This window comes from Colwellia echini, from assembly GCF_002843355.2.
GTDB classification, from domain to species: domain Bacteria; phylum Pseudomonadota; class Gammaproteobacteria; order Enterobacterales; family Alteromonadaceae; genus Colwellia; species Colwellia echini.
Genome location: NZ_PJAI02000022.1, coordinates 1 through 57,671, shown reverse-complemented (window position 1 = coordinate 57,671; position 57,671 = coordinate 1). Strand labels below are relative to the sequence as shown.

General features: G+C 36.1%; 42 protein-coding genes (1 of these 42 running past the window's edge). 25 read left to right on the top strand and 17 right to left on the bottom strand.

The genetic code is table 11. From position 1 onward, the window contains the following. Nucleotides 1-1,304: the 3' portion of an acyl-CoA dehydrogenase C-terminal domain-containing protein gene (locus tag CWS31_RS15115; RefSeq protein ID WP_101345749.1), read on the top strand. 517 nt of this gene lie to the left of the window's left edge; the window shows 1,304 of its 1,821 coding nt (coding positions 518-1,821); its start codon lies off the left edge, out of view; the stop codon is at nt 1,302-1,304. Nucleotides 1,305-1,408: 104 nt separating this feature from the next. Here CWS31_RS15115 and CWS31_RS15110 read toward each other — a convergent pair whose 3' ends face one another. Both CWS31_RS15110 and fadE read right to left on the bottom strand, forming a co-directional pair. Then, the gene (locus tag CWS31_RS15110) at nt 1,409-2,149 is read right to left on the bottom strand and encodes a TetR/AcrR family transcriptional regulator (protein ID WP_101345748.1); all 741 of its coding nucleotides are present in this window, start codon (nt 2,147-2,149) and stop codon (nt 1,409-1,411) included. Nucleotides 2,150-2,334: 185 nt separating this feature from the next. Further along, the gene (gene fadE, locus CWS31_RS15105) at nt 2,335-4,755 is read right to left on the bottom strand and encodes an acyl-CoA dehydrogenase FadE (protein WP_101345747.1); all 2,421 of its coding nucleotides are present in this window, start codon (nt 4,753-4,755) and stop codon (nt 2,335-2,337) included. 173 nt (nt 4,756-4,928) lie between these two features. On the opposite strand from fadE, the gene CWS31_RS15100 reads away from it, so the two are divergent. Further along, the gene (locus CWS31_RS15100; protein WP_101345746.1) at nt 4,929-5,723 is read left to right on the top strand and encodes a class II glutamine amidotransferase; all 795 of its coding nucleotides are present in this window, start codon (nt 4,929-4,931) and stop codon (nt 5,721-5,723) included. 33 nt (nt 5,724-5,756) lie between these two features. Here CWS31_RS15100 and rlmF read toward each other — a convergent pair whose 3' ends face one another. The 3 genes from rlmF to CWS31_RS15085 form a co-directional block, all read right to left on the bottom strand. Further along, nucleotides 5,757-6,692: a 23S rRNA (adenine(1618)-N(6))-methyltransferase RlmF gene (gene rlmF / locus CWS31_RS15095; RefSeq protein WP_101345745.1), complete on the bottom strand. Its 936-nt coding sequence runs from the start codon at nt 6,690-6,692 to the stop codon at nt 5,757-5,759. Nucleotides 6,693-6,743: 51 nt separating this feature from the next. Next, nucleotides 6,744-7,226 (bottom strand): DUF2947 domain-containing protein, encoded by a 483-nt coding sequence (locus CWS31_RS15090; protein ID WP_101345744.1) that lies wholly within the window; start codon nt 7,224-7,226, stop codon nt 6,744-6,746. Nucleotides 7,227-7,423: 197 nt separating this feature from the next. Further along, a complete protein-coding gene (locus CWS31_RS15085; RefSeq protein WP_101345743.1) occupies nt 7,424-7,759 on the bottom strand; it encodes a hypothetical protein in 336 nt (111 codons plus the stop codon). A gap of 445 nt (nt 7,760-8,204) precedes the next feature. Between CWS31_RS15085 and CWS31_RS15080 the strand changes: the two genes are divergently transcribed. Beyond that, a complete protein-coding gene (locus CWS31_RS15080) occupies nt 8,205-9,284 on the top strand; it encodes an SEL1-like repeat protein (RefSeq protein ID WP_101345742.1) in 1,080 nt (359 codons plus the stop codon). 217 nt (nt 9,285-9,501) lie between these two features. Here the strand turns inward: CWS31_RS15080 and dinG are convergent, their stop codons facing one another. Next, the gene (gene dinG, locus CWS31_RS15075) at nt 9,502-11,631 is read right to left on the bottom strand and encodes an ATP-dependent DNA helicase DinG (protein WP_101345741.1); all 2,130 of its coding nucleotides are present in this window, start codon (nt 11,629-11,631) and stop codon (nt 9,502-9,504) included. Nucleotides 11,632-11,873: 242 nt separating this feature from the next. Between dinG and CWS31_RS15070 the strand changes: the two genes are divergently transcribed. Then, nucleotides 11,874-14,396, top strand: a complete 2,523-nt coding sequence (locus CWS31_RS15070) for a DNA polymerase II (RefSeq protein ID WP_101345740.1) — start codon at nt 11,874-11,876, stop codon at nt 14,394-14,396. 453 nt (nt 14,397-14,849) lie between these two features. Further along, nucleotides 14,850-16,067: a cystathionine beta-lyase gene (locus tag CWS31_RS15065; RefSeq protein ID WP_101345739.1), complete on the top strand. Its 1,218-nt coding sequence runs from the start codon at nt 14,850-14,852 to the stop codon at nt 16,065-16,067. 72 nt (nt 16,068-16,139) lie between these two features. On the opposite strand, the gene CWS31_RS15060 is transcribed toward CWS31_RS15065, so the two are convergent. Then, nucleotides 16,140-17,618: an alkaline phosphatase gene (locus tag CWS31_RS15060; protein WP_101345738.1), complete on the bottom strand. Its 1,479-nt coding sequence runs from the start codon at nt 17,616-17,618 to the stop codon at nt 16,140-16,142. 185 nt (nt 17,619-17,803) lie between these two features. Here CWS31_RS15060 and CWS31_RS15055 point away from each other — a divergent pair, with 185 nt between their 5' ends. Together CWS31_RS15055 and CWS31_RS15050 are read left to right on the top strand one after the other, a co-directional pair. Next, on the top strand, nt 17,804-18,154 hold the full coding sequence (locus tag CWS31_RS15055) for an HIT domain-containing protein (protein WP_101345737.1): 351 nt from the start codon (nt 17,804-17,806) through the stop codon (nt 18,152-18,154). Between the two features lie 364 nt (nt 18,155-18,518). Beyond that, nucleotides 18,519-19,388 (top strand): DMT family transporter, encoded by an 870-nt coding sequence (locus CWS31_RS15050; RefSeq protein ID WP_101345736.1) that lies wholly within the window; start codon nt 18,519-18,521, stop codon nt 19,386-19,388. Nucleotides 19,389-19,503: 115 nt separating this feature from the next. On the opposite strand, the gene CWS31_RS15045 is transcribed toward CWS31_RS15050, so the two are convergent. From CWS31_RS15045 to nhaD, 4 genes are all read right to left on the bottom strand, one after another. Beyond that, the gene (locus CWS31_RS15045) at nt 19,504-20,391 is read right to left on the bottom strand and encodes a LysR family transcriptional regulator (RefSeq protein WP_101345735.1); all 888 of its coding nucleotides are present in this window, start codon (nt 20,389-20,391) and stop codon (nt 19,504-19,506) included. 167 nt (nt 20,392-20,558) lie between these two features. Continuing rightward, a complete protein-coding gene (gene asnB / locus CWS31_RS15040; protein ID WP_101345734.1) occupies nt 20,559-22,223 on the bottom strand; it encodes an asparagine synthase B in 1,665 nt (554 codons plus the stop codon). Nucleotides 22,224-22,445: 222 nt separating this feature from the next. Further along, on the bottom strand, nt 22,446-23,336 hold the full coding sequence (locus tag CWS31_RS15035; protein ID WP_101345733.1) for a dienelactone hydrolase family protein: 891 nt from the start codon (nt 23,334-23,336) through the stop codon (nt 22,446-22,448). A gap of 581 nt (nt 23,337-23,917) precedes the next feature. Then, nucleotides 23,918-25,165: a sodium:proton antiporter NhaD gene (nhaD, locus tag CWS31_RS15030; protein WP_101345732.1), complete on the bottom strand. Its 1,248-nt coding sequence runs from the start codon at nt 25,163-25,165 to the stop codon at nt 23,918-23,920. Nucleotides 25,166-25,909: 744 nt separating this feature from the next. Here nhaD and CWS31_RS15025 point away from each other — a divergent pair. The 5 genes from CWS31_RS15025 to CWS31_RS15005 all read left to right on the top strand — a co-directional run bounded on the left by CWS31_RS15025 (nt 25,910) and on the right by CWS31_RS15005 (nt 32,233). Continuing rightward, the gene (locus tag CWS31_RS15025; protein ID WP_101345731.1) at nt 25,910-26,170 is read left to right on the top strand and encodes a DUF5062 family protein; all 261 of its coding nucleotides are present in this window, start codon (nt 25,910-25,912) and stop codon (nt 26,168-26,170) included. Between the two features lie 413 nt (nt 26,171-26,583). Further along, nucleotides 26,584-27,642, top strand: a complete 1,059-nt coding sequence (gene aroG / locus CWS31_RS15020; protein ID WP_101345730.1) for a 3-deoxy-7-phosphoheptulonate synthase AroG — start codon at nt 26,584-26,586, stop codon at nt 27,640-27,642. 132 nt (nt 27,643-27,774) lie between these two features. Then, on the top strand, nt 27,775-28,869 hold the full coding sequence (locus tag CWS31_RS15015; protein ID WP_101345729.1) for an AAA family ATPase: 1,095 nt from the start codon (nt 27,775-27,777) through the stop codon (nt 28,867-28,869). Nucleotides 28,870-28,877: 8 nt separating this feature from the next. Then, complete coding sequence (locus CWS31_RS15010; protein ID WP_101345728.1) at nt 28,878-29,921, top strand: DUF58 domain-containing protein; 1,044 nt, start codon at nt 28,878-28,880, stop codon at nt 29,919-29,921. Beyond that, nucleotides 29,918-32,233 carry a transglutaminase TgpA family protein gene (locus CWS31_RS15005; protein WP_101345727.1) on the top strand — a complete coding sequence of 772 codons (2,316 nt, stop codon included), beginning with the start codon at nt 29,918-29,920 and terminating at the stop codon, nt 32,231-32,233. Before CWS31_RS15010 ends, CWS31_RS15005 begins: the two co-directional genes overlap by 4 nt. Before the next feature lie 67 nt (nt 32,234-32,300). Here the strand turns inward: CWS31_RS15005 and CWS31_RS15000 are convergent, their stop codons facing one another. Further along, on the bottom strand, nt 32,301-33,188 hold the full coding sequence (locus CWS31_RS15000) for a LysR family transcriptional regulator (protein ID WP_101345726.1): 888 nt from the start codon (nt 33,186-33,188) through the stop codon (nt 32,301-32,303). A 209-nt stretch (nt 33,189-33,397) separates the two neighbouring features. On the opposite strand from CWS31_RS15000, the gene CWS31_RS14995 reads away from it, so the two are divergent. From CWS31_RS14995 to CWS31_RS14980, 4 genes are all read left to right on the top strand, one after another. Next, nucleotides 33,398-34,393, top strand: coding sequence for a nucleoside hydrolase (locus CWS31_RS14995; protein ID WP_170252897.1), 996 nt, complete (start codon nt 33,398-33,400; stop codon nt 34,391-34,393). Between the two features lie 127 nt (nt 34,394-34,520). Next, nucleotides 34,521-35,882 carry a nucleobase:cation symporter-2 family protein gene (locus tag CWS31_RS14990; RefSeq protein WP_101345724.1) on the top strand — a complete coding sequence of 454 codons (1,362 nt, stop codon included), beginning with the start codon at nt 34,521-34,523 and terminating at the stop codon, nt 35,880-35,882. 2 nt (nt 35,883-35,884) lie between these two features. Beyond that, the gene (locus tag CWS31_RS14985; protein WP_101345723.1) at nt 35,885-37,252 is read left to right on the top strand and encodes an amidohydrolase family protein; all 1,368 of its coding nucleotides are present in this window, start codon (nt 35,885-35,887) and stop codon (nt 37,250-37,252) included. A 212-nt stretch (nt 37,253-37,464) separates the two neighbouring features. Beyond that, nucleotides 37,465-37,824 carry a DUF4870 domain-containing protein gene (locus CWS31_RS14980; RefSeq protein WP_101345722.1) on the top strand — a complete coding sequence of 120 codons (360 nt, stop codon included), beginning with the start codon at nt 37,465-37,467 and terminating at the stop codon, nt 37,822-37,824. Between the two features lie 135 nt (nt 37,825-37,959). Here the strand turns inward: CWS31_RS14980 and CWS31_RS14975 are convergent, their stop codons facing one another. After that, nucleotides 37,960-38,865 (bottom strand): LysR family transcriptional regulator, encoded by a 906-nt coding sequence (locus CWS31_RS14975; RefSeq protein ID WP_101345721.1) that lies wholly within the window; start codon nt 38,863-38,865, stop codon nt 37,960-37,962. A 504-nt stretch (nt 38,866-39,369) separates the two neighbouring features. Here CWS31_RS14975 and CWS31_RS14970 point away from each other — a divergent pair. From CWS31_RS14970 to CWS31_RS14930, 9 genes are all read left to right on the top strand, one after another. Beyond that, on the top strand, nt 39,370-40,059 hold the full coding sequence (locus CWS31_RS14970; RefSeq protein WP_101345720.1) for a glutathione S-transferase family protein: 690 nt from the start codon (nt 39,370-39,372) through the stop codon (nt 40,057-40,059). A gap of 138 nt (nt 40,060-40,197) precedes the next feature. Beyond that, nucleotides 40,198-41,337: a zinc-binding dehydrogenase gene (locus tag CWS31_RS14965; protein WP_101345719.1), complete on the top strand. Its 1,140-nt coding sequence runs from the start codon at nt 40,198-40,200 to the stop codon at nt 41,335-41,337. A gap of 328 nt (nt 41,338-41,665) precedes the next feature. Then, nucleotides 41,666-42,079, top strand: coding sequence for a group II truncated hemoglobin (locus CWS31_RS14960; RefSeq protein ID WP_101345718.1), 414 nt, complete (start codon nt 41,666-41,668; stop codon nt 42,077-42,079). A 147-nt stretch (nt 42,080-42,226) separates the two neighbouring features. Next, nucleotides 42,227-42,784 (top strand): GNAT family acetyltransferase, encoded by a 558-nt coding sequence (locus tag CWS31_RS14955; protein ID WP_211355844.1) that lies wholly within the window; start codon nt 42,227-42,229, stop codon nt 42,782-42,784. Between the two features lie 94 nt (nt 42,785-42,878). Beyond that, complete coding sequence (locus CWS31_RS14950; RefSeq protein WP_101345717.1) at nt 42,879-43,454, top strand: YdeI/OmpD-associated family protein; 576 nt, start codon at nt 42,879-42,881, stop codon at nt 43,452-43,454. A gap of 474 nt (nt 43,455-43,928) precedes the next feature. Further along, nucleotides 43,929-47,573 carry an exodeoxyribonuclease V subunit gamma gene (recC, locus tag CWS31_RS14945; RefSeq protein WP_425457531.1) on the top strand — a complete coding sequence of 1,215 codons (3,645 nt, stop codon included), beginning with the start codon at nt 43,929-43,931 and terminating at the stop codon, nt 47,571-47,573. Continuing rightward, nucleotides 47,573-51,601 (top strand): exodeoxyribonuclease V subunit beta, encoded by a 4,029-nt coding sequence (gene recB, locus CWS31_RS14940; RefSeq protein ID WP_101345715.1) that lies wholly within the window; start codon nt 47,573-47,575, stop codon nt 51,599-51,601. The genes recC and recB overlap by 1 nt, the downstream gene beginning before the upstream one ends. Nucleotide 51,602: 1 nt before the next feature. Then, nucleotides 51,603-53,822 (top strand): exodeoxyribonuclease V subunit alpha, encoded by a 2,220-nt coding sequence (recD, locus tag CWS31_RS14935; protein WP_246143551.1) that lies wholly within the window; start codon nt 51,603-51,605, stop codon nt 53,820-53,822. 64 nt (nt 53,823-53,886) lie between these two features. Further along, the gene (locus CWS31_RS14930) at nt 53,887-54,444 is read left to right on the top strand and encodes a DUF3087 family protein (RefSeq protein ID WP_101345714.1); all 558 of its coding nucleotides are present in this window, start codon (nt 53,887-53,889) and stop codon (nt 54,442-54,444) included. A gap of 190 nt (nt 54,445-54,634) precedes the next feature. Here the strand turns inward: CWS31_RS14930 and infA are convergent, their stop codons facing one another. From infA to trxB, 4 genes are all read right to left on the bottom strand, one after another. Next, nucleotides 54,635-54,853: a translation initiation factor IF-1 gene (gene infA / locus CWS31_RS14925; protein ID WP_011043571.1), complete on the bottom strand. Its 219-nt coding sequence runs from the start codon at nt 54,851-54,853 to the stop codon at nt 54,635-54,637. A gap of 130 nt (nt 54,854-54,983) precedes the next feature. Next, complete coding sequence (locus tag CWS31_RS14920; RefSeq protein WP_101345713.1) at nt 54,984-55,736, bottom strand: arginyltransferase; 753 nt, start codon at nt 55,734-55,736, stop codon at nt 54,984-54,986. A 57-nt stretch (nt 55,737-55,793) separates the two neighbouring features. Beyond that, nucleotides 55,794-56,537, bottom strand: coding sequence for a leucyl/phenylalanyl-tRNA--protein transferase (gene aat, locus CWS31_RS14915; protein ID WP_101345712.1), 744 nt, complete (start codon nt 56,535-56,537; stop codon nt 55,794-55,796). 70 nt (nt 56,538-56,607) lie between these two features. After that, nucleotides 56,608-57,555 carry a thioredoxin-disulfide reductase gene (gene trxB / locus CWS31_RS14910; RefSeq protein ID WP_101345711.1) on the bottom strand — a complete coding sequence of 316 codons (948 nt, stop codon included), beginning with the start codon at nt 57,553-57,555 and terminating at the stop codon, nt 56,608-56,610. Between the last annotated feature and the right edge of the window lie 116 nt (nt 57,556-57,671).

The window sequence follows — 57,671 nt, the reverse complement described above, 5'->3', positions numbered from 1 at the left end:
ATTTGGGTCAAGTAAAAACTAAAGCTGAGCCAAATGGGGACGGCACATACAATATTACCGGTACTAAAATATTTATCTCAGCGGGTGAACATGACTTAACAGAAAACATTATTCATATAGTGCTAGCAAGATTGCCTGATGCACCACAAGGTACTCGAGGGATTTCATTATTTATCGTCCCAAAAATTAAAGCAGAGCAAGATGGTACGTTAGGTGAGTCTAACCATGTTACCTGTGGCTCTATCGAAGAAAAAATGGGGATTAAAGCTTCTGCTACAGCAGTACTTAATTTTGATAATGCTGTGGGAGAGTTGATCGGGCCTGAGAATAAAGGTTTAGAGTGTATGTTTACCTTTATGAATACCGCAAGAATAGGAACAGCTTTACAAGGGGTTTGTTCATCTGAGCTCGCTTTCCAAAATTCATTAATTTATGCCAAAGAACGATTATCAATGCGCTCTTTAACCGGTAAAAAATATCCTGAACAAGTGGCTGATCCTATTATCGTACACCCTGACGTACGTAAAATGTTAATGACGCAAAAAGTTATTTCAGAAGGTGGCCGAGCGATGATTTATTATACCGCAAAGATTGTGGATGATATTTCGATGGCTAAATCAGAGCAAGAACGTAAAACTGCAGACGATCGCTTAGGGTTTATCACACCAATCCTAAAAGCATTTTTAACAGAGCTAGGTAGTGAAAGTGCTAACCATGGTTTACAAATATTTGGTGGCCATGGTTACATTAAAGAGTGGGGAATGGAGCAAATTGTAAGAGATGCAAGAATATCAACATTGTATGAAGGAACCACAGGTATTCAAGCACTCGATTTATTAGGTCGAAAAATTCTACTAACTCGCGGCAAGTCGTTAAATGATTTTTCGAAAGAAGTTCTAAGTTTTTGTAAAAATAAAAGTTTACTTTCTAATAATCTACATAAAAGAAAAATGAATCGATTTATTTGGCCGTTAAGTAAAGCTATTGCTAATTGGCAGCAATACTCGATGCGTTTAGGTTTTAAAGCACAATCAAATAGGGATGTGGTTGGCTCTGCCTCAGTCGATTTTCTAATGTACTCTGGTTATGTGGTAATGGCTTATTTTTGGGCTCAAATGGCACAATCCGCTTATGAAAAACTTGAAGGTGAGGTTGATAACCGTGATTTTTATCGAGCTAAGATAAAAAGTGCGGAGTTTTATTTTGAACGTATGCTACCTAGAACTAAATCGCTAGCAGCGACTATGATGGCAGATCCGAAAACACTCATGCAGTTAGATCAAGATCTCATGTCATTTCTTTAAAACTAACTTTATTGGCAAGCAACTATAAAAAGTAAAAGTACAGAAAAAGCACGTTATTAATTAATAATAACGTGCTTTATTATTTTTAATTGACAGGTTTTCAGCTACTTTACTGACATGATCCAAGCAATAATTTTGCGAGTAGTCTGCTCAATTAAAGAAATATCTATATTCACCTGTTCAGCCAAATGACTATATTGAAGCTGTGAAAAAACCGTATGCATAATTTTTGCATCAAGCTCAGGGTTTATTTTATTGAAAAAACCACACAGTTGCTCAAAAGGTACCAATTGCGCTAATTCATGTTCCTTTACAAGAAAACGTAACTCAGGAGTAACCTGTACTTCCGTTAACATTAATTGCTCAACAGCTAATGAAATAGCATGATGTTTAATATTTTCAATTATGTGCGCTGAAGCCATGCTGCTTAATTGTTGGCATAGCTTTTCTTTTACTATAGTTTTCTTTCGTTCAGCCTTTGGCACTTGAGTGATAGTGGTGAAAATTTCTTCAAGGATAGTGTCAGTACGCATTAATATACGCTCTGAATTTAATTTAAAAGCTTGATGAATCAACTCTTGAATATCTTTGAAATAATAAGTCGTTAAAGAAAGTTGTAACTCTGCATGATTAGCAATAGCTCGGTGAGTTGTTCCTTTTATTCCACTAAGTGCTAATATTTCAATTGCAGAAATTAAGATTTTTTCTCGTGTTTTTTCTCCTTTAGAACGACGTTTGATAGGGAGGTTTTTTGTTTCTGTTGTCAGCACTTCTGACATTGTATCATTTGCAATCATAGTGATATCCATTAGTCCATTAGCATCAAATTTACTTAATGTTAACATATCTTTTGATTACTTATAATAATAAAAAGAAGTTTATCCCCTTATTAACAGAAATATTATATCGTTTAGTCTAACTACTTAGTTAACTATTTGAATAATGTTAATAAGGGGAATTAAGTAAATAATTAATCCATGTTGTAGTTTATTTAAAACATTTTATTCTAAAAAGCATATTCAAGTAGAAATTAGTTTGTAGCTGCTAGTTGTTTATTATCAAAGTCATCAACTGTAATTACCCATTTACGTCCTTTTTCAGCTTTTATTAATAATTCCGCTTCTGCAGGAGTGATGATATTTGCAACTAATGCTTTTTCAGCTAAAACATCTAACTGGTAAAAAGGATACTTCTTATTGAGCAACTTGCAAATTTTTTCATAAATTGGTTCGCAATTAACAATATCCTCAAGGGTTTGCTCAAGTCGACCAAATATGTTTTTACCATCACGTGTTAGGTATTGTCCATGACCTAATCTTGTTCGAGACGGTGAAGGGTGTTGTAATAGCCTTGCTACTTTATGCGCTAATTCATCACTTGGTTTACTTAACCAAGTGCCTAGCGGGAAAATAATTGCTCTTAAAGTATTCGCAATAGCTTTGTTTGGAAAATTCACTATTAATTCGTCAATTGCATGTTGAATATTATAGAGACAATCGTCAATAGCAAACTGTAACAAAGGTAAGTCTTCTACTTTTCTACCTTCATCATCATAACGTTTAAGGGTTGCACTCGCTAAATAAAGGTTACTTAACACATCACCTAATCGTGCTGAGATACGTTCTTTTCTTTTTAAATCTGCACCTAGTGTCACCATAGCTATATCAGATAACATAGCTAAGTTTGCACTAAAACGACTGAGTAATTGATAATATCGGCGAGTTTGGTCATTAAATGGGCTGCTAACAAATCGAGATCCCGTGATAGAGCACCATAAACTACGACTAATATTACTTATACTAAAACCAATATGACCAAATAGCGCATGATCAAAGTCATCTAATGCTTGTTCGTTATCAGGATTATTCGCGGCGGCTAATTCAGCTAAAACGTAAGGGTGGCAACGTATAGCTCCTTGCCCATAAATTATCATACTTCGGGTTAAAATATTAGCACCTTCAACCGTTATAGCAATAGGAGCACCTTGATAACCTCTGGCAAGGTAGTTATTAGGGCCCATACAAATGCCTTTACCACCATGAATATCCATGGCATCTATCATAGATGAGCGCATTTTTTCAGTAAGATGGTATTTAGAGATAGCCGAGATCACTGATGGTTTCTCGCCCAGATCAATTGCCCCCGTTGACATTGTTGTTACTGCATCCATTAAATAAGCATTTGCACCGATACGCGCTAATGGCTCTTCAATACCTTCCATTTTGCCAATAGGCATTTTAAATTGACGTCTAATTCGGCTATATGCGCCGGTCGCTAACGCCGTAGTTTTAATACCACCCGCACTGTTTGATGGTAGGGTAATGGCTCTACCAACAGATAGACACTCAACTAACATCCTCCAGCCTTGACCAGCCATTTCAGCGCCGCCAATGATAAAGTCAAGCGGTACAAATACTTCATTACCTTGCGTAGGACCATTTTGAAAAGGGACATTTAAAGGGAAGTGTCTTCGTCCGATGATGATATTTGGTAAGTTAGTAGGGATTAGGGCACAAGTAATACCTAAATCCACTTTTTCTGAAAGTAATTGATCAGGGTCTTTTAATTTAAAAGCTAAGCCTAGTACAGTAGCAATGGGGGCTAGGGTAATATAGCGTTTATCCCAAGTGAGTTTCATGCCGAGTACATCTTGACCTTCAAACTCACCACGGCAGATGATACCATAATCGGGTATTGAACCGGCATCTGAACCAGCTTCTGGGCTAGTTAGGGCAAAACAGGGGATTTCTTCGCCTGTGGCTAAGCGAGGTAAATAATGATCTTGTTGTTCTTTTGTGCCGTACTCTTGCAATAACTCACCTGGGCCTAAAGAATTGGGAACACCAACGGTACTAGCTAGCACTGAACTAACGCCAGTCAGTTTTTGTAATACTCGAGATTGAGCGTAAGCTGAAAACTCTAAACCACCGTATTGTTTTTTGATGATCATGGCAAAAAACTTCTTCTCTTTAAGAAACTGCCAAATTTGTGGTGGTAGATCTGCTATTTCATGGGTAATATGCCAGTCATCAGCCATGGCACAAACTTCTTCAACTGGTCCATCGAGAAAAGCTTGCTCTTCAACACTCAATCTTGGGCGAGGAAAGTTATGTAATTTTTCCCAGTCTGGATCGCCACGAAATAAATCCGCATCGAACCATGTTGTACCCGCATCGATAGCTTCTTGTTCAGTGATCGACATCTTAGGCATTATTTTTTTGAAAATAGCTAATAAAGGCATACTAATAAATTGCTGACGCACATTATCTATATTCAAGGGTAATGCGATGACGGCAAATAGTAGCCAAGAAACAAAGCCTATGATGTTAAAAAACGTACCTATTATCATTAATACGGCAAAGCTAAGGGTATAACTTGCTAAAGAAGCTCTTTTATAACTCATAAACCAAGTCAATGAAATTGCGATTAATAACCAAATAATTATATCCACAAGTGGTCCTTTTAGTTTTTGTTTTATAAATTGTTTTGATAAAAAAGTAATTGAATTTAAATTAATTTTTACCGAATGTTATACTCTATTTATAGAGTATATTATTAATTTAGCCAAGCACATTTTATTTTTAACTGTTTGGTTATTTTTTGAGGTTAAATTGAGGTTAGTAAATGTGTGAATTGTTAGCGATGAGTGCCAACGTGCCAACAGATATCTGTTTCAGTTTCAGTGGATTGATGCAACGCGGGGGGAATACCGGCCCTCATAGCGATGGTTGGGGAATTACATTTTATGAAGGAAAAGGCTGCCGAAGTTTTAAAGATCCAATGCCGAGTGCACATTCCCCAATAGCTGAGTTAGTTACCAAATATCCTATTAAAAGCGAAGCGGTTGTTTGTCATATAAGGCAAGCTAATTCAGGTGAAGTGTGTTTAGAAAACACTCACCCTTTTATAAGACAAATGTGGGGGAAGAATTGGACTTACGCGCATAACGGACAGTTAAAAGGTTTTGCTACCGAGTTACCGGTTGAGTACCATTTACCTATTGGTACAACTGATAGCGAGCATGCTTTTTGTTGGATACTTGATCAATTACATCTTAAATTTGGAACAAAACAGGTAGCCGCAAATATTCTCTATTCATTTATCGCCTCACTGGTAAAGAAAATAGACTCACTTGGTGTAGCAAATATCATACTTACGGATGGTGAATATCTATTTGCTTACTGCTCTAATAATCTCCACTGGCTTACTCGAAAAGCACCATTTGGACAGGCAAGTCTCATTGATGCAGAAATGGCAGTGGACTTTCAAAAAGAAACAACAAGTGCCGATGTCGTTACCGTTATTGCTACTAAACCCTTAACAGGGGATGAAACTTGGCACAAAATGCAAGCAGGGCAATGGCAGTTATTCTGCTTAGGTCAATTAATAGCTGAGGAAATTTGCCAAGCACCTGATTAATTGTACATAGGGAGATATTTAGTTTTTAGGTGGTTATAGATTAGAATTAACCGAGGAGTTATCATAAAAACTCCAAGCAACGAAACGACTAACTTTTTGCCCTTGAGCCATATTAACCACTTTAAACTGGTTAACCTTGGCTTTTTTCAAAAAGAGTTTTATTTTAGACAAGTTATCTTTTTTAGAAACTAAACAGGTAAACCAGAGAACTTGCTCACGATACTGTTTACTTTCCTGAATCATTTTCTCTATAAAAGCAATTTCGCCTCCAGGACACCACAATTCGGCTTTTTGCCCGCCAAAGTTTAATGTTTTATTTTGCGGTGTTGATTGCGACGATTCAAATTTTTTAGCTTTACTTAAATTTTTCCATTTCCGTGATGTACCTTGGCTTGCTTCAGCTAAGGAGCGATGAAACGGGGGATTACATAAAGTTAAATGGAAGAACTCATTCTCACCGATAATTCCTTGAAAGATATTTTTACTATTGGATTGTAATCGACATTTTATTGACTGAGCTAAGGTTTTATCACTGGCTATTATATGTTTAGCAACGTTAATGGAAACAGGATCAATATCTGAGGCTATAAAATGCCAACCATAAACTCTTTGACCTAAAATGGGATAAATACAACTTGCACCTGTGCCTATATCCAACACATTAATGGCAGGTTTATTGTTAGGTATTATTTCTGCGGTTGCCGATAATAAGTCATTAAGATAATGTATATAATCGACTCTACCAGGGATCGCTGGGCATAAATAGCCCTCAGGAATATCCCAAAGGTTAACTTTGTAATCACTTTTCAATAAGGCAGCATTAAGTGCTTTTACCGCTAAAGGGTTAGTAAAATCTATTGTTTCTTGATTACTATATTTGTTATTAATTATGAATGCAGATAACTCGGGAGCTACTTTAATTAGCGCTGAAAAATTATAGCCTTGTTTATGACGGTTTTTTGTATGCAAAATTAGCTCAGAGTTAAAAAGAGGTGGTTTTCTTATTTATCAGTTATTTTATTAGTTATTACTTGGTTTGTTACCTATTTTAAAATAACCGTTACTAGTAAATTGAACGGTTTGCGCGCGTTTTTTACCTAAAAGAATGGGACCATCGTCCATAAATAAAAAGTTTTTCCAACAGCGCTTAAATATCAACCAATTTGTTTCTATTACATTATCCCTAGAACTACAGTAATAAACGACGGTATTTTGATCCCAGGCTAAGTGTTTTTCAATTAATTCGGGTAAGGCTTGTTCATTACTGTCCCAAAGACCTTCCCATTTACCTTGTTCAAGCCAATTGTTTTTATCAAATGGCCAATCACCTTTTTTGAAAAAATCAGGGTGATCAACTTGGCGAGAAATAAAGGTATCCCATAAAATATTAGCCCGTTCAATATTCATCGGTTTAATTTTTGCTAAATCCCCCTCTATTATAGGTAAACTTTTATGCTTAAATATCCAAGCATTTTTCAGACTTTCTAACGGAAGGTAATTCATTAATATTACTCGATAAAGGAAACGTGCTAATTATACCCATCAAAACTAAATTAAAAAAGACCAACAATACAAGTAAGCGGTTAGCTATTTTTAAATAACACAAATAAATAAGGCTTTTATAGTATTTTTCATACCACATATATCAGGTCAAATATCCAATCAAGTAACTCCTTCAATAGTAGATTTACTTTAATTCATTATTGTTTCTTTTGCGCAATCCTATAAGCATCAAAAGCAGAAATAAGCCAAAGTATTAACATTAAATAACTCATTATTGTTAAGTTAGGATTATCGATAGCACCTTGTTCAACTAATGCTTGTTGGATGGCCGCAACCTCCAGGGGAATTTTACCTTGAAGGACACTATCAACAACTTTTTGAGTTATATCACGAATGTTAATAATGAAAGTAATGACTAGATAGCTAAAGCTAATAATAAAAGCGGTTGCAGATACATATTTTTTTAAAATTATATGCCCTGAGCCGGGGAATACTAATAATGAAAAAAGGGTGACTTTGGTTGTTAATTTCATGTTTATTCCAAAATTAAATAGTTCAATTATAGTTATATATTTTAACTTGATAATAGACGTTATGTTAATACAATAAAGTGTTAAGGGCTTGTCAAATGGCGTGTTAACGTTTATTAACTTTATATTACGAGTAATAATTAAACAATTGTTTTTATTGTTATAATTATGTATACTCGCGTTAATGGAAAAAGGATCAAATTAGAATGTTTACTCAGATTTACACTCGGTTTTCTATTCTATTTTTGTACGGTTGTATATAAATATTATGGTTTTTCATGATATTTGGGGAAAATGAAACTCTTGTTATTATGGGCTTTATAGCGAGTATTCTTCAGGATCATCTTCACCAAAAGATATGATAAATCAAAGTAACATTAAATTAGCTCTTGTGTAATTTATGTTCAAATGATATTTTTTAATGAAATAATAAAAAGAAGGTGTAATTATGCCACAAGCAGCAATTCGCAAATATGAGGATGAACAGATGCCAATAGCGGACGTTGATCAGCAGCACGTATCAGATGCGGAATCTGAAGAAGCGGTATTGGCAAGTGCAGATTCTGAAAAATCAGAAACTGCTTCTCAAGAAACTTATTATCATTATACCATCGATACAAAAGATCCAGATCCGTTTTTAGTGAAACATAAAACTAAACTTATCTCTGCCTTATTGTTTGCAGGCAGTTTAGTGGCAGGTTTTGTTTTTTACAAACAATTTGAATTGAACGAGCTAACAAAAAACTTTGTTGCAGAACCCGAAGTTAATGATCTTTATTATGTTGATTTCCGTTTGATTAAAGATAACCTTCGTCCGGCTGAAAAATATCGAATGGCAAAAGTTAATGACATCACCGGTGATGTAGTTACCATTAATTTTAGTAGTTATTTCTATATGCAAGAGCATGAATTAAATGAAGCAATTCGTTATGCACAGTTGCGATATGAAAAGTTTTTCCAAGAAAAAAGACATAATTATACGATACTTGAATTACAGTCTATGGTTGAATCTGGAGCTATTACTCTAGCACGTAGACCTATTAGCAATATGCTTGATGGTAATGTTGTTGTACCTGATTCGCACTTTCAAAGTAGCTCGGTGTTTATTCCTGGTAAAAAAGAGAACTTTGCAGGGTTAGAGCATTTAAAATATGCTAAAAACGATCCGGTGAGAGCAGAAGAAGCTTTAGAGAAGTTTGAAGAGTCAGCAGATGCAAACTATGCACCTGGACAAGTTAATCTTGCACAAATGTATCTTAATGGAATGGCAGTAGAAAAAGATTTATATGAGTCATTAGCATTACTTAAAGATGCTTCATTACAGGCTTATGAACCTGCGATATTAAAATATGCGATAGTTTGTCAGCAAATAGAAAGTTGTACAGTAGCTGACTTTTATCAAGAGCTTGTGGAAGCAGGTGTAAATATTGAATTTACTAAGCAAGTTGATGTAAGAGCCACTACAGAACAGTTTGAAAGAGACTTGAAAACAGCTGAAGAGAAAAAGCTGAAAGCCGCTAGATTATAGAAATTAGCGTCAAGAAACATTAAAAAAGGCTTAAAATTTATTTTAAGCCTTTTTAATGTCTGTGAATTATGCTCCAACTAGCGGTTAACTTATTTCAATAACCTGAGGTAGTGATAAACAAAGTGCTACAAAAGTCTTGCTTATCTGTATTTATCCGTTAAGAAAACTCCCAATAACTAAAACTATTTATTATCCTGAGATCAGGTTAAATACTTACTTAACTCTCATATACACGATGAAAAGGGGGTAATGAATCAAGTAGCTGTTTTCCGTAACGTTTTGTTACTACTCGCTTATCAAGCAATGTTATCACACCTTCATCCATTTCATTACGTAATAAACGTCCACAGGCTTGCACAAGCTTTTTAGAGGTATCGGGTACTGATAATGTCATAAATGGATTGCCGCCTCTAGCTGTAACATATTCTGCTTGGGCTTGCTCTACAGGAGATGTTGGTACTGAGAATGGTAATTTGGTTATGATTAAATTATTAAGATACTTTCCTGGTAAATCTAACCCCTCAGAAAAACTCTGAGTACCAAAAATGATACTTTCTTTATCATCATCACAGCGCTTTTTATGTTGTTCGATAATTTGCTGACGAGATAACTCACCTTGCACCATGATCTCTAACTTGTGTTTATCTCTTAACGTTTGTGCTACTTTATTCATTTGCCAGTAGGAAGAAAATAAAACTAAGCTAGCACTACCTTGTTTCAAGTACTTTGGAAGTTTAGTAATGATCTCATCAGTAAAGGCAGGGGCACTAGCTTCATTCTCCATATTAGCCATTATTAGTTGGGCGTTATTATAATAGTCAAATGGAGACTCAACTTGTTGATATTGTGTACCATCATCGTTCTTTAAACCGGCTTGAAAACGAAAATGATCAAACGAATTTAAAGCGCGTAGCGTTGCCGAACAAAGTACAGCACCTTCACATTGACTCCACAACATATTTTCTAAAGTGAAGCCAACTTCAATAGGCGAAGCACTTAATAAGTAATCCTGACGTTTAATGGCTAATTTCTCTAACCAACGAGCCATTGGCGCGCCTTTTTCACTATCCGTTTTAGCATACATGCTCCAAAGCGCTTGTAAGTTCTCTAAACGTTGTAACATAAAACCGGCTTCAGCAAGTAATGGCTCAGCGACAAACATTTTGGTGTCGCCATCTTTAACGGATTCAATAAGAGAGTTGTATAATTTGTTTAAATGACCTATAGATTTTTTACTCAAGTTTTGCAAATCTTCAGCCCAATTTTTTAATGTTTGCGGAATAATACCATTTTCAAATCGATAAACTTGTTCATCATTTGTAGATTTTTGAGATAAATTATTTTGCGAAGAGCTGTTATTCTGAAGAAAATACACTTCTGAATTTGCCTCAACAAAGTTTAAGACTTTTTGCATTTCCATTAGTAGATCTTGGCAATCATCACCGAGTTTTAGGGCAGGAGAAATAGCACTTTGTGACTTAATTAGATTAGACATTTTATCGCCAGTCTCTTTCAGTTTAGTTAGCCATTCTATAGAGCCTTTTAGGGTGATACTGGCGCTTGAAAAGTCACGCGTTACCTTTGGGAGATGATGCGCTTCATCTATTATATAAAAGGTGTCCTCCGGGCTAGATAGTATCCTGCCTCCACCTAACTCTAAATCAGCTAATAATAAACTATGATTTACCACCAGCACGTGTGCTTTGTCCATAGTTTCACGTGCTTTATGAAATGGGCAGTGAGTATGCTCAGATAAATGCTTTAAACAGCTGTGTTTATCGGTTTGAACTTGTTGCCAAATATGATTTGGAAGGTGGGTTTCCCAAGAATCTATATCACCTAACCAACTGCCATCAAGTAATGCTTTATGCATTTTATTTAAAGTACGAATATCTTTAGCATCTGGCTTTTCAGCAAAGGTAAATCCGACTTGCTCAGGTTCATTATCGCTGGTTACCGCTTGCGTTAATTTTTGTCGACAAACATAACGTTGTCTACCTTTTACTAAAGTGAACTCAAAATCTAAGCCCGCATACTTTTTAAGAAAAGGTAAATCTTTATCAACTAATTGCTCTTGTAAAGCGACAGTTGCTGTTGAGATACACACTTTTTTATCACGAGACAGCGCGAGTGGAATTGCGCCAAGACAATAGGCGAGAGATTTACCCGTACCTGTGCCGGCTTCAATAGTTATTATTTTTCGGTCTTTACTATATTCACCCGCTAAGGTTTTAGCAATTTCGGCAATTAATAGCGTTTGTTGTTTACGCGGATTAAAATGCGTTAAATTTTCGCCTATGGCTTTATACGACTGACGTATTGTTTGCTTTAACTTATCAGATAACATGGTTGTTAGTTTCCAAAAAACAGGAGATCGGTTACACTGCTGTATATATTAACAGGTTTAATCAGATAGCACGAAAAATTTAATGCATTTAACCGACTAATTACAAATTAACAGTGTATTAAGAATGTCTTAGCTATGTATTCTTTGTGTATTAGGTACACATTAGATATGTTTACGCGCAAATAACAAAGCTATTAGTAACTCACCAGCTGAATATAACTTCATGATAAAAATAAGATTGTATGACAACAGATATTAAAAATAACATTAATAGTGGTTTTCTCCTGACCCGACAGGTGCAAGATAAGCACGATGCTATATTAATAACCTTGTGGCTGAAAAGTGAAGTTGGGCCCGTCAAATTAGAAATACACAATGAATTGGCAATTTTCTTTATTGAATTAACACATCGAGAAAAAGCTAAACAGCTATTAATAGATCAGAAAACCTCCCTCGCAAAAGAGCAAATAGTTTCGTTAAAGACATTTAAGCAAAATCCTGTAGCAGCATTTTATTTTAGTAACCTACGTAGTTTTTATAGGGCTCGTGAAATATTAAAACTTAATAATATAAAGTGTTATGAAGATGATATTCGCCCAGATGATAGATTTTTGATGGAGCGCCACATCACCGCTAATATTGATTATATTAGTCAACAGCACAAAATTAAGGTGTTGGTCGATAATCAATATCAATTAGCACAACAGGTCAAATGTAAACGCGCTGCACAAGGCGCTGTTAATCAACACTTATCAATGCTGTCTATTGATATAGAATGTTCGATGCAAGGCGAGTTATATTCTATTGGCTTATACGCCGCTAATTCAGTAAATAATAACAGTGAAGTTACTAATGAAAAATTAGGTAGCGAGGAGCAAAACGCTTTTAAGCGTGTTCTTATGATAGGTGAGCCGCAAAATGGTGCGGATGAGTATATTCATTGGCAAGCAGATGAGAAACAACTACTTAAGGCGTTTATTAAAGAAGTTACATTGTTTGATGCTGATATATTTATTGGTTGGAATGTTATAAATTTTGACTTTATGCTGTTGCAAAAGCGTTGCGATTTACACAATATTCCCTTTGCAATCGGCCGAGATGGCAGCGCCCCGTACTGGCGTAAAAATGCTAATAATGAGGATCAACATTTTATCGAATTAGCTGGTCGTGTTGTTCTAGATGGTATCGACTTATTAAAAACGGCTACTTATAGTTTTCCAAGTTTTTCGTTAGATAATGTGGCACAAACTTTACTTGGCTTAAATAAAAAAGTGACCGATGTTGAGAACAGAGTAGAGGAAATAACTAATAACTTTAACCATAATAAAGCCGCCTTAGCAGCATACAATCTTGAAGATTGTCGCTTGGTCTGGCTTATTTTTGAAAAAACACAATTATTAGCTTTTGCTCAATTACGCGCTCAACTTACCGGTCTAGCCATAGATAGAGTAGGTGGCTCTGTTGCCGCATTTACAAATCTTTATTTACCTAAATTGCACCGAAGTGGTTATGTTGCGCCTAATATGGGCGACGGCGTTTCGGGTTTAATATCACCTGGCGGCTATGTGATGGATTCAAAGCCAGGTTTATACAGCAATGTACTGGTACTTGATTTTAAATCTCTGTACCCAAGTATTATTCGCACCTTTAAAATTGATCCTATGGGATTGATTGAAGGACTGAAACAAGCGCAAGCCAATAACCTTAACGGTATTGAACATATTGATAATGTTATAAGCGGTTTTGATGGAGCTTACTTTTCTCGCACTAAGCATTTTTTACCTGATATTATCGAATCACTGTGGCTTGAGCGTGATAAAGCCAAATTACAAAAAAATGCGGCTTTATCACAAGCCATTAAAATCATCATGAATAGTTTTTATGGTGTTTTAGGCTCAACCGGTTGTCGTTTTTTCGATCCTCGTTTATCAAGCTCAATTACGAAGCGCAGTCACGAGATTTTAAAATCCACCAGTGTTTGGATTGAAGCTTTGGGCTACCAAGTTATTTATGGCGATACTGACTCTATTTTTGTCTCTATAGGAGCTGAAAAATCTAAAGACGAAGCACAAAGCTTAGGCACCCAACTACAAAAGTATATTAATGAAAAGTGGCAGCAAAAGTTAAAAGATGATTTTACCATTGAAAGCCAATTAGATATTGAGTTTGAAACACATTTCACACGATTCTTTATGCCCAGTATACGCGGCTCCAATGTAATTAAAGATCAAAAAAGCATTGGTACTAAAAAGCGTTATGCCGGTGTTGTTAATAAAAAATTAATATTTAAAGGTCTTGAAACGGTTCGTAGTGACTGGACTGAGTTAAGTAAAACATTTCAACAAGAGCTATACCGATTAATTTTCAATGACGAGCCAATAGATGATTATATTACACAGATTGTGACTGAGCTAAGAAGTGGTCAACATAATGATCAACTGATTTATTCGAAGAAGATCAGACGACCACTTAATGATTATGTAAATACGCCGCCACATATTAAAGCAGCACTCATTGCAAATGAAAAAATAATTAAACTTAGCACTAATTCTAATAATACGACACACCAATCGCTTTATAAGCATAGAAGCTTAATACGCTACGTGATGACACTTGATGGAGTACAACCATTCGAATTTAATACTAGCAAACTTGATTATGACTTTTATGTTGAAAAGCAATTAAAGCCCATAGCAGATGATATATTGCCATTTATTGGGAAAGATTTTGAATCTATTAGTGGGAATCAAATGGGGTTGTTTTAGATTCAAATAAGTTATACCAATTTCATTAATTAAGTGATCTATTTTAGGCAGAGAAAAAAATCATTAAATTCAAAGCATTTATTTACATAACCAGTTAAAAATATAACGCCGTAGTTAGTGTTTCCTCCTATAAATGATCACTTAGTTTATAAGATTGCTATTAACAAAGGACAAATGCGGTGAGGTATTTAAAATTAATCACTTAAAAAGGAATTCCTATAAATGAAATGCTTAAATATTCTTTTACAACGCTAGCCAGTAAGGTTTATTCGCGGTATAAATAGCACATAATATTTTTAGATGGCTAGATTGCTGTAATTTATATTTTAACAATACATAAGCAATAAAAGTATAACCAATAAAAAATATAGCCAAGAAAATAATAACCATTAAATAAAAAGTTAATATATGTTGATTCAACAACGTAAAAATTAAAAAGTTAATGAGAGAGTTATGACACAAGATACTAATAAATCAAACACTAAGCATAGTAAAATAAATACCAAAATTGTGAATGCTGGCCGAAGTGCCAAATGGACTCAAGGCGTAGTAAACCCCTCGGTTACTCGTGCATCAACAGTCGTTTTCGATACCGTTGCCGAAATGAATAGCGCAGTAGCTAATCGTCATAATCAAACCATGGTATATGGCCGTCGCGGTACAACTACTTCATTTGCTTTTAGCGATGCAATGACTGAGCTTGAAGGTGGTGCTGGGTGTGCATTATATCCATCAGGTACTGCGGCTATTACTAATGCTATTTTAGCGTTTGTTGAACAGGGCGATCATATTTTAATGGTTGATACAACGTATGAGCCAACGCGTGATTATTGTGAAAAAATCCTTACAAAAATGGGCGTAACAACCACTTATTATGATCCATTAATAGGTGCAGGTATTGAAGCACTTATTCAAGATAATACGCGTTTGGTTTTCTTAGAATCTCCTGGCTCTATTACTATGGAGGTACAAGATGTGCCAACCATAAGCGCAATAGCTCATAAGCATGATTGTATCGTTATGCTTGATAATACTTGGGGCGCGGGGGTTAATTTTAGACCGTTTGAGTATGGTGTTGATGTTAGTGTTCAAGCAGCAACTAAATACATTGTTGGTCATTCAGATGTGATGTTGGGTACGGCAACTGCGGTTGAAAAATACTGGCCACAACTACGAGATTACAGTTATTTAATGGGGCAATGTACATCACCTGATGATTTATATTTAGCACTTCGAGGTATTCGCACTCTAGGTGTTAGATTAAAGCAGCATCAACAAAGTGCAATTAAAGTGGCAGAATGGTTACAACAAAGACCTGAAGTTGGTAAAATTTTACATCCTGCTTTTGAATCTTGTCCTGGTCATGAATTTTTCAAACGTGACTTTGAAGGCTCAAACGGTTTATTTTCGTTTGTACTTAATTGCGGAAATAAAGCAGCATTAACTGCATTTTTAGATGGACTACATCATTTTAAAATGGGCTATTCATGGGGCGGTTTTGAAAGTTTAATATTAGGCATTACTAATGTTAATGCTATTCGAAGTGCAACAACTTTTGATTGTGAGTTTCCGTTAATTCGTCTGCACGTTGGTTTAGAAGATGTTGAAGATCTTATTGATGATTTAGCACAAGGTTTTGAACGTTTTAACCAAGTACTTTCTCAAGCTTAACTTTTTAATATCTTTTAATACCTTTTAATATCTAGTAAGTCACTAGCGAGTGACTTACTAGATATTAAGTCACTATTTCCCCAATAAAGTAAATATCTTCTTAGCTATATCGGTATTATCTATTTGCCCTGTAAATAACTCACTTTGTTTACCAAAAGCAAATACCGGTACATCAATACCAGTGTGACCTCCAGTAGTCCAACCGGTATTAGTTCGCTTATCAATAATGTCCATAAGCGCAGTACGATAAAATCCTGCTAGTGTGGGTACTTTATAATCATCCTTTATTTTTTGTTTTTCAACCTCATCTAATAATAAGTATTGTGTATGAGCTGTTGAAAACTCAGCATCAACTTGCGTTATTGCTGAGTATTCTTGGTCAGTTAATGAAAAGCTTAACCAGTTACTTAGTTGTTCTTTTGATGGAAGTTGAGTTTTAGATCTCGTTTCGGAATTAGAATTAGCGATTATTTGATCAGCAATAGATTGAGGTGATTGAGTCATATTACGTATGATTTCTGGATCCCATCGGTATTCGCCTTTGGCCGCTAAAGAAAAGCCACCAGTGCTATGATCTGCGGTTAACACAACTAAGGTATCAGGGTTATCTTCAACGTATGTCTCTAAGTATAACATCACGCTCGCAAGGTCATCTATTTCATGCATTGCGGCAGCAATATCATTATTATGACCAGCCCAATCAATTTGACTTGCTTCAACCAACATAAAAAAACCTTTATCGTTTTGTAGATGCTTGGTCGCCGCTTCAACTAAAGGAGTTAATCTATATTTATTGCTATCATCAAGTGCCCAAGGTAAACCATACTCACTAAATAAACCAATGACAGGTTTGTCAGTGCTTAAATCAGAAACTTGATCGTATTGATCAATATATTGAAAGCCTGCTTGTTGAAACTCTGTGACTATATTTCTATCGCTACGAATAAAGTTAACCCAACCGCCGCCAAAATACACGTCAGCTTTAATACCATTATCGATATAGCTATTCGCTATCTCGTCATAATTGCTTCTACTTTCGTTATGAGATAAATAAGAGGCAGGTGTCGCATGGTTAATGCGGGAGGTTACTACAACTCCTGTGGCTTTACCTTGTTGTTTTGCCCATTCAAGCACTGTCAGTAACGGTTGTTTATCAACATCTACGCCAATGGCGCCATTATAGGTTTTTACGCCTGTAGCTAATGCTGTTGCCGAAGCAGCTGAATCAGTAACATAACCAGAAACAGGTGCGGGATACGTGCTACTTCGACCTTTTAAATGTCTATCAAAAACCGTTTGTTCAATATCAATTGTTGCTGGGTCATCGTGATAATATCGATAAGCAGAGGTATAGGCAGGCCCCATACCGTCAGCAATAACCATAATAATATTTTTAGGTACTGTGTGTTGTAACTTTTCGCTATTCAGATGACTTACAGAGTGGTTAATTGTATTTGCTTGCGCATTTGAAATAAATAAATTAGGGATAACTGCGCTAGAAATTAGAAGAGGTAAAGCTAGTGCCTTAACTAAAGGGGAAATAGTATTCATTTTTAAGCCTTAAGGATGTAATTGTGTGATACTTGATGTTTTGTAGTCGTGTGTATTTGTTTTTAACATTTCTATTAATTTATATTAAGAGTAAGGACGTATCCAATACTCTTTCTCTTTATTTAAACACAAAATTAGCGTTAAACTAACTATATACTTTTAAATAAACCCTTTAGAGAGTCGTTATGTCAGAAGAAACCATTTTTTCTAAAATAATTCGTCAAGAAATTCCAACACCTTTGTTATATCAAGATGAATTAGTTACTGCGTTTAGAGATATTGCTCCGCGTGTTGAAAGTCATATCTTAATTATACCCAACAAACTTATTCCAACTATCAATGATGTTGAAGAAGAAGATGAATTAACTTTAGGTCGTATGATAACGGTTGCTAAAAAACTTGCTAAGGAAGAGGGGATTGATGAAAACGGTTATCGATTAATTATTAACTGCAATCGAGATGGCGGTCAAGAAGTGTATCATATTCATATGCACCTACTTGGCGGTAGAGCATTAGGCCCCTTAGTTTCGGTGTAATGGCTATTAGTTTATTTAATTAATTTTGTACGGTAATAGCTTCAAATAAGCAGACTTACTTTATTTCTATGAGTCAGTAGTTTAATTGTACGTTTATGTCTTTATAGCAATTAACAGATATCGCTTTAATTAACGCTTGTTTTAAGCGTGTAAGCTATTTTTGATTGTTATATGTTCTATTTGTTAGTAAATACCATTAATGGTATTTACTATGCTGTTTTTGATAGTTTTCAATAATAATAAAACTAATATACTAGCCACATATTTTATTTGGTTAATTATACTAATCTATTACATAGGTAATCATCTAGGCTCATTGAAATAGATCACCTAATGAATGGCTAAGGTATAAAAAGGTAACAGTATGTGGATTATCTATGCGCTCCTTGCAGCACTATTTTTTGGTGTAAGAGGGGTTATGTATCAATGGACATCACAAAAAAATATTAATCGTAATTTAATGTTGTTTGGGGTGTTTTTTGTTGGTTTTGTTATTAGTGCTATCGCGATGATCGCTTTAGATCAGCGTTGGCATAACTTGGCCCAAGTATGTGTTGGTTTAGCATTAGGCTTAGGCTCTTTTTCTGCTAACGCGGCTTTACACAAAGGCTTTTCGGTGGGAAAAGCTTCTCTCATTAGTATTTTGTCTGGGTTAACGCCACTTTTTGTTTTGTTGTTTGCCTTTTTGTTTTGGCATGAAACTCTGACAAATCAACAATTAATTGGTTTTGTTATTATTTTTTCGGGACTGTATATCATCCGCTATTCAAATGATATTTCTTGGCATAATTTGCAAGGAGCCCAATGGGGCTTACTTGCAGGACTTTGTTTTTCGGTAAATGATTTATTAAGTAAGCAATCAACCCGTCTTGAGGCTGATATTTTTGCAACCTTAACCTTAATGTTTGGCTTTGGTAGTTTACTCTTTGCGTTTAGCTGGTTGAAAAACAAAAATACCCAACTTAATACGAATGATGCTCGTCCACGCTGGTCAAATACTAAAACCTTTGTTTGCGGTCTTGGTGTTGGTTTGACCAATGTTCTTGGCATGGTGGCAATCATTTCAGCCTTTGCATTAGGTACAACAGGCTTAGTTTCAGCGATATCGGCAATGAATATTTTAATTATTCTCCTATATACGCGTATTATTCTTAAGGAGTCTTTTAGTAGACAAGAAATTACCGGGTTAACAACGGCGCTTGTAGGGATTGTAGTATTGCGTTTAAGTGCGTGAGCTATGAGCTATGAGCTATGAGCTAGATGGCTCCTATTTAACCTGAGCTCGGGAGAATGAAATTGAGTGAGTTAATTAGAGTATTTTTCTTATCCCGTATATGGACTCAGCTTATTTACGTAAAATGCTTTAACACATAATCTATAAACAACCTTACCCGCAGTGGCATGTTATCTCTATCTCGATATAACATTGAAAAAGGTTGTTTTTCACTTTGCCAATCTGGCAATAAACGTTTTATTTTGCCTGCTTTAATTAATGGTAATGCTAAATAGTCAGGAATATAGCCTACTCCTAGACCCTTTTCTACGGCATGTGTCATCATCTCAATTTCATCAACTTCTAAACGTATTAAATGATTAGGGTGATAGTTGTACTTTTCACCCGTCAATTGATTTTCTAATTGCCAAGGTGAAAGATGGGAGCAGATTACTTTGGGTAATTCTGTTAATTGATCTGGGTGTTTAATATGCTTAAATGATTTTTCGGGGTGACCACATAAAATATTACGCGTTGTTTTTAGTTGCCTAATCACCCAATTATCGATAGTAGGATTTCTTACTCTAAAAGCAATATCAATACCTTGCTCTTCAATATCTATAAGCGTGTTAGAAAAACGTAAATCTAATTGTATTTCAGGGTAGGCTAATAGAAATTCATAAAATACTGACCGTAAAAACTGTTTACCAGAATAAATAGGCGCTGTAATAATTATTTTACCTTTAGGCTGATGTTTTTCTTGATGCAAGTCTTGACCGACATCATTAAGTTCATCAAACAAAGGATAAGAGCGTTGGTAATATTGACCACCAGTATGGGTCAACGTGACACGATGAGCATCTCTATTTAATAATCTTAATTGCAGATCTTCTTCAAGTTGCTTGATTCTGCGACTTAAAGTTGAAAGTGGCATATTTAAGCTTTCAGCCGCTTTTTTAAAACTTGCTAACTTTGCAACAGTGCAAAAGCACCGTAAATCATCAAGGGAATAATTAGCTTTCATCAGTGTTTATTTTTTAATTTAGGTTTAATTTATGTTGATTTAATTTATGTTTAATTGCATCAATATTAAATAATAAAAAAGGTCAGAAGCATATGCTCCTGACCTTTTTGAAAGTATTACTTCTTTAAATAACAGAGAATTGATAGCGCTGTTATTTATTATAGGAGTTAATAACTTTCGTTATGTACACTTAATACAGCACGACCTGATGGATCTGCGTTACTTCTAAAGCTTTCATCCCAAGCTAAAGCTTCTTCAGTACTACAAGCAACAGATTTGCCACCAATAACACAATCAGCAGCGGTTGCTAATGGGTATTTTTCTTCAAAAATAGTGCGGTAGTAATAACCTTCTTTGTTATCAGGGGTATTTACTGGGAATCTAATATGAGCATTTTCAAGCTGCTGATCAGTAACTAATGATTCAACATGCGCTTTTAAGCCGTCAATCCATGAGTAACCAACACCATCAGAGAACTGCTCTTTTTGACGCCATAAAATTTCTTTTGGTAAATAACCTTCAAAAGATTCACGTAAAATAGCTTTTTCCATTTTACCGTTACCACACATCTTATCTTGAGGGTTGATGCGCATCGCAACATCCATAAAGTTTTTATCTAAGAATGGTACGCGGGCTTCAATACCCCAAGCAGACATTGATTTGTTAGCACGTAAACAGTCAAATTTATGTAATCTGTCAAGTTTGCGTAATAACTCTTCATGGAATTCTTGAGCGTTTGGCGCTTTATGGAAGTATAAGTAACCGCCAAATATTTCATCAGCACCTTCACCCGAAAGTACCATTTTAATACCCATGGCTTTAATTTTACGCGCCATTAAATACATAGGAGTAGAAGCACGAATGGTTGTTACATCGTAAGTTTCTAAGTGATAGATAACTTCTTTAAGTGCATCAATACCTTCTTGTTCGGTAAAAATAACACTGTGATGTGTAGTACCAATACTATCAGCAACAGTTTTAGCCGCAACTAAATCAGGAGAGCCTGCTAAGCCACATGCAAAAGAGTGAACTTTTGGCCACCAAGCTTCAGCTAGGTCATTGTCTTCAACACGACGAGCAGCAAATTTTTGCGTGATTGCAGAAATTAATGAAGAATCTAAACCACCAGATAACAATACACCGTAAGGAACATCAGTCATTAAGTGACTTTTGACAGACTCTTCTAACGCTTCACGAATCTTAGTTTTGCTTGTGGTGTTATCTTTAATTGCTGCGTAATCTTGCCAGTTACGTTTGTAATACTTTTTAAGTTCGCCAACGCGACTATCTAAAATATGCCCTGGAGGGAATTCAGATACTGTTTTACAAATAGGCATTAAGGCTTTCATTTCTGAAGCAACGTAGAAGTTACCTTCGGCATCGTAGCCTGTGTATAAAGGGATAATACCAATATGGTCACGTGCAATAAGGTAACTATTGTCTTTTGAATTATATAAACAAAAAGCGAACATACCTTGTAATTTATCTACAAATTCAACACCAAATTCTTCATATAAAGGTAAAATCACTTCACAATCAGATGCCGTTTGAAATTCGTAATCTACGTTTAATTCACTTGCTAAAGTTTTATGGTTATAAATTTCACCATTAACAGCTAAAACGTTAGTTTTGTCTTTGTTATATAATGGTTGAGCGCCGTGTTCAGTATCAACAATTGATAAACGTTCATGTACTAAAATAGCATGATCGTTACTGTAAATTCCTGACCAATCTGGACCACGGTGACGTAATAAACGAGAATATTCTAACGCTTGAGGACGAAGTGCATCAGCACCTGTTTTTATATCTAATATACCAAAGATCGAACACATTGAAGCGCTACTCCTTTAATTATTGTTGAATTGAATTGTGGACTAAGTATTCATTAAACCTTAATAAGGTATATTTAATAAATATTGAGTGGGTGTAGAGTGACAGGTTGAGAAAAAAAATCAATAGCTATGAGTGAAGTTTTTGCACTTAAGGCTAAAAATACTCTTATTATAGCTATCATCTTAGAAATATTTACCAAATAGGTTAGTTATTAACTCAACCTAATTTAAATTTTCGTTAAAAAATGCCAAGGTTCTAGTCCAAGCTAACTCAGCATTTTCCTTATCATAACGGCTAGTAGAGTCATTATGAAAACCGTGATTGGCATTTTTATACATAAACATTTGATAAGGTACATTAAAAGTTATCAAGTCTGTTTCATATTCTGGCCAAGTATTGTTAACACGTTGATCAAGTTCACCAAGTTGCACCATTAGTGGTGCTTTTATATTTTTTCTAAGCTCTTTGCTGGCAGGTGTACCATAAAAAGGTACTCCAGCTGACAGTAAGTTAGGCTGAGCTGCGGCAAGATAGTTTACAATATAGCCACCAAAGCAAAAACCAACAGCACCGAGTTTGCCATTACTGTTTGGTTGGTTTTTCAAAAAGTTGGCTGCGGCAACAAAGTCTTGCTGAATTTTTGATTTATCCAAACTCTTTTGCATCGCTTTACCTTCATCATCATTACCAGGATATCCACCTAATGGATATAAAGCATCCGGAGCAAAAGCGATGAAACCCTGTTTAGCTAATCTGCGTGCTACATCTTTTATATAAGGATTAAGCCCGCGGTTTTCATGAATAACCAATACCACGGGTAATTTACCTGTTTTATTAGTTGGCGTAACTAAATAGCCTTGTCCTTTACCATGACCTAGTGGTGAATCAAAGGTAGCATAAGTGGCTTTTATATCAGCATCATTAAACGACACTTGTTCAGCTAACGCATAATTAGGCAATAATGCCGAGGTTAATAATGTCATTGAATAACCAATAGCGACGAGTGTGCCTAACTTTTTCATGAAGGAGCGACGGTCAATCATGCCGTGTGCATATTCGTCGTACCAATCAAATGCTTCTTGTGGGATATCATTTTTAAGTTGTTGTGACATAGTAATCTCCGAATTTAGAATTATATATTTGCTTTATATAATTATTGGCTAATTTGTCAGTAATAAGTAATAAATAAGCGATATGAAGCGAGCAATATGAAGCTCAATTTATGCTTTTAAATAGCTAATAACAATAATTTTTTTTAAGCTTTTGTAACAATAGTTGAATGCTATTTGAAATTTAGCACAGGCTAGTTAAAGTTGAGTTATGCTTTTGAGAGTATCTAACCTGAACTCGGGATAATGAATATATATAACCTAATAATATCAATTAGTTATTGTTACACCTCTACAATAGTTTTAATTATTCGTAGTTCAAGGCGAGAAAACGAAGCCAATAACTGGTTATTGGGAGTTTTCACAACGCAGAAATACGCATAATTAGCGCTGTTGTAGCATTTTGCTTATCCCGAATTCAGGTTATCTAGTATAGAAGGTTAGATTGGAGTAGAAAGGGATTGTAATAAAAATGCAGGTAACCTTGCTAAGTTACCTGCATTGATAGGTGTTTATGTATAACTCATCACATATAATTAATTATACGTATGCGTTATATATTTAAGGATTCTTGAATTCAAGGATTAAGCAAGCGCCCAATTAGCGGCAAAATATACGCCGATATAACCAACGGTATAAGCAATAATTAAATAAAGTGCGTTACGTAAATAGCTAATGAAGTTTAGCTCTTTTACTTTACTCATTGCAATTATACCAGCAGCTGAGCCAATTACTAAAATTGAACCCCCAACACCTGTTGCATAAGTTAGCATCAACCATTCTGTTACTTTCATATCAACGCCAGATTTTAATAAAGCGGCTGTTAATGGTACGTTATCTATAATTGACGACATAAACCCAACGACATAGTTAACCGCAATAGGTGGGAAATGTTGGTACATTTCAGTAAAGCCGTTTAATACGCCAATTTCTTTTAAAATACCTACTAGTAGTAACACGCCTAAAAAGAAAAGTAGGGCGTCAAACTCAACTTCACGAACATAATTTAAAACATCATGATTTTTATTTCTATTAGGCAAAATATTTGCCACTAAAAACATAATCGATAATCCAAATAGGAAAGTTAACACAGGCGGGATTTGAAAAATCACATTAGCTAATAATGTGCCTGAAATTGTCGATACAAAAATAAGTGCAATTATAATATCTGATTTTTCTATTTTAATACGTGTTTTAGCAAGTGTGACTTGACCTTTAAGCTTCAACGACAATAGTGTTGCTAAGGTTAAAACCCCTAAAAATGAAGGGATAACTAATAATAATAAATTAGAAATAGTCACTTTATCTTCTAAGAAAATCATTAATGTAGTTACATCGCCCGTGATTAACGAAACACCACCACTGTTAACTGCGAATATGATTAAAGTGGCGTATTTTAGGCGTTTTTTGACCTCTAATTGCAAATTCATTACTACGGTAATCGATACCAACGTTGCGGTAACGTTATCGGCAAATGATGAAAAGACAAAGGCAAATATTGCAATAACAAACATTAAGCCGCGTTCAGATATAGAGGTTGGCAATACACGTTGCACTAAAGCTGAGATAAACCCCTTGCTATTTAAGTAGGCCACAAAAGTCATCGCGGACATTAAAAATAACCACAAGGTCGCTATCTCTAGCAAATTTTCATTGAGTTGATGACTGGTTTCAGCTGCAGAGTTGTTATGGATAGGAAAAATAAAAGCGAGGATCCAACATAGTGTTCCGAAGAATAATGTTGTTTTGGCTTTGTTAATGTGGATCACATCTTCGATGATTATCATCACAAAACTGATGACAACTAGAAATAGAATAACGTTATTAATCATAATTTATGGCTACTAAATAAATTTTAAGGCTCACTACCCATATATACAACAATAAGTGGGTTAAGCCTGTTAAAGGAAGTACTAAGTCAAATAAACACTGAAAATGAGTGCATTATTGGCTTTAAAGTACAGGTGTTACTTTAAAAAGGGTGACTAAATAAAGTGTATTGGTGGTCCGCGATTACTACAAGTGAAGCCTTGTGTAGAGCAGGTTGTTATTGGCAGATAGGTAACAGTATCGTGAAATCTATTAAGTGGAGATACATGATGGCGTTCATTTAATGGCAGAGGCAGTTCATGATCATCCTCAACCTCAAATTGACAATACACACTACTTGGTAAGTTAATTTCTGTTGCGCAGGGTTGCGCATTACTTGTGCTAATTGAGCAAAAGCATAATAAAAAATACAATAAGAATAAGAGCTTATTGAAAGTCATTACGTATTAATCATTACCAGTATTTTTAATAGATGATGCTGAATGGAAATCAGCTTATGCAACTTTTTTATTAATGGCGTGCAGTATATACATAAGTCAGTTTTAAGGGAATGTAATTAGACCAAATAACGATAAAAACAAGCATGATTTTAATAAATATTAATCATTATTTTTACAAAATTAGCATCGTGAGAGTTTTAAGTGTTTTTCTATGGTTATCTAGCATCGGCTATTGTATTTTAATTGTATTTAAAGCATGGTGTTAGCAAAGTAAACAGACAGTTACTATGATAAGGTTATTACCCAATGAAAAAATTGAAAAATGAAGCTGAATTACTTAAAAAAGCCATTTTAATTGGTGAGAGTTATGCGGTTAACCGCGGTTATAAAAATTTTGATCCTACAAATTCCGCCAAAGAAAAGATTGAAAGCTTATATCGGTTATTAGTTAACGACAAACTTATTCATCCCTTAGCAATAGACAATGAAGATCAACCCAATATGAAACACAAACTCGCGTTATGGATTGCTAAACAATTGCCTGAAGGGCATGCATTACTGAAATAATTAATCTGTAATTCATCAGAAGCGAATAAATAACCAGTATTAAGAAGTGTTATTTAATACGATCTAATCAACAGTTTTAAACGGTAAGCATAACGCAAACCTTTAAAAACGTATTTCAACACGCTTAAATAAAATTGAAAAATAGTTATTACCGTAGTTTTTCGTGGCATTAGCCTACCAAGACTGGTAAATTACCGTCTAAATTTTAAGTAATACCATTTCGTTAATAATAACTGTTTTATTATTGCCGTCTAAAACAAACAAGAGCGGGTTATTCATTGAGTAATAGCGGGCTATTGCGATTGAAATCAACGCAAACTTGTTAATTTTAACCAGCAACAGTGACAACATATTTATTCGATTGGTATTTTTACTAGATATTAATAGCAATAAATAGCAGCAGAGAGCCAATTATGTACCAAACTGACGATGTACGCATCAACAAGATTAAAGACCTTTTACCACCAATCGCTTTATTGGAAAGATTTCCTGCATCAGAGCAAGCTACTCAATCAGTTGTTGCAGGTAGAACTGCAATCCATAATATTCTTAAAGGTAAAGATGATCGCTTATTAGTGGTTATTGGTCCTTGCTCTATTCATGATCCTATTGCGGCGATGGAATATGCTGGTCGCTTAGTTAAATTACGCGAAAAATATAAAGATAATTTAGAAGTAGTTATGCGTGTTTATTTTGAAAAACCACGTACTACCGTTGGTTGGAAAGGGCTAATTAATGATCCTTATATGGATAATAGCTTTCAATTAAACGATGGCTTACGTATTGGTCGTAAATTATTACTTGATATAAACGAGTTGGGTTTACCTGCTGCGGGTGAGTTCTTAGATATGATCACGCCACAATTTATGGCTGATTTTATGTGTTGGGGCGCAATTGGTGCGCGTACAACTGAATCTCAAGTTCACCGTGAGTTAGCTTCAGGATTATCTTGTCCTGTAGGTTTTAAAAATGGTACCGATGGTACAATTAAAGTGGCAATTGATGCAATTGGCTCTGCTGCTGCGTCACATCATTTTTTATCAGTAGATAAATTTGGTCATGCAGCAATCGTTGAAACCACAGGTAATAGTGATTGTCATATCATTTTACGTGGCGGAAAAACAACTAACTTTGACAGCGAAAGTGTTAAATCTGTTACTGAGCAATTAGCGTCTTCAGATTTAAATACTAAAATAATGATCGACTTTAGTCACGGTAACTCAAGTAAAAAATTCGAAAACCAAATGGTTGTTTCTAGCGATGTGAGTGAGCAAATCAGTCAAGGTAATGAAAACATTTTCGGTGTAATGGTTGAAAGCCATTTAGTTGAAGGTAATCAAAGTATCGTTGACGGTAAAGTTGAAGTTTACGGTAAAAGTATCACTGATGCCTGTATTGGTTGGAATGACACTGAAACCTTATTAAGCCAATTAAATGATGCGGTTGCTAATCGTCGCAAAGCGAATAGCTAGTCTGTGTCGCTTATATATGTTCTAAGCTAACCATTTCTTTTAGAGCTTATATATGTTCTAAGCTAACCATTTCTTTTAGTTTGAAATCATGCTAAAACGTCTAATTAATTCTTTTTAATTAGACGTTTTTTTATGCCTCAAACGCCAGTAACTAATTCATCCGCAACTACTTCATCCGTTCAATCACAATCATCGATAGCAGACCAGGTTCAAGCTAGCCAAACGTCTATTGCTGCTATATTAACTAAAATTGAAAGTGTTGTTTTAGGTAAGCCTAAAGAATGTAAGTTAGCTCTTGCCTGTATTCTGGCACAAGGTCACTTATTAATTGAAGATTTACCCGGTATGGGAAAAACCACCTTGTCTCATGTGTTGGCAACCACTTTAGGTTTGAGTTACCAACGCACGCAATTTACTAATGATTTGCTGCCTGCGGATGTACTCGGTTTTTCAATTTTTGATAAAGAAAGTAATCGTTTTGAATTACACAAAGGACCTATTTTTAATCAAGTGGTACTTGCCGATGAAATTAATCGCGCTAGTCCTAAAACGCAAAGTGCATTATTAGAAGCAATGGCTGAGCATCAAGTGAGTATAGATGGAGTAACTCATGAGTTACCGACGCCATTTTTTGTTATTGCCACACAAAACCCGCTATTTCATGCAGGTACTTACCCTTTACCTGAATCGCAACTAGATCGCTTCATGATGCGGTTGTCACTTGGCTTTCCTGATTTAAAAGCAGAGAAGAAGATCCTATTAAGTACTTCACAGCGTACTAATCAAAGAGATAAAAAGTCTCCTGTTGAAAATGAAGTGGTAATTGATCATAACGAATTGATTACTATGCAAGATGCTGTTTCACAGGTATCAGTATCTAATGACGTGCTGGAATATGTTATTGCCTTAAGCCATGTCAGCAGAAGCGCATACACATCAAACATTAGCACTCTTCACACAAACCAAATGAACGAGCCAATTAGTTGCAAGCCATTGTCACCACGTGCGTCAAAGGCATTATTACAAGCAGCAAAGGCAATGGCCTTTATTGATAATCGAGATTACGTTCTTCCTGATGACGTACAAGCAGTGTTTTATGTTGTTTGTCAGCATCGTTTAGAGATGCAACCAAGCCAACAGTTAGGTGCCAGTCATTCAGATTTAACACGGGTTGCGAATCAAATACTTAAACATGTAGATGTGTTAAATCCACTAGGTCATATGTAGACGTTATTATGGCTGTATTAGCGCTGTTTAGCTTACCTAATCTATTTTCCAAGTTAGTACCTAAGTCGGTTCTAGATTATTTTCATAAAAAATTTGAACATTGGCTATCACAACGAATTCCTTGTCAGCGCGAGCATAGCTTAAATAGCCGTAACATCATGATTTATCCTACGCGTTTTGGTTTATGTTATTTAGGCTTTGTCGTTTTAGTATTTTTATTAGGTACTAATTACCAAAACAATATCATTTTGCTTTTCAGTTATTTACTGGCAAGTTTATTTATTACCATAATGTTTCATAGTTTTTATAATTTTTCACAATTACGTTTTCAAAGCCAGCCATCACAGCAAGGTTATGTTGAAGAAATACTGTATTTTCCTATTAATATAATGGCAAATAAACCCCATTACGATATCAATATTCACTTTACTGACAAAACACTTAAATGCTCGGTAGAAAAAGTTGAACAGTGTGTTCAAGGTCTACAAACAATAAACTTAGCGTATAAGTCATCAAAACGCGGTAAACATTTTTTAGGCAGAGTAACCGTTTTTAGTGAATACTCGTTAGGCTTTTTTAAAAGTAAAACGGTATTAAACTTTGGTCATTTTGCTATTGTTTATCCTAAAGCTAAAAGCTTAGTAGCAGGGCAATATCAACTATCAGGACTATCAGAAGAAAACAACACGATAGACAGCTTTCAAACGGCTAATCTTCCTGGTACTGATGATTTTTCTGAATTGAAAGGTTTTGTTCAAGGTGAATCAAAGTCGAGAACGGCTTGGAAACTTCTGGCTAAAGGGCAAGGACACTATTCTAAGCACTATCAAGGAAGCCAGGGAGATTTACAGTGGTTAAAATTAAGTGAAATGCCAGGTAATGATATCGAAACTAAATTGAGTTATTTGAGTTTTCTTGTTAGTGAATTTTCCGCAACCAACCAAACTTTTGGACTGCAACTTTACCCTGAAAACATAACTAAGAACATAGTCCCAAATATCGGAATTGAGCACCAAGCTGCTTGTTTGACTGCGTTGGCTTTATACTCATGATATTCAGAACTAAAACGCGCCTTAGCCCCACAACTAAATCTTTACCACAAGAAAAAAATCAGCCTAAGCATAGGTTTACGTTAAACAAAAAAACGGCTTGGCTGCTCTTGCTGTGTCAATGTTTAAATATTTCTGTTATCGCGATGGAATTAAGCACTTGGATGTTGTCAGTTATTGTTTTATCGCTTGTTTGGCAGGCTATTTTATTAAATAAAAAATACGCTTTAGTCAATAAAAATAACAAACGCGAAAAAAACGCTCGGGTGCAAAAGAAGGTTGTTGCTAAACGACTGTTTTCTGGGGTCAACTTTTCTACAATTTCGCTGGCGTTATTTGCCATACTTGGTTGTATTGCTATTGCAGTAACGGCAAAACAAGTTGGTTTACTGATTAGTATGTTGCATCTGTTGTGTTTTTCTTATGCTATTAAGGCATTTGAATTAAAAGCTCGTAGTGATTTTTATCAGTTATCGATCTTAGGCATATTTGTATTAGCGTCGTCGTTAATTTTTAGACAAAACTTAGCTTTTTCAATGTTAGTTCTTGCATTATTAGTTATCAATTTAGCGGTATTGTTACAGTTTTTTTCAACGGCGAAAAAGTTCTTAACTGATATTAAAGTTATCGTTATTTTACTTGCGCAAAGTGCGGTGTTAGCCGTGGTGCTATTTTTATTTTTTCCTCGTTTATCACCTTTTTGGCAAATGCCGACTAATAAATCGGCGCAAACTGGTTTGTCTGACAGTGTTAAACCGGGCGATATTGCAAATTTAACCCGCTCGACAAAATTGGCATTTCGCGCTGACTTTAATCAACAATCTATTCCAAACTATTCTCAGCTATATTGGCGAGCTATGGTGTTAGAAAATTATGATGGTAGGCAGTGGACTCGAAATAAACAAGATTCAAGAATTAGATCCAAAGATAACTTAGCAACTAAACTCGAATATCAATCGAATACATCGTTAGAGCAAGACTTTCGACATGCTATTGTTGCTTCTGGTGTTGCCCCGTTGAATTATCAAATAACCGTAGAGCCTAGTTTTCAAAAATATTTATTTGTCTTGGCGCCAGCGGTATTAGCAACGGATGAAGAAGGTGTAATTAGCAGTATTAATAACGCTGTAAACACTAAGATTAATGCAGGGATTAAAGCTAACGAAGATTACACTTTCTCAAGTGAAAAAATAATATCTCAAGCACAATCGTATCAATTAACTAGTTATTTATCCGCGCCATTATCGTTAGTGTTATCAAATAATAGCCGTAATATAAACTTAAAATACCCTCAAGGTAGTAATCCAAAACTGGAGCAATTATCACTGACATTAAAGCAAGATTACCCTGAGCCTGAAGATCGCGCTCAAGCGGTATTGGATCAAATTAACCAACAAGAATTCTCGTATACCTTGCAACCACCACCACTGAGTAATAATAGCTTAGATCAATTCTATTTTGACACGCAAGCCGGATTTTGTGTGCATTATGCCAGCACATTTACTTTTATTATGCGAGCCTCAGGTATACCTGCTCGAATGGTGACAGGGTATTTAGGAGGTGAATATAACGGTAGTAATACTAATGAGAGTAATACAGAACAAACACAACAAGGAAAAACAAAAGGGCATTTAAGTATTTACCAATACGACGCACATGCTTGGTCGGAAATTTGGATAGAAAACAAAGGCTGGATAAGAGTAGATCCCACCAGCGCAGTTGATCCACAGCGAGTTAATTCAGGTTGGTCCAATGACTTACTGCAACAACAATCCAATTTGAATAATGACTTTTTTAGTTTATATCAAGTTAAAAATATTAAATGGATGAATAGTTTACGTTTACAATTTGATGCCCTTGATTACCAATGGACCCGTTGGGTAATTGGCTTTACCTCAGAGCGGCAAATAGATTTATTTAAACGTTGGTTTGGTAAAATGGCTTCCTGGAAGTTAGCCTTAATTATTGCTGTGTCATTAACGGTGAGTATGCTCATACTGCTTTTATTATTACACTTTATTAATAGAGCAAAACGCATACCTGAACCTTTAACCCCTTGGCAAATATTATACAGCAAAACTCTGAGACAATTAGCCAAGCAGGGCATAGAAAAACCTGTTTCGATGACAACGAATGATTTTGCAAAATTTATACGAGAGCAATACCCAGAATTAGCTCTTAGTTTTACGCGGTTAACGGTAAGTTATAATGCCTTATGTTATCAACCTTTACCTTTAGAAGAAAAGCAAAAAATGATAGCCTTATTGACACGGCAAAGCAAAGAATTCATTTCGATACTAAAGAAATTAAATTAAAATAAAAAGGTATAAATGTTAGTTTTGATCACCAATCGCTTATTTCACCTCGGCTAGCTCTTCGTTATTACTTTATGACCGTTACACTAAGGGCATCTCTTAACCAACTGCCGGCTTGTCCTAAACGTACGCTTGACGACCATAATAAGTCTACACCTACCATTAATTCAGTATGAGGATATGATGTTAACTGTAATTCGATTATTTGGTCTTTAAGATGTAATTCAGATATTAATTCTTTAGGTATTGTTGCCCAACCAAGCCCAGTACACAAGGTGTTCATCAAAGCAAAATAACTTTCCATGTGCCATTGATTGGTACCATTGAGGTATTCACTTGTGGGTAATTTATCTTGTAATGGCGAATAAATTAATTGTCGGTATTGGTTTAAGTCATCAAAGTTGACATGCGCTAATTTGGCTAAGGCATGATCTTTATGAACCACATTTGCAAAAGCGATATTACCTAACCGCTTAAAATGAATATCTTGAGGATAGTGCTCGCCAGTACACATAACCGCTAAGGAAGCTTTTTCTTGCTCAATAAGTTGTTGAATATAAGAAGATGAGTAATGCAATATATTTAAATCAACAAAAGGAAATTTTTCACTAAACTGCGATAATAACGAGTTTAATAATTGAAAAGGTATAGTATCACCAATGGCTATAGTCAATTGACTTTCAAGCTCTGATTCTAGGCTATTTGCGCGACTCTCCATCGATGAGCATTGTCGTAAAATAGCTTCGGCATCTCGCAATAAAGACCTACCATGGTTAGTTATGGTTGGATAACGACCACTTCGGTCAAATAAATTAACAGCCAAATCAATTTCTAAATTAGCAACAGCAATGCTTATAGCTGATTGTGACTTTCCTAGCTTTCTCGCAGCTGCAGAAAACGACTTTTCGTTTGCAACTGCACAAAAAGCGGTCAATTGTTCTAATGATAAACGCACATGTTACACCTATTAAAAAAATTAATAGGTCCTATTTTGCAGCACAATAGTTAAAGAGTAAACTTACTTTAGAGTTATATAGCAATATATAGCTGTATTGCAGTAGCTTAGTCTTTTGATCAAGAAGGTTACTATCAAATATAATATAGGTAGAGACTCTAAATATGCTTCGTATGTATCAAATTTATAAATACTTTTTGTGCGCTTTGATGTTTATCATCGGTTTGCAGAGTCACTTTATTCAAGCAAAAGAAAAAATAATTATTGATGCTGATGTAGGCATTGATGACACCATGGCAATTTTATATGCCTCAGCCTCACCTGTATTTGAACTAATAGGATTAACAACCACTTTTGGTAATGCTTCTATTGAAAACAGCACTAGAAATGCATGTTATATCATTGAGCGCTTAGGTCTTGATATTCCTGTTGTGCAAGGCGCAAGTGTACCCTTGATTATAGCCCCTGAACCACCAACAGATTTTGTCCATGGCGATAATGGTTTAGGAAATGTCATTGTACCTACAGTACATAAAAAGCCACAAAGTACTCTGTCGGCAGCTCAGTTTATTATAGAGCAGAGTAAGTTATATCCCAATGAATTAACCTTAGTGCCTATTGGACGTCTGACTAATATTGCCTTGGCGCTTCGTCTTGATCCAACACTAGCTAGTAGAATTAAACGTGTTGTTATCATGGGCGGTGCTTTTGAAGTCCCTGGTAATGTAACCCCAGTGGCTGAAGCTAATATTATCGGCGACCCTCACGCCGCAGATATCGTCTTTCAAGCAGACTGGGATGTTGTGACTATTCCTTTAGATGTTACGACGAAAATTATGGTCGTTGAGAAGGATTTAGCACAAGTGGCTATAAGTAACCCGCTTGCTGGCGGTTTTATTAAAGAGTTCACTCAGTTTTATTTAGACTTTCATTACGAGCAAGGTTTAAACGGTTTTTATATACACGATCCTTCCCCCTTCATTTATTTAGAACAACCAGAGTTGTTTAGTACTAAAAATGCAGCAATTCGCGTAGTGACACAGGGGATGGCAATAGGCCAGACAATCGCTGCCTTTTCACCACAAAGAGAACGTTTACCACAGTGGCAACATGTCAAAGTCAATACATATGCTAACCAAGTTGACAGTGATAAAGCCAAAAAGCTGTTATTAACACGCTTTAGTGAAGTTAACTTTATTAAATAGTCCTTTCAATTTTTGATGTCAGCGTTTTTTTAAATCAAAGGTAACAGCGGCTACTTATTGGGAAACAGCCGCGCCTAGCCTTTTCCTTATACGTATTTATAGTACTGCTTTAAGTGAAATCGAAATTATGACTATAGCCAATAAAACGATTACTGTTAGTAATGAAAAAATACACCCTGTAGATCAACGTTTACCATTAGCTCCCACAGTAGTACTAGGTTTACAACATGTTTTGGTCATGTATTCAGCCTGTATTATCGTGCCTTTAATTTTAGGTGCTGCGCTACAGCTGCCCAAAGAAACACTCTCTTTAATTATTAATGCCGATTTATTTGCCGCAGGCTTAGCAACCTTAGTGCAATGTTTTGGAAATAAATATTTTGGTATAAAACTGCCGATAATGATGGGTGTTACGTTTACTTCGGTAGCGCCAATGATCGCAATAGGGGTTAACCCTGAGCTTGGTTTGCCTGCGATTTATGGGGCAATTATTGCTTCAGGCATATTAGGCATGTTATTTGCGCCTATCATGGGACGTTTGCTGCGTTTCTTTCCGCCTGTGGTTACTGGCTCTGTGTTGCTCGTTATCGGGATAAGCTTAATGAAAGTAGCGATTGAATGGTCTGCCGGCGGTAGCCCTACATTGGCCGATGGCTCTATTAATCCTGACTTTGGTAAGCCTATTTATTTATTAATAAGTTTGGTACAGCTGGCGATAATCTTGCTTATTAATCATTTTGCCAAAGGTTTTGTCAGCAATATTGCTGTCTTGTTAGCGATGTTTGCGGGTTTTTTTGCTGCCTGGTTATTAGGTGATGTTTCATTTAACGGACTAGGTGAAACGCCATGGTTTGAAGTGATTAAACCGCTCAGTTTAGGCATGCCTACCTTTGATTTGCTAGCCATTTGTTCAATGAGTTTAGTTATGTTGGTCACCATGGTGGAATCAACAGGCATGTTTTTAGCTTTAGGAAAATTAGTCGACAAAGAAGTCGATCAAAAGCAATTAGTGCGGGGACTACGCTCGGATGGCTTAGGCACATTTATTGGCGGTATTTTTAATGCTTTTCCTTACACTTCTTTTTCTCAAAATATAGGTTTGGTGACCATTAGCAACGTTAAAAGTCGTTACGTCACGGCTGCGGCGGCAATCATTTTGCTAATACTTGGGTGCGTTCCAAAAATGGCATTTATTATTGCCTCTATTCCGTCTTACGCGTTAGGTGCTGCCGCTATGGTTATGTTCGGTACCGTAGCTGTTATGGGCGTACGTATCTTAAGTGAAGTAGACTTTGCTAAATCTCGTTCGAACTTATTAGTGGTATCGGTCAGTGTTGGTATGGGCTTAATCCCTATGATTGCACCGACATATTTTCAATATTTACCTCAGTGGAGCCATATTTTTACTGACAGTGGCATTATTCTAAGTGTCTGTACTGCAATATTGTTAAATGCTTTTTTAAATCAAACATCGAATAAGGCGCATTAATAATGACATCAATAATTTATCAAGCTGATTATATTATGACAATGGATAATGACAATACTCTAATCAAAAATGGGGCGGTCGTTGTCTGTAACGGTAAAATTACCGACATAGGAAAAGCGAATGATATTTTAGCTAAACATCACAGTACAGCTGTAAAAAAGATGTCTAAACGTATTTTAATGCCCGGTTTAATTAATACCCATTGTCATTCAGGCATGTTACGTGGCACTGCTGAAGGATTACCTGTATGGGATTGGTTGCAACAATATATTGATCCGATGCATCGTGTGCTAACCCCAAAAGAGGCAAGCTTATCATCTTGGCTATGTTACGCAGAAGCATTAAAGTCGGGGACTACTTGTATCGTTGATATGTGGAGATATATGGACGGCAGTGCTGAAGCGGCTAAAGAGTTGGGTATTCGAGCTTGCTTAGTCCCTTATGTTGCCGAGCACCCTGAGCATAACTACTTTGAAACATTAGAGAGTAATGAAGCCTTAATTAACAAGTGGCACCAAAAAGAAGAAGGGCGTATTCAGGTGTGGGTAGGGCTTGAGCATTTATTTTACGCTGTGCCTAAAGCATTAAATCGCATAGGAGATATGTGTCGAGATTATCAGGTCGGTTTTCATACCCACAGTAATGAAAGCCGCTTTGATGTCGAGCAAACGATAGAACGCTATAATGTTAGGCCAATTCAAGCATTACATAATTTTGGCTTACTTAACGCGCCAAAAACATTGTTAGCCCATTGTGTTTGGACAGACGACCATGAAATATCCTTATTGGTGGAGCACAATGTTGGTGTTGCGCATAACCCTATTAGTAACATGAAATTGGCCTCAGGTGCAGCGCCCATTATGGCTATGTTAAAAGCTGGTGTGTCGGTAGGTTTAGGGACAGATGGCGAAAAAGAAAATAATAATTTAGATATGTTTGAAGAGATGAAAGTTTCTTCATTATTAGCTAAATTTGCAAATTTAGATGCATCGGTTCTTGATGCATGGGACGTATGTCGCATGGCAACAATAGGCGGAGCTAAAGCGCTAGGGCTTGATAAAATCATAGGGTCACTGGAAGTGGGTAAATCAGCAGACATGATCGCAATTCGAAGTGATACGCCTAGAATGACGCCGCTTATTGATAACGGACCTTTAATGAATCTTCATCATAATATAGTACATGCCGTACAAGGACAAGATGTCGATATGACTATGGTGGCAGGTAAAATATTAGTCGAAGGGGGTAAGTTGATAAATCATGATATTCAACAACTTATCGCTAGGGTAAATAATGCAGCTCCCGCACTTTTTGCGAGACGCGAGCAGTGGTTGACTAAATCTGGTGGTGGAAAAAACGCGTTATATTAATCTAAAATTAGCTATTAAAGCTTTATCGATAACAAAACTTTAAATAACGTTATTCATAATTTTGCAACATTTACCGAGTAAGGTGCATCTCAGGATAAAAAACACTTGTTTAATAGTCTGCTTTTTTCACAATTTTTAAAAGTGTCTTTAGAATAAAACTTACCTACTTTAGGAATAAATTATTCTTTTAACTTTAACTATGGAGTCGTGTTATGCCACATATCCCACAAGATTATGAAAATGTTTTTGACAAAGAATTAACGTTAGTTGAACCTTCAAAAATTGCGGTCTTAGTCGCCGTGACTAGTTATTTCACCCTCGTGGGCTGGATTATAGCAATGTTGGCAAATGACAAGTATAAGTCAGACTTAGCAAGGTTTCATTTACGTCAATCCATTGGTTTGATCATAACTGGTGCAATTTTATCGTTAATTCCACTTATTGGTTGGCTTTTAAATATTGCTATTATTATTGCTTGGGTAACGGGTCTTTATTATGCAATTCAAGGTCAAGAACACAAAGTACCGTTGGTAGGGGACTTCTATCAAAAACATTTAGATTTTATTGAATAGCTCTGTTATATAGCTCTGTCACATACCTATGTCGGTAATAAGTCGATATTAAATTCGAATATGCTTGAATATCAAATACTCAAATAACTAAACCACAGTTCATCTCTATATCGTGAAGTTTTATAAGACGTATCTTTACTCATTTACTTTTATTCGTTCAACAAGAAAATCTACCGCTGCTTTTACTTTTGGTACTAAGTAACGTTGTTTTTGATACAACAAGTAAACGGCCATATCGGCATGTTGTGAAATAGCTAACTTATCTTCAAATTTAAGTTCTTGTAATTGTCCGGATTCAAGATATGAACCAAGCGCCCATTTTGTTGACATTAAAATACCTTCTCCGTCACAAGCTTTTTTCATCAGCCATGAGCCGCTATTTGAAATAGTTACCGCAGGGCCTGATACATCATGCCATTGGCCATCTATATTACATAACCAAGGCATAGGGCCAGATGGAGCTTTAAAATAAAGGCCGTTATGCTCCTTTAACTCCATTACATTTTTCGGCATGCCAAATTTATCAAGATAACTCGGTGAAGCGACAGGAATAAACCCATTGTCCATCAGCCTTATGGCTAGCACGCGCTCATTAGGCGCGTAACCACCGCGAATAGCAATATCAACATCATCACGGCCGAGTGCTGATAACTCATCACTTAAACTGACATCTAATATGATTTCAGGGTATAACTCGCTGAACTCATCTAACAAAGGAAGTAATATCATATTACCAAAACCGACCATTGAACTGATTCGTAAACGACCCATAGGCGTTGTTTGATAACTACGTACAGTCTCATTACTTTGCTCGAGTTGATTTAATATTTGCTTTATATCGTTATAATAAATTTGTCCCACTTCGGTTAATTTAACGATTCGGGTTGAACGCTTTAATAACGTCGCTCCTAAGCTTTTTTCTAGATCGGCAACGCGTCTTGATAACGACGATGGTGGTACATTAAAAGTACTTGCCGCTTTGGTAAAACTGCCAGTCTCAACGACTTTAGTAAAATACTTTATTGCCCGCAGTTGATCCAACTGAATTCTCCTTAATAAATTCTGAGTATTATACCAATTTGATTAAGTTTCTTCTCAACTCAGAGCTATATTCGATACTCATTAACAAGGCAAATTTGTTTCGGTTTAGTCATTCTAAATCAAATAAATTTAACGATGTTAGTGGGTATCGAGATAGCTCCCAGAGGGCGATTTTAAAAGGTTTACAAGCTGCGTTATTGATTTTGACAAGGACGCTACATGGATGTAGCTTATAAAGAAAATTCAGGAGCATATTTTCCTGAATAACCATTCTCTTCAATCAATGCCTTGCTTATAAACCTTTTAATTCTCGCTGAGTGGGAAAGAACTTAATCAATTTGGTATTAGGTATCTAGGTTTACATAGTGTCCTTATTATTGCTTTAAAAGCAATAGTGATTAGTGTTTTCCCTTATATATAATATTTTTAAAACAAGTAATACTATATTTACCCTGAATTAAGGGGATTGACACCAACCTTCACGTTAATAATGGAAATTGACTTATGATAACTTTACACGGCTTTGCCGCTAGCAATTATTACAACCTAGTAAAACACGTACTTTTACACAAAGAATTGCCATTTCAAGAAAACCTTATTTATGGTGGTAGTGACGAGTTATTGGTAATCAGTCCGGTAGGCAAAGTGCCTGCCATTACAACAGCGCAAGGGCTTAATATTTCAGAATCGAGCGTGATTTGTGATTTTATTGAAGAAACATACCCCGCGATGCCGTTATATCCAGAAAATGCAGGAGAGCGTGCAGTTGTTCGTCAAATAATGAAAATTTCAGAGCTGTATTTTGAACTACCAAGTAGACGACTTATCACTTATGCATTTACAGGCACTGCAGTTCCAGAGTTGGTTGCCACTGAGGTGCGTCAAGTTTTAAGTCGAGGCATTATCGCATTAAATCACTTAACTAAGTTTTCACCTTGGATCGCGGGCGAACAATTTACCATGGCTGACATTTACGTTTATTACGTAAATACCGTTGTTAAATCTATTGCTTCGTCTCAACTTAATTGGGAAATATTAGCAGATATACCCGGCATGAAAGAGTGGGATGTCGCAATGGGTAAATCTGACATTGCGCAAAGTGTAGAAGCAGATCGAAAAGAAAATATGCCTGAGTTTATGCAAAAAGTTACTCTTCAAATGAAAGCTTCAAATGAAAGCCCAAATAAAAGTTAAGTTTCAAGCAACCAATACTAAATAGAGCTTAGCCACGAAATCGAGTGTATCTTAGAAATAGGTACGGCTACGAACAAAAATGGTCAATACAATAACGTTATTGGCGCAAAAAATTATTTATATGCAGGAGCATTACTCATGTCAGATTCAAACTCAAACTCAAATATTCAACTTACTTCAACAATCAGCGAAGACAATAAACTTACACTTGCTTTGCAAAACATCTCAATACCGCAACCGGGTGCTGATGAAGTTGTTATTCGTATGGAAGCGGCGCCTTTAAACCCATCTGACTTAGCTGTGCTGTTTAGCGCTGGAGATATGGCTAAAGCAATTCAATCAGGCCCTGAGCAAAATCCTATTATAACTGCAGATGTTCCTGCTCAGGCTATGCCATCACTTAAAACACGTGTGGGCAAAGCAACACCTGTGGGTAATGAAGGCGCAGGAACAGTAGTAGCAGCAGGCTCATCAGCTGCGGCACAGGCATTAATGGGGAAAATGGTTGCCGTGATTGGCGGCGGAACTTATCGTCAATATTTATGCACCAATGTTCAAAGCTGTTTAGAATTAAAAGCAGGAACAACAGCAAAAGAAGGGGCTTCATCATTTGTTAACCCGCTTACTGCATTAGCTATGGTGGAAACCATGCGCGCTGAAGGTCATAAAGCTATTGTTCATGCCGCTGCCGCATCTAGCCTTGGCCAAATGCTAAACCGTATTTGTATCGCAGACGGCGTTGATTTAGTTAACATTGTACGTAAACCAGAGCAAGAAACCTTATTACGTGATATGGGGGCAAAATATGTTGTTAACTCAAGTAGTGAAACTTTTATTGCTGATTTAACCGCGGCGATTATTGAAACAGGCGCAACCATTGCGTTTGATCCAATTGGTGGTGGTCAACTAACCAGTGATATTCTTAACTGTATGGAAGAAGCAGCGGCACGTGATATGAAAGAGCACAGTGTTTATGGCTCAGATGTTTTTAAACAAGTTTATATTTATGGCGCATTAAACCGTGGTCCTATTACGTTAAACCGAAACTTTGGTTTTGCTTGGGCTGTTAATGGCTTCTTGTTATTTAATGCACTCGGAAAACTAGGTACTGAAACGGTAATAACAATGCGTAAACGTGTTGCCGATGAAATTACTACAACATTTGCGAGTAATTACACTCATGAAGTATCATTAGCTGAAGCATTACAATTGAAATCAATTGCCGCTTACTCTAAACAAGCGACAGGTGAGAAGTACTTAATTACACCTCAAAAGTGATTTTTCTTATATATATTACTTTTAGAAGTTAGTTATAGAAGTTAGTTATTATATAAGTTAATTATTGATGAAGGTATTTTTTATAGTTAAATCAAGTTAATCAATAACTTTCTCTTAAAACCTTAATGAAAATTAAGGTTTTTTTATGTCTGCTTTAGACTGAAATGAAAGGCGAAGTAAAACCATTAATATTCATTTTAAATTTCCGTACCTTCTATGCTAATACCCTAATAAAATCTATGGCTAGCAATATCTTATGTTATTTGATAAAAATAGTGAAAGATTAATCAGTTATGAAATTATGATATTCATTGTAGAGATTTAGTTTATGAGTTCTAGAAGTTGTGAGTACGGCGTAGGAGATAACTCTTACAAAATGGCAGGAGAGCTGGCGGGTTTGATTAAACTCGTAGATGAATTTTATAATAATATGGATACTTTTACTGAATCAAAAAAGATCAGAGATATGCATTCTAATGATTTATCAGAGTCGAGTAAAAAGTTAGCCTATTTTTTGTCTGGTTGGCTTGGCGGCCCTAAATTATATGCTGAGCATTACGGGAGTATAAATATTCCTTATGCTCATAAGCATTTATCAGTGGGTGTTGAAGAAAGTGAAGCGTGGCTATTATGTATGCAAAAAGCCATAGATAATCAACCTTACGAAAAGCCATTCAAAATTTACTTAATTGAGCAATTAAGGGTTCCAGCAGAACGGATTAGAATGGTGTCAGCTGGTTAAGGATCATGTAGCTAGCTACTTTATAAACTAGATTTCTAACTGCAATACCTAGGTATTAGCTGCGTCTCACTCAATTTAGTATTCTAGCTAAGATGTTCTTAGCCTCTTGATGAAGCGATATCAATAACAAAATAAATGAGCCGATCTATGAATTTGGAGTTAAAAGTAGCTACTTTAGACAATGTAGCAGAGGTTTTAAATCTGCATTACAAATACCAAGTTGATTCAATACTTGAAGAAGATAAGAAAGATGGCTTTATAACGACCGCTTTCACCGAGTCACATTTAAGCCAACTGATAACCGAAGAGCAGGGGCTATTTTTAGCCATACATAACAAACGCATTGTTGCTTATGCTATGGCGGCTTCTTGGTCATTTTGGTGTCAATGGCCGATGTTTCAATTCATGGTAGATAATTTACATGACGCGACACTTTTTAATAACGAACTAACCACTACAAACTCTTATCAATATGGGCCTGTATGTGTTGATAAAAGTGTACGCGGTGCAGGTGTATTTGAAGATGTTTTTAAATTTTCACTTAATAAAATGTCTGAGAAGTATCCTTATTTAGTTACGTTTATCAACAAAAACAACCCTCGCTCTTATGAGGCTCATACTCGTAAAGGTAATTTGGTTGTTATCAATGAATTTAATTATAATAATAACCAATATTTTAAACTTGGCTGTGAAACTTCCAGATAGTTATTTAAACAGATATATAGCTGTCTGCTTAGTCTTCATTTCGCAAAAATAAACCTCACCTATTAATCAAACGTTGAAGAAGAGACTTGATTTCATGCCAGTTCCTGACCCATTAACAATAATGACATTCCCCACAGCCAAAGATCTCAAGCAGTGGCTTAAAGTAAACCATGTCAGCGAAAGTGAACTCTGGGTGAAAATATATAAGAAGAACACAGGCATTGAGAGTATTACTTGGAATGAACTTGTGATTGAGGTTTTGTGTTGGGGCTGGATTGACGGTGTTAAAAAATCACTTGATGATAAAGCTTATCTACAGCGTATTACGCCACGCAAAGTGCGCAGTAATTGGTCTAAAAGAAACACTGAGCATGTAGAACGTTTAATAAGTGAAAACCGGATGATGGAATCAGGGCTGGTACATGTTCGGGCAGCAAAAGCTGATGGCCGATGGGATAATGCGTATGTAGTTAGTGAGATGGAAGTGCCTGAAGACTTTCTAATAGCTGTTGCAAGTGATTTCAATATTAAAGCATTTTATGACACGCTAACTAAGTCGAGTCGATATGTTATTGCGTACGCATTACTCAGCGCCAAGAAACCCGAAACAAGAGAAAAACGATTTACAAAATTTATAAGTATGCTTAAGCAACAAGAAAAGCCGAAGTAAAATTATATAAGTGAGTAAAATTAATAGCATTGTACTGTTTCAAGCGCTGCGTACTCTAATTAAGACAAGGTAGAGCCTGTTCGTGAAACTGGTTACACAAACAGGCGAAAACGCAGTTTAAATTTAAAACAAGTTCTGTCTTTAGGTTCATTTAAAATGCATTTACTCTTTGATGCTCTCTTCTTAAATTGAATAAATTTTTAACCCTTGAAAGAGCAACCGACCCTAATTATTTTCTAAATATATCGTAAAAAAACACCTTGAAAATATCCTACTGATTTTACTAGTGTTCGCTAGCCCCATGTGGTTAAATTTGTGTTGATTATAATCCCTATAATTTAATGGAAGTTAACTTCGACTTAGGTTCGGCTTAGGTTCCATTTAGGTTGAAGCTAGCTTGTTTTCAGACCATGTTTTTTCACTTATCAAAATCAAAAAGGCGTTACCTTGATCTATCTTTATCCAGCCAACAAAATGGAAAATTTGTTAACCTTACTCAACAAAATTTCTCAGCTTTCTCCCTTAGGTGTATTTAATCAAGAAGTCATTGTTGTACAAAATGCAGGTATGCAGCACTGGCTTAACTTAGCCATAGCTAAAGAACGTGGTATTAGTATGAATATGCGTTACGCGTTACCTGCTCAGTTTTTGTGGAAGCTAATACGCTCGCTGGCTAGCGATGATAAGGTGCCAGATCAATCGCCTTACTCAAGAGAAGTGCTTTGCTGGCGAATTCATGCCATTTTAGCCCTTGATTCAGTAGTTAATGACAATGATTTTAGCCAAGCAACACAATATTGGCGTGGTGAAAAACCAGTAAGTGTTGATGGTGAAGTCAATATTAATGAAAGTAAACATGCTCAATTAAAACGTTACCAATTAGCCGTACAACTGGCCGATTTATATGAACAGTATTTGATTTTTAGACCGCAATGGCTAGATAGTTGGCAGCAAGGAAACTTTGAATTATCAGGCCTGGAAAATAGCGAAACAAGTGAGCATAAATGGCAAGGTAAGTTATGGCAATTATTAATTACTGAGCTTGCTTACAACCCTGTTGAATTAATGCACGATGCAATTGCTAATATTGAGTCTAAAAAAGATCTTATTCCACCACGGATTAGCTTTTTCGGCCTTAATACTATGGCGCCAATGTGGTTAGATTTTATTAACGCCTTGAGTGAGCATGTTGAAGTACACTTTTTTCATCTCAACCCGTGTTTTTCTTATTGGGGTGATATTATTACTCAAAAAAGTGCGTTAAACCAAGCATTAGCAAATGCCAAAGGTAAACTCTCAGCGTGGTCTGATGGCGTTGATGATGTACAAAGTTTTGTGGGTAATCCTTTATTGGCTAACTTAGGTCAACAAGGCCGTGAATTTATCTCTATGCTGCAAGATTATAGTACAATTGATATTGAACTCTTTGAGCAAGCAAAAACGGATCACGATCAATCAGAACAAGTCAATCAAGTTGAAAATGCTAAAAATCAGCAAGCAAGTGTTTTACATTACATACAAAATGATATTTTGTCATTAACCGATGCCAGCCATACAACTGACAGTTCAACAAACTCATTAAGCGCAGCTCAATTAGATAAACAAGTAACGAATAAAACACTTCAAGATGACTCAATTGTATTTACAAGTTGTCATAGTGCACTACGTGAAGTACAAGCTCTGCACGACTACTTATTGCATCAATTTAATCAAGATAAAAGTTTAACCCCAAAAGACATTTTGGTAATGTGTCCGCAAATAGAACAATATGCTCCCTACGTAAATGCCGTATTTACCCGTGGTTGGCAAGATATTGCAGGTGAAGTACCACCATTACCATGCTCAATTGCGGATAGAAGCGCTAAAGATAGCGATCCTCTGGTTGCTGCTTTTACAGAGCTATTAAGCTTACCCGATAGTCGATTTGGGGTCTCGCAATTACTCGCTTTTTTACGCTTACCGGCTATGGCAAGCCAGTTTGCAATAAACGCTGAAGATATCACTAAAATATCTGCTTGGTTAGAACAAGCCACAGTGCACTGGGGCTTAGATTTAAGCCATAAACAATCTTTATTAGGGGATAAAGCTAATGCCGCGTTTACATGGCAACAAGGTTTGTCACGCTTATTACGTGGTTTTGCTTTTGCTGATAGTGAACATATTTATCAAGATCAACTTCTACTGAGTAATGTTGAGGGCAGTGATGGGATTTTACTCGGGCAATTAATGCTCTTTATTGAACAGTTACAATACTTTAGCCAAAATCTACAGCGAGCTCGCAGTGCCACGCAATGGCAAACCTTTTTGTTAGAACAGTTAAACCGTTTGTTTAGCCGTATCGATAGCGATAATGTCAGTTACGAAAATAGCTTAATGATTATTGAACAAGCCATTGCTGGTTTAGTTGAACATTGTCACAGCGCTAACTATGAAGAAGATATCTCGTTACTCATTGTGGTTGATTATCTAACACAACATTTCAGCCAAGGGGATGCGAGTAAACAATTTATGGTTGGCCAGGTTACCTTTTGCTCTATGCTACCAATGCGCAGCATTCCGTTTAAAGTGATAGCTGTGCTTGGTTTAAACGATGGTGAATTTCCAAGACAGCGACAACCGTTAGGTTTTGACCTTATGCAATTATCTAAAGCCCAGCTTGGTGATAGATCACGCCGTGGTGATGACAGATACTTATTTCTAGAAGCGATTATTTCGGCAAGAAAATCCTTGTATTTGAGCTATCAAGGTCGAAACATTAAAAATAACAGTGAAAAACAGCCCTCGTTAGTCGTTAAAGAGTTAATGGAATATTTAACTCAAGGTTATGGTTGGGACTTTACTGAAATGAATAACTCTACAACATCTTCTCTATCGTCGTCAGCAATTTACCAATTACCGATGCAAGCCTTTAGTTCTCGTAATTATCAAGGAAAATGGGCGAGTTTTGATGCCAACTGGCTAGCTTTAGGGCAAAGTACTAAAGCTGAACAAAGCGCGGTTGAAAACCCAGGTGAAAACTCATCAATTTTAACCATAGCCCTAGAAGAGGATGAGTTAAATGTCCAAGACATTAACTTGTCATGTCAGCAATTAATACGCTTTTACCAACACCCAGCTAAAGTATTTGCTCAACAGCACCTTAATCTCTATTTTGAAAATAATAATATATTACTTGAAGATGTGGAGCCGTTTGAGGTTAATCGTTTAGAAAGTTATCTTTTACGCCAAGACTTTCTTCATAGCACTTTAACTAGCATGGCCGCTAGTCAGTTAGGTGATGGGAGTACTGAAGATGTTACTCAAGGTTTGGAAAACTGTTTACATCAAGCAAAAACCAAAGCCCAATTGTCAGGTAAATTTCCAGATTTACCTACCACAGAAATGTTATTTACTGAGTATCAACAAGATGCTTTGCACTTCAGCGAAGAAATTAACACCCTTAATTGTGATAACCCTGAAATTATTACTTGTGATATCACATTACCGCTTGAACTAGAAACAACGAGTACTAAAACGGTTAAGGTTAAGTTAACAACACAATTATCAGTGAAAAATAACTTATTAGTGCATTATCGAAGCTCAAGCGCTAAAGCTAAAGACAAGTTCACTTTATATTTACAGCAACTGGTACTGCAAGTATGGCAAGACCAAGTCATTTTGAACCCAACAACAAGTGCTATTGAGGCGAGTGATGCTGAAAAGTTAGCACAAATTACTGAAAGCGTAGGACTATATTTCAATACTAAAACACAAAAAGTCGATCAATTTACCGTAAAAACTATACCTGATGCGAAATCAAAATTAATTAACTTACTAAAGGTGTTTTTTAAAGGTCAGCAACAACCCTTATTGTTAAATGGCGAATTAGCCGAAAAAGTATTTACCAAGTCACGTGGTGAATTAATCGCAATGAACCAAAGTCGATTTGAGAGTTTCTGGTTAGGAGATATGAATACTCGTGGTTTAGTTGAAGATGAATATCTTAATTATTTTTGGCCGCAATGCCCACAGTACAGTCATCATCAAACGGATATTGAATTAATTTATCAAGATTTATATGACTTAGTTGTAAAAGCTGCTGCTAAAAAGAGTAGCAAAGCTAAGCAGGGAGCTAAATAATGACAGAGTTAATGACTGCTAAACAATCGCCTAAAACGAGCGAAATAGTATTACAAAACCTTGATGCCGCAACCATTGCACTTTCTGGTAAACACCTTATAGAAGCTAGTGCAGGGACGGGGAAAACCTATAATATCACCCGCATATATTTGCGTTTATTACTTGAGCGTGAGTTAACGGTTGAGCAAATACTTTTGATGACCTTTACCAAAGACGCCACACAAGAACTACGTGGCAGAATTGACGCTTTTATTCGTCAAGCGTTAAACGATTGGGATGATTTGTGCCTCAACGATGTGTATTTTAGCGAACTTGATCAGCGAATTGAAAAACCTAAACGAGAATTTTTATTAAAGCGTGCTTTATTATTTTTAGATGAAGCGGCTATATTTACTATCCACGGTTTTTGTCAACGTGTATTAAATCAATACGCCTTTACCAGTGGCTTACCCTTTAATGCTAACATGGCGGCTAATTCATCTGAAATAACCTTGCAAGTTTGTCAGGATTGGTATCGCAGTTTAGCGAAAAATAGCCATAACAACTTTTTACTTATTGCCCAATTCTGGCCAACACCCAATAGTTTCTTATCTAGTTTTAGCAAAGCTATCGGTCACACCAGTGAATTATCAGTTATTGATGTAGTCAGTGTCGAAAATGAGTTTATCAACCTAACTCGACAAGCATTGCAAACGTTAATAACGAATAGCACATTAATAGAAAATGCTTTGATATTAGTAAAGAAGGGCACTGAGCAAGAACTAAGACGCAGAGAGCTGGCGCAATTAATCAACTGGTTAGAGAGCATTATTAATGAGCATTTATCTTTGCTTGACGTTGGGCAAGGTAAAGCCGGCATGCCTGACAGCTTTATTGATGGCAGACGCTATAGTCGATCTAAATTTAAAGCTGAGTTAGTTGAGGTGCTTGCGCCAGTCTTAATTGTTAAAGAACAAGTTAAAGGTTTGGCTGACAAAATTAACAAGGCAAAAGCGTATGCAATTGTTAAGTCGGGTATTTATCAAATTCGACAAAAAGTTATAGAACAAAAGCAGGCGTTAAATATTTTAGACTTTGACGATTTGATCAATACCCTAGCGAATTGTTTAGGCGCTGCAAATAACTCAGAGAAGAATGAAACAAACCAAGTGAATCAATTAAGCACTGAGGTAGCATTTGATCCTGAAAGTGCCGCTTTATTAGCAAAGCAGTTATTACAGCAATACCCTGTGGCGTTAATTGATGAATTTCAAGATACTGATCCTAAACAGTTTGGTATTTTACAAAATATTTATTACGGCGATAAAGCTGAACAAGCCCAAGCGGGGCTATTTCTTATTGGCGATCCTAAACAGGCTATTTACGGTTTCCGTGGTGGTGATATTTTTGCTTACCTTAATGCGCGCAGTGGTTGTGATCACCATTGGTTAATGGATACCAATTGGCGTTCAACCCCTGAAATGATCGCAGGATACAATCAGTTATTTACCTATCTGCGTACTGAAACTCAGCGTAATGAAAATAAGTGTAATGAAGATACTGAATTAACAGAGCACGTCGCGCAATCTAGCCAGCACTCTGAGCTTAGCTCTGACCTTAATTCCGATCTTAGTTCTGATCTTAGTTCCGATCTTAGCTCTGATGCTAACTCTGAAAAAGATAGCAAAGCAAGTGTCTTCGGATTTGGTATTCCTTATTTACCGGTACTTGCGGGTAAAGCATCGAAGCAACCAACAGAAGATACTGGCCTTACTAATGAAAGTGATAAAGCTCTGCAATTTATTCATTTCACGTCCGAGAGTGAAGAGCAACCGGAAAAAGTCAGCCAAGCTAGTCGATCCACATTAGCAACTTGGTGTGCGAATGAATTAGCCACATTATTAACGACTCCTCCAAACCAAAACCAAGCGTTAGCTAAACCAAAAGACATCGCTATTTTAGTACGAGATGGCGCAGAAGCGCGTGATATAAAAATGGCTTTGCAACAAGCAGGGCTTGAGAGTGTGTTTTTATCTGACAGAGCTAACTTATTTCATTCTGAGCAAGCTAAACAATTATTAAGCTTATTAAAAGGCATATTATTAGCTGAAAATGAAAGGTTATTTGTTACTGCCTTGTCATGTGGGTTATTAGGTTATAACGCCAAAAAGTTGCATGAATTACAAAATGATGAAATAGCGTATCAAAGTGTAAAGTTTGCCTTTGTTGATTACCGCCGCCAATGGCAACGACAAGGGTTCATAACTATGGCCATTAACTTGATGCATAATCTAGTTGATGTCTCTGAGGTGAATAGTTATAGCAGTAAAGATCGTTGTTTAACTAACATTTTGCACTTGTTTGAAATATTACAAGCGGCGAGCGTGCGTCTTAGCCAGGGACAAGAGTTATTACATTGGTTTGAACAGCAATGTCATCTTGAAATTAATGATGTTGAAGCAGAGCTGCGTTTAGAAAGTGATGGCGACTTGATCCGTTTGATCACTCAACATGGCTCGAAAGGGCTTGAATACCCGTATGTTTTCGTGCCGTTTGCTTGTCGTCACAAAGACCCGCTTAAATTTGGGCTTAAATCAGTTAACTATCTAGAATACCATGATAACAAAGGTAACTTGTGTTTGAGTTTAGATGGCTCAAAACAAGCGAAACAAGCCATGAGTGATGAAGCTTACGCTGAGAGCATTCGTTTATTGTATGTTGCGATAACAAGGGCTGAACGTCGCTGCTACATATTGTGCTGTGCTTTTGATAATTATCATTTGTCGCCATTAGGTAAAACTCTGCAATTACAAGACAAAGACAGTTTATCTCTATCACTAAACAAACTTAAAGCAGAAGCCGAACATGCCATTGGTATTCGTGAAGTGTCACTCGATTCAGCAGATGATTATACTTCTGATAATATTTTAGACGCTATTAAAAATTCACCGAGGGAAGCTAATAATTTACCTCAAACAGCGGTTAGTATTTTTACTGGCTCAATAGAGCGTGATTGGTGGTTAAGCTCATTTACGGCATTAAGTCGTAATATTCGTCATGCTGGTGTATCTAATCCTGATAGAGACAGTGATTTAACTAAACGGGTTTCTGAATTATCTACTGACGCTGGATATGTCGAGCAAGTAAATTTGAACCAAGTGGTAAACACTGCGGATAATATTTGCTTTAAACTGGCCAAAGGCGCGCATACAGGTAATTTATTACATGATATTTTAGAGCACACCGATTTTACCGCACCAGATTGGGCTACTGCCTTTGAAAAACCGCTGTTAAAATATGGAGAGCTAAATGGCAACGTTGATCAGGCTGATAGATTTACTGAAGAGGATCTCAAACAATGGTTAACACAAATACTTAATGCCCCTTTGATTAGTAATAAGGTTAACTTAGGTGTGAGTACAGAGCTTGTAAACCTAGCCAAGCTCCCCCTAAACAAAACATTACGTGAAAGTGAATTTTATTTTCCTATGCAAGGTCAAGGAACTGGGGCTTTAGCTAATTTGCTAACCGATCATCGAAATAGTGTTCAGCCTAGTAGTAACGGTGATTTATTGAATACCTCCCGTAAATATCCAGTCATGTTACCTAACTATAAAAAGTTATCTGGGATGATGCATGGTTTTATTGATTTAATCTTTGAATTTGCAGGTAAGTATTATCTTTGTGATTATAAATCAAATCACTTAGGAGATAGTTTTAACGATTATCAGTTCGATGCTTTACTCGATAATGTTGAAAAAAATTATTATGACTTACAGTATTTAATTTATTCGCTGGCATTACACCGTTACTTACAACAAAACCTACCTGATTATGAGGTGAGTCAGCATTTTGGTGGCGTGTATTATTTATATCTTCGCGGCATGACAACCGATCCAAAACATCAAGGTAGTGGCGTTTATTATCGCGCTATTAGCGAACAAGAAATTAATCAATTAGATGCTTTATTTTCTGCAGATATAACCAGTCAGTCTTCAGAGCTAAATGAAGATGCAACGGCAGCGCAAATAACAGTAGAAGAGGCATAAAATGATCGATTCAATTAGCACAAATACTTCGGCTACTATGGACAAAGTAATGGCAGGCAACTCAATTTATAATAACTTTCAGCAAGCCAAAGCTGCCATTTTAGGTATTGAAGCGATAGATTATTTTTTTGCTAAAGAAATGATCAACGCCTTAACTGAAAGTTTGAATAGCGTCACTGTGGCTAATAATGTAGAAGAAAAGTCGCTGTTACGAGACGAAAATGTATATCACATGTTTTTAGCATTAAGTGTCAGTTTGCGGGCGGGGCATAGTTGTTTACCATTAGCTGAAATTGGCGGCAAACATTGGGGCAAAGGTTTTGCATCTAAAGCATCACAAGAGTTAACAGAGCAAGAGTTATTTCAGCAAGAAAAGTCCGATTTAAGTGACATGAGTGAAAGCTCAGCGCAAACGCTCAGCCATGTGGGGTTTGTTTTTGCACCATTATCACAACTACAACAATGGTTAAGTGAATTAAATCTACAGATTGCTGATAAGCAGTTAGTGGTTTTAGATAATGATAACTTGTATATGCGTCGTTATTTTCAATTTGAGTATGAATTAGGGCGTGCTATTAAAAGTCGGTTAAATACACCATGTACTTATAGTAATGATGATATACGGGCCTCTATCACTAGCATTTTTCCTGAAGATGCAGTGCAAGAAAGTGAAAAAGATGAGGTTGATTGGCAAAAAATTGCCGTTGCTAATGCAATTAATAAAAACTTTAGTGTTATTGCCGGTGGGCCAGGCACAGGTAAAACTTATACGGTTACTAAATTATTAGCTGCTTTGGTAAGTTTAGCGCGTATTTCACCAACTAAACAAAATCAAGAAAACGATAACGAAAATGATAATAAAGCGTTATCGGACATAAACATAGTGCTAGTTGCGCCAACGGGTAAAGCCGCGCAACGATTGTCAGAATCAATAGTTGATGCTATTTCTGGCTTTGCTGGGCTAATTGATGCGAACGTTCTTGCTGATATTCCAACACAGGCACAAACCATTCATCGTTTATTAGGTGTTATTCCTAATTCACCTAATTTTAGGCATGATGAGAATAATCGTTTAGCTTATGACATTGTCTTAATTGATGAAGTATCTATGGTTGATTTACCGCTAATGACTCGCGTATTTCGCGCTTTAAAAGACAGCTGTAAAGTGATATTACTTGGTGATGCAGATCAATTACCGTCTGTTGCTGCAGGTAGTGTTCTAGCCGATATTGCACCACGTCCACATGGCGGTTTTAGCACAGTTAATCAAGAGTATTTACTTGATGTATGCAACCTTAACTTGGCACAACAACAAGGCATAAATCTTAATAGTGCAATTAAGCATACTCCAAACAATAGTCCGCAATGTGATTATTTAACGTTCTTGATTAAATCACGTCGTTTTGATGGTAAAGGTGGTATAGGTTTAATTGCCAATGCAGTGATTAACGGAGATGTAAATCGTAGTTGGCAGTTGCTTAATGATACAAAAAATACAGATACAGAAAGTGCTGTGGAAAATCAATTAGTATTGGCACAAGATGAGCTTACTCATTGGTTAGCGCCTTTAGTGAAACAATATTACCAACCAATTGCTCAATGCAGTAATGTTAAAGACGCTTTTACGTTGTTATCTCAGTTTCGAGTTTTGTGTGCAACTAGGCAAGGTGATTATGGAGTTGAGCAACTTAATGAACAGATTAAAGGTTATTTAGGTAAAAGTACGCCATTTCATTTGCAAACTCAGCAAGGCCAACAAAGCCATAATATGCTTTATCATGGATTACCTATCATGATTAACCAAAATGATTACCGATTAGGGTTGTACAATGGTGATATTGGCATTATTTGGCATGTTGAAGATAAAAATGGTAATAAACATCTAATGGCCTGTTTTGAAGAGTCGTCTGCCGTTGATGGTATTCGAAAAATTTTGCCGTCACGTTTACCACAATTTGAAAGTGTATATGCTATGACCATACATAAAACCCAAGGCAGTGAATTTACTCATGTGGCTATGGTGTTATCGGCAAACGACAATGCAAGTGACGAAAGTAAAATACCAAGTGGTAGTAAACTATTATCACGCGAATTACTTTACACCGGCATTACCCGTGCGAAAAAGAAGCTAACCATTGCAACTAATAAAACCGTGTGGAAGCAAGGGGTGATAGGACAAGTTAAACGGTATTCGGGGTTATCGTTAGATTGCTCAAGCTAAATGATATAATCCCCTTTGATAACCATATTTGATTTTAAAAATTATTCAGGACGTTAACAAACACATGCAATTAATTGATATAGACAAAGCGCGTTATAGAAAACATTTAAATATTATTATTGTCGGCTTTATTAGCTCATTATTAATATTGTCATTAGCTTTTGGCACATTACTTATCAGTATGTTTTCAACTATTGGAGATGTAACTCATGTAACTCAGGCTGCTAGTGATTTTGTAGATGGCGAACAACAATCTAATTTTAAATATAATTTATTAGGCGTTATTCTTGCGCTACTGGCTAATGCTGCGTTTTTGCATAGCGTTAAAGGCAGTGATTATTTTAAAGAAGTTTATTATGTTTGGCAGGTTAAACATATACAAAATTTGATTTACCGCAAACTTAAAAAGATTAAGCTGGCGGCTAATACGGGTGAAGAAAGGGCTTTGATTATTTTATCTTTTTATTATCAAAGCCAATTACAAGTATACAAACTTGATGACAACACCATTACACTTGATACTGTGGTGAATGAATTACAAAAAGTGAATGATACCATTGCAGATTACGGGCTAGATTTAAGTAATAAACAATTCGATAAAACCTTATTAGCAGTGTATTAGTATTAGCGGCGTAACAATTGATCTAGATAGGGTTGATAAATGATAGACAATAAAAAACCAGCATTCTTAAACAAAGATGCTGGTTTTTTTAATTGGTTTGGCTTATTCGTTACTAATAAAAATAATTTAAAGTAATATAAAATTTATTAAGCTATTTGTATTAGTAAAGCTGCCTGAATTATTTACGAGCTTATCTAGCGCGGAAAATAATGCGACCTTTTGATAAGTCGTATGGTGTTAATTCAACGGTTACCTTATCGCCAGTTAAAATACGAATGTAGTTTTTACGCATTTTGCCCGAGATATGTGCAGTAACAACGTGACCATTTTCAAGTTCTACGCGGAACATAGTATTAGGTAGGGTATCTAAAACCGTACCTTGCATTTCAATATTTTCTTCTTTCGCCATGGGGCGCTAAACCTCTAATGTTGTGCAAATTAGCCGATAAATATCTCACTATTGAGGATATTATGTGGCAGATAAAAAAGCTGCGCGAATGATGCCTAATTGCTTGGCTAAAGTAAAGGCTTGTGACTATTTATTTAGCAATTTTAGCCTTATTTGACACGTTTAGCTGCCATTCTCCGTCAATAAAGCGTTCAAATGGGAAGTATCTGTCTTTGTAATTCATTTTTTGGCAATCATCTATTTGATAACCTAAATATAGATACGGCAGCGACATTTGTTTGCAAAAACTTAATTGAGTAAGAATTGAAAACACACCTAAACCATTTGCTTTAAAGTTAGGATGATAAAAAGTATACACCGCAGATAAGCCATTACTGAGTACATCAGTTACCGCTATACAGATTAACGTATCTTCTATTTGGCCAGTCGATTCATCGGCAGGAGCCCAAGTCTCAATAAACAACTGTTTGGTTAAATTACTACTTAAAAAACTTTCAAATTGCTGAAAAGAAGCAGGGTACATACTGCCATCGCTATGTAAGGTATTAATATAATTTTCAAATAAAGGGTAGTAACTGTCTTTTAACTGATCAGATTGTTTAATAATAAAATGACTATTACGTTTTTTAGAGCGCTTTTGACTTTTAGAGGGGGTAAATCCATTGACTAACACTCGAATAGATTGGCAAGCATTGCAGTCTGTACACTCTGGTCGATAACTTTGATCGCCACTGCGACGAAAGCCCTGAGCCATTAACCAAGCATAACTTTCACTATTTTGTAAACGTTCATCTACAGCAATTAATAAGCGCTCTTGTTTATTGGGTAAATAATTACAAGGGAATTCTTTTGTTAATCCTAAAGTGTATGATGAATCGCTCATTAAAAATTGCCTACTGCATTAATTGAAGGGGTAACTTATTGAAAAATTATGTATTGATTAAATGGTTAAAGTGCGTGCTTGCCAGAAATTATCAGGTACTTTTTGTTTTCTGGCAAATTGTTGTTGCACAAGAAACGCATCACGACTTATTTCAATAGCGCCCATATCTTCTAAAAATGGATTTAATAACTGACAATCAATAAACTTAATATTGATTGAGGACAATAGTTTGCTTAGTGCTACCAAGGCAAATTTAGACGCATTAGGTTGTTGGTAAAACATTGACTCCCCAGAAAAGAAACCATCGATGGCAACACCATAAAGTCCGCCTAGTAAAACCCTTGTTTGCTTTCTTTGTTCATCAATTTTGTCTGGGAGCGTCTGCCAGATTTCAATTGAATGCGCATAACCTAATTGATGTAAAGTTAGATAAGCGGTTTGCATTTCATCAAGGATCCAAGTTTCGCCTTCACGAAAGGGCGCGTTAGCACATAACTGAATAACTTGTTTGAAATCTTGATTGAGGGTTACTTCAAAAGGGGATTTGTTGATAGCTTTACGTAAAGTACGATTAATCCGTAATTGTTCAATATTGATAATTGCTCTGGGATCGGGCGACCACCACATAAGCGGGTCGCCAGCACTGTACCAAGGAAAAACACCCTGACTATAAGCTGTTAATAAGCGTTCGGGTGATAAATCGCCACCTAGCGCTAATAAACCATTAGGCTCAGTAAGGGCGTATTCAATAGGAGGAAAGGTCAAACTATTATCATCAAGTTGATATAAAATTTGACTCATTTCCGTTCCTATTACATGTGGTTACTCTAAGCTTGGCGTTAGAGTAAATAAAGCTTATTGTGCGTCTAAGCTATTGTGCGTCTAAGTAACGCTCAGCATCTAATGCAGCCATACAACCAGCACCTGCAGAGGTAATTGCTTGACGATAAATATGATCAGCAATATCACCAGCGGCAAAAATGCCCTCAACACTAGTTTGTGTTGCGTTACCCTGTGTACCGCTATTAATGGTTAAGTAACCATTTTCCATCGCTAATTGATCTTTAAAAATATCAGAATTTGGCTTATGACCAATAGCTATAAATACACCTGCAACATCAAGCTCTTCAGTTGCTTCTGATTTAGTATCTTTTAGACGTAAACCAGTAACACCCATGTTATCACCTAGTACTTCATCTAAAGTGCGGTCTGTGTGTAAAATAATATTACCGTTAGCTACTTTGTCGTTTAAACGGTCGATTAATATTTTTTCGCTACGGAAAGTATCGCGACGGTGAATTAAATGAACTTCACTCGCAATGTTTGATAAATAAAGCGCTTCTTCAACAGCAGTATTACCGCCACCAACTACAGCAACTTTTTGGTTCTTGTAGAAGAAACCATCACAAGTAGCACAGGCTGAAACACCACGGCCCATAAAAGCTTCTTCTGACGGTAAACCTAAATACTGAGCCGATGCACCAGTACAAATGATTAATGCATCACAAGTATATTCGCTGCTACCTTTTAATTTATAAGGCTTAGAAGAAAAATCTACAGACTCGATATGATCAAAGATAATTTCAGTATCAAACTTCTCTGCATGTTTTTGCATACGTTCCATTAATGCAGGACCTGTTAAGTCATCCGCATCACCTGGCCAGTTTTCAACTTCAGTTGTAGTGGTTAATTGACCACCTTGCTGAATACCTGTGATCATTACAGGCTTTAAGTTAGCGCGGGCAGCATATACTGCAGCGGTATAACCAGCAGGGCCTGAGCCTAAAATTAATAGTGGACAATGTCTTACGTCGCTCATGAAATCTCCAAGAAAAAATTGAATAGCTAAATAATTAGCTGATTGAGTAGGTAAATTTAACTAACCTGAGTTCGGGATAATGAAATTGTAAAGTATAACAATATCAACTATTTGTA

Excerpts from the sequence above, each read along its gene's own strand:
- CWS31_RS15010 (WP_101345728.1), top strand. The coding sequence starts at position 28,878 with ATGGCTGTATTAGCGCTGTTTAGCTTACCTAATCTATTTTCCAAGTTA.
- aroG (WP_101345730.1), top strand. The coding sequence starts at position 26,584 with ATGTACCAAACTGACGATGTACGCATCAACAAGATTAAAGACCTTTTA.
- nhaD (WP_101345732.1), bottom strand. The coding sequence starts at position 25,165 with ATGATTAATAACGTTATTCTATTTCTAGTTGTCATCAGTTTTGTGATG.
- CWS31_RS14985 (WP_101345723.1), top strand. The coding sequence starts at position 35,885 with ATGACATCAATAATTTATCAAGCTGATTATATTATGACAATGGATAAT.
- asnB (WP_101345734.1), bottom strand. The coding sequence starts at position 22,223 with ATGTGTTCGATCTTTGGTATATTAGATATAAAAACAGGTGCTGATGCA.
- CWS31_RS15005 (WP_101345727.1), top strand. The coding sequence starts at position 29,918 with ATGATATTCAGAACTAAAACGCGCCTTAGCCCCACAACTAAATCTTTA.
- CWS31_RS15035 (WP_101345733.1), bottom strand. The coding sequence starts at position 23,336 with ATGTCACAACAACTTAAAAATGATATCCCACAAGAAGCATTTGATTGG.
- CWS31_RS14990 (WP_101345724.1), top strand. The coding sequence starts at position 34,521 with ATGACTATAGCCAATAAAACGATTACTGTTAGTAATGAAAAAATACAC.
- CWS31_RS14930 (WP_101345714.1), top strand. The coding sequence starts at position 53,887 with ATGCAATTAATTGATATAGACAAAGCGCGTTATAGAAAACATTTAAAT.
- CWS31_RS14950 (WP_101345717.1), top strand. The coding sequence starts at position 42,879 with ATGCCAGTTCCTGACCCATTAACAATAATGACATTCCCCACAGCCAAA.
- CWS31_RS14980 (WP_101345722.1), top strand. The coding sequence starts at position 37,465 with ATGCCACATATCCCACAAGATTATGAAAATGTTTTTGACAAAGAATTA.
- CWS31_RS15080 (WP_101345742.1), top strand. The coding sequence starts at position 8,205 with ATGCCACAAGCAGCAATTCGCAAATATGAGGATGAACAGATGCCAATA.
- CWS31_RS15060 (WP_101345738.1), bottom strand. The coding sequence starts at position 17,618 with ATGAATACTATTTCCCCTTTAGTTAAGGCACTAGCTTTACCTCTTCTA.
- recC (WP_425457531.1), top strand. The coding sequence starts at position 43,929 with ATGGAAAATTTGTTAACCTTACTCAACAAAATTTCTCAGCTTTCTCCC.
- trxB (WP_101345711.1), bottom strand. The coding sequence starts at position 57,555 with ATGAGCGACGTAAGACATTGTCCACTATTAATTTTAGGCTCAGGCCCT.
- CWS31_RS14995 (WP_170252897.1), top strand. The coding sequence starts at position 33,398 with ATGTTTATCATCGGTTTGCAGAGTCACTTTATTCAAGCAAAAGAAAAA.
- CWS31_RS15100 (WP_101345746.1), top strand. The coding sequence starts at position 4,929 with ATGTGTGAATTGTTAGCGATGAGTGCCAACGTGCCAACAGATATCTGT.
- CWS31_RS14960 (WP_101345718.1), top strand. The coding sequence starts at position 41,666 with ATGAGTTCTAGAAGTTGTGAGTACGGCGTAGGAGATAACTCTTACAAA.
- CWS31_RS14965 (WP_101345719.1), top strand. The coding sequence starts at position 40,198 with ATGTCAGATTCAAACTCAAACTCAAATATTCAACTTACTTCAACAATC.
- CWS31_RS15090 (WP_101345744.1), bottom strand. The coding sequence starts at position 7,226 with ATGAATTACCTTCCGTTAGAAAGTCTGAAAAATGCTTGGATATTTAAG.
- CWS31_RS15085 (WP_101345743.1), bottom strand. The coding sequence starts at position 7,759 with ATGAAATTAACAACCAAAGTCACCCTTTTTTCATTATTAGTATTCCCC.
- recB (WP_101345715.1), top strand. The coding sequence starts at position 47,573 with ATGACAGAGTTAATGACTGCTAAACAATCGCCTAAAACGAGCGAAATA.
- CWS31_RS15070 (WP_101345740.1), top strand. The coding sequence starts at position 11,874 with ATGACAACAGATATTAAAAATAACATTAATAGTGGTTTTCTCCTGACC.
- CWS31_RS14920 (WP_101345713.1), bottom strand. The coding sequence starts at position 55,736 with ATGAGCGATTCATCATACACTTTAGGATTAACAAAAGAATTCCCTTGT.
- infA (WP_011043571.1), bottom strand. The coding sequence starts at position 54,853 with ATGGCGAAAGAAGAAAATATTGAAATGCAAGGTACGGTTTTAGATACC.
- CWS31_RS14970 (WP_101345720.1), top strand. The coding sequence starts at position 39,370 with ATGATAACTTTACACGGCTTTGCCGCTAGCAATTATTACAACCTAGTA.
- recD (WP_246143551.1), top strand. The coding sequence starts at position 51,603 with ATGATCGATTCAATTAGCACAAATACTTCGGCTACTATGGACAAAGTA.
- aat (WP_101345712.1), bottom strand. The coding sequence starts at position 56,537 with ATGAGTCAAATTTTATATCAACTTGATGATAATAGTTTGACCTTTCCT.
- CWS31_RS15050 (WP_101345736.1), top strand. The coding sequence starts at position 18,519 with ATGTGGATTATCTATGCGCTCCTTGCAGCACTATTTTTTGGTGTAAGA.
- CWS31_RS14955 (WP_211355844.1), top strand. The coding sequence starts at position 42,227 with ATGAATTTGGAGTTAAAAGTAGCTACTTTAGACAATGTAGCAGAGGTT.
- CWS31_RS15015 (WP_101345729.1), top strand. The coding sequence starts at position 27,775 with ATGCCTCAAACGCCAGTAACTAATTCATCCGCAACTACTTCATCCGTT.
- CWS31_RS15025 (WP_101345731.1), top strand. The coding sequence starts at position 25,910 with ATGAAAAAATTGAAAAATGAAGCTGAATTACTTAAAAAAGCCATTTTA.
- CWS31_RS15065 (WP_101345739.1), top strand. The coding sequence starts at position 14,850 with ATGACACAAGATACTAATAAATCAAACACTAAGCATAGTAAAATAAAT.
- dinG (WP_101345741.1), bottom strand. The coding sequence starts at position 11,631 with ATGTTATCTGATAAGTTAAAGCAAACAATACGTCAGTCGTATAAAGCC.
- CWS31_RS15055 (WP_101345737.1), top strand. The coding sequence starts at position 17,804 with ATGTCAGAAGAAACCATTTTTTCTAAAATAATTCGTCAAGAAATTCCA.
- CWS31_RS15110 (WP_101345748.1), bottom strand. The coding sequence starts at position 2,149 with ATGTTAACATTAAGTAAATTTGATGCTAATGGACTAATGGATATCACT.
- CWS31_RS15045 (WP_101345735.1), bottom strand. The coding sequence starts at position 20,391 with ATGAAAGCTAATTATTCCCTTGATGATTTACGGTGCTTTTGCACTGTT.